General features: G+C 59.7%; 48 protein-coding genes and 3 pseudogenes (2 of these 51 cut by a window edge). 23 read left to right on the forward strand and 28 right to left on the reverse strand.

Annotated features, from left to right (window positions below):
- From ACT53S_RS16335 to ACT53S_RS16350, 4 genes are all read right to left on the reverse strand, one after another.
- A protein-coding gene (locus ACT53S_RS16335) for an autotransporter family protein (RefSeq protein WP_476067760.1) crosses the window boundary here: on the reverse strand, positions 1-1,959 show its 5' portion. It extends 945 nt beyond the left edge of the window; only the first 1,959 of its 2,904 coding nucleotides appear in the window; the start codon lies at positions 1,957-1,959; the stop codon falls past the left edge of the window.
- A 193-nt stretch (positions 1,960-2,152) separates the two neighbouring features.
- Complete coding sequence (locus tag ACT53S_RS16340) at positions 2,153-2,974, reverse strand: sulfite exporter TauE/SafE family protein (RefSeq protein ID WP_476067761.1); 822 nt, start codon at positions 2,972-2,974, stop codon at positions 2,153-2,155.
- Between the two features lie 249 nt (positions 2,975-3,223).
- Entirely contained in the window at positions 3,224-4,096 is an 873-nt protein-coding gene (locus ACT53S_RS16345) for a hypothetical protein (RefSeq protein ID WP_476067762.1), read from the reverse strand.
- A 107-nt stretch (positions 4,097-4,203) separates the two neighbouring features.
- Positions 4,204-6,018, reverse strand: a complete 1,815-nt coding sequence (locus ACT53S_RS16350) for a methyl-accepting chemotaxis protein (protein WP_476067763.1) — start codon at positions 6,016-6,018, stop codon at positions 4,204-4,206.
- 181 nt (positions 6,019-6,199) lie between these two features.
- Here ACT53S_RS16350 and ACT53S_RS16355 point away from each other — a divergent pair, with 181 nt between their 5' ends.
- A complete protein-coding gene (locus ACT53S_RS16355) occupies positions 6,200-6,589 on the forward strand; it encodes an acyl-CoA thioesterase (RefSeq protein ID WP_142068848.1) in 390 nt (129 codons plus the stop codon).
- A gap of 6 nt (positions 6,590-6,595) precedes the next feature.
- On the opposite strand, the gene ACT53S_RS16360 is transcribed toward ACT53S_RS16355, so the two are convergent.
- Positions 6,596-7,372 (reverse strand): MmyB family transcriptional regulator, encoded by a 777-nt coding sequence (locus tag ACT53S_RS16360; protein ID WP_142068846.1) that lies wholly within the window; start codon positions 7,370-7,372, stop codon positions 6,596-6,598.
- 137 nt (positions 7,373-7,509) lie between these two features.
- Here ACT53S_RS16360 and ACT53S_RS16365 point away from each other — a divergent pair, with 137 nt between their 5' ends.
- A complete protein-coding gene (locus ACT53S_RS16365) occupies positions 7,510-7,947 on the forward strand; it encodes a hypothetical protein (protein WP_476067764.1) in 438 nt (145 codons plus the stop codon).
- 55 nt (positions 7,948-8,002) lie between these two features.
- Here the strand turns inward: ACT53S_RS16365 and ACT53S_RS16370 are convergent, their stop codons facing one another.
- A complete protein-coding gene (locus tag ACT53S_RS16370) occupies positions 8,003-8,353 on the reverse strand; it encodes a DMT family protein (protein ID WP_113379669.1) in 351 nt (116 codons plus the stop codon).
- 378 nt (positions 8,354-8,731) lie between these two features.
- Here ACT53S_RS16370 and ACT53S_RS16375 point away from each other — a divergent pair, with 378 nt between their 5' ends.
- The 5 genes from ACT53S_RS16375 (at position 8,732) to ACT53S_RS16395 (ending at position 16,592) form a co-directional block, all read left to right on the forward strand.
- Positions 8,732-10,699: a putative bifunctional diguanylate cyclase/phosphodiesterase gene (locus tag ACT53S_RS16375; RefSeq protein ID WP_476067765.1), complete on the forward strand. Its 1,968-nt coding sequence runs from the start codon at positions 8,732-8,734 to the stop codon at positions 10,697-10,699.
- Between the two features lie 130 nt (positions 10,700-10,829).
- Positions 10,830-13,964: an excinuclease ABC subunit UvrB gene (gene uvrB, locus ACT53S_RS16380; protein ID WP_476067766.1), complete on the forward strand. Its 3,135-nt coding sequence runs from the start codon at positions 10,830-10,832 to the stop codon at positions 13,962-13,964.
- Between the two features lie 26 nt (positions 13,965-13,990).
- The gene (locus ACT53S_RS16385; protein WP_476067767.1) at positions 13,991-14,740 is read left to right on the forward strand and encodes a hypothetical protein; all 750 of its coding nucleotides are present in this window, start codon (positions 13,991-13,993) and stop codon (positions 14,738-14,740) included.
- The gene (locus ACT53S_RS16390) at positions 14,737-15,621 is read left to right on the forward strand and encodes a hypothetical protein (RefSeq protein ID WP_476067768.1); all 885 of its coding nucleotides are present in this window, start codon (positions 14,737-14,739) and stop codon (positions 15,619-15,621) included. Before ACT53S_RS16385 ends, ACT53S_RS16390 begins: the two co-directional genes overlap by 4 nt.
- Positions 15,621-16,592 (forward strand): metallophosphoesterase family protein, encoded by a 972-nt coding sequence (locus ACT53S_RS16395; protein ID WP_476067769.1) that lies wholly within the window; start codon positions 15,621-15,623, stop codon positions 16,590-16,592. The genes ACT53S_RS16390 and ACT53S_RS16395 overlap by 1 nt, the downstream gene beginning before the upstream one ends.
- Before the next feature lie 1,042 nt (positions 16,593-17,634).
- On the opposite strand, the gene ACT53S_RS16400 is transcribed toward ACT53S_RS16395, so the two are convergent.
- Both ACT53S_RS16400 and ACT53S_RS16405 read right to left on the reverse strand, forming a co-directional pair.
- Positions 17,635-18,024: a hypothetical protein gene (locus tag ACT53S_RS16400; RefSeq protein WP_476067770.1), complete on the reverse strand. Its 390-nt coding sequence runs from the start codon at positions 18,022-18,024 to the stop codon at positions 17,635-17,637.
- Between the two features lie 557 nt (positions 18,025-18,581).
- A complete protein-coding gene (locus ACT53S_RS16405) occupies positions 18,582-19,208 on the reverse strand; it encodes a J domain-containing protein (RefSeq protein WP_476067771.1) in 627 nt (208 codons plus the stop codon).
- A gap of 450 nt (positions 19,209-19,658) precedes the next feature.
- Here ACT53S_RS16405 and ACT53S_RS16410 point away from each other — a divergent pair, with 450 nt between their 5' ends.
- Complete coding sequence (locus ACT53S_RS16410) at positions 19,659-19,871, forward strand: cold-shock protein (RefSeq protein ID WP_476067772.1); 213 nt, start codon at positions 19,659-19,661, stop codon at positions 19,869-19,871.
- Between the two features lie 131 nt (positions 19,872-20,002).
- On the opposite strand, the gene dusA is transcribed toward ACT53S_RS16410, so the two are convergent.
- Positions 20,003-21,049, reverse strand: coding sequence for a tRNA dihydrouridine(20/20a) synthase DusA (gene dusA / locus ACT53S_RS16415; RefSeq protein WP_476067773.1), 1,047 nt, complete (start codon positions 21,047-21,049; stop codon positions 20,003-20,005).
- Positions 21,050-21,169: 120 nt separating this feature from the next.
- Here dusA and ACT53S_RS16420 point away from each other — a divergent pair.
- Positions 21,170-22,243 (forward strand): annotated as a pseudogene (locus tag ACT53S_RS16420) (tyrosine-type recombinase/integrase).
- A 227-nt stretch (positions 22,244-22,470) separates the two neighbouring features.
- On the opposite strand, the gene ACT53S_RS16425 reads toward ACT53S_RS16420, so the two are convergent.
- The 11 genes and pseudogenes from ACT53S_RS16425 to ACT53S_RS16475 form a co-directional block, all read right to left on the reverse strand.
- Complete coding sequence (locus ACT53S_RS16425; protein WP_160143172.1) at positions 22,471-22,863, reverse strand: nuclear transport factor 2 family protein; 393 nt, start codon at positions 22,861-22,863, stop codon at positions 22,471-22,473.
- A gap of 367 nt (positions 22,864-23,230) precedes the next feature.
- On the reverse strand, positions 23,231-23,596 hold the full coding sequence (locus ACT53S_RS16430; protein WP_142068824.1) for a hypothetical protein: 366 nt from the start codon (positions 23,594-23,596) through the stop codon (positions 23,231-23,233).
- Positions 23,596-24,492 carry a DODA-type extradiol aromatic ring-opening family dioxygenase gene (locus tag ACT53S_RS16435; protein WP_142068822.1) on the reverse strand — a complete coding sequence of 299 codons (897 nt, stop codon included), beginning with the start codon at positions 24,490-24,492 and terminating at the stop codon, positions 23,596-23,598. Before ACT53S_RS16435 ends, ACT53S_RS16430 begins: the two co-directional genes overlap by 1 nt.
- A 50-nt stretch (positions 24,493-24,542) precedes the next feature.
- Positions 24,543-25,748 carry a CaiB/BaiF CoA transferase family protein gene (locus tag ACT53S_RS16440; RefSeq protein ID WP_142068820.1) on the reverse strand — a complete coding sequence of 402 codons (1,206 nt, stop codon included), beginning with the start codon at positions 25,746-25,748 and terminating at the stop codon, positions 24,543-24,545.
- A 10-nt stretch (positions 25,749-25,758) separates the two neighbouring features.
- On the reverse strand, positions 25,759-26,571 hold the full coding sequence (locus ACT53S_RS16445; RefSeq protein ID WP_476067774.1) for a citryl-CoA lyase: 813 nt from the start codon (positions 26,569-26,571) through the stop codon (positions 25,759-25,761).
- Between the two features lie 239 nt (positions 26,572-26,810).
- Entirely contained in the window at positions 26,811-27,674 is an 864-nt protein-coding gene (locus ACT53S_RS16450; protein WP_476067775.1) for an IclR family transcriptional regulator, read from the reverse strand.
- A gap of 198 nt (positions 27,675-27,872) precedes the next feature.
- Positions 27,873-28,772 (reverse strand): transporter, encoded by a 900-nt coding sequence (locus tag ACT53S_RS16455; RefSeq protein WP_142068815.1) that lies wholly within the window; start codon positions 28,770-28,772, stop codon positions 27,873-27,875.
- Between the two features lie 465 nt (positions 28,773-29,237).
- Entirely contained in the window at positions 29,238-30,509 is a 1,272-nt protein-coding gene (locus tag ACT53S_RS16460) for an MFS transporter (RefSeq protein WP_142068813.1), read from the reverse strand.
- A gap of 31 nt (positions 30,510-30,540) precedes the next feature.
- Positions 30,541-32,205, reverse strand: a complete 1,665-nt coding sequence (gene mhpA, locus ACT53S_RS16465) for a bifunctional 3-(3-hydroxy-phenyl)propionate/3-hydroxycinnamic acid hydroxylase MhpA (RefSeq protein ID WP_476067776.1) — start codon at positions 32,203-32,205, stop codon at positions 30,541-30,543.
- 196 nt (positions 32,206-32,401) lie between these two features.
- Positions 32,402-34,054, reverse strand: a complete 1,653-nt coding sequence (locus ACT53S_RS16470) for a CocE/NonD family hydrolase (RefSeq protein WP_142068809.1) — start codon at positions 34,052-34,054, stop codon at positions 32,402-32,404.
- Positions 34,055-34,247: 193 nt separating this feature from the next.
- Positions 34,248-34,731, reverse strand: a pseudogene (locus ACT53S_RS16475) (TraB/TrbI/VirB10 family type IV secretion system protein); the annotation flags it as partial.
- Positions 34,732-34,949: 218 nt separating this feature from the next.
- Here ACT53S_RS16475 and ACT53S_RS16480 point away from each other — a divergent pair.
- Positions 34,950-35,206: pseudogene (locus tag ACT53S_RS16480) on the forward strand (IS3 family transposase); the annotation flags it as partial.
- Between the two features lie 177 nt (positions 35,207-35,383).
- On the opposite strand, the gene ACT53S_RS16485 reads toward ACT53S_RS16480, so the two are convergent.
- The gene (locus ACT53S_RS16485) at positions 35,384-36,271 is read right to left on the reverse strand and encodes a LysR family transcriptional regulator (RefSeq protein ID WP_476067777.1); all 888 of its coding nucleotides are present in this window, start codon (positions 36,269-36,271) and stop codon (positions 35,384-35,386) included.
- Between the two features lie 112 nt (positions 36,272-36,383).
- Between ACT53S_RS16485 and ACT53S_RS16490 the strand changes: the two genes are divergently transcribed.
- Positions 36,384-36,800, forward strand: coding sequence for an ester cyclase (locus ACT53S_RS16490; protein ID WP_476067778.1), 417 nt, complete (start codon positions 36,384-36,386; stop codon positions 36,798-36,800).
- 4 nt (positions 36,801-36,804) lie between these two features.
- Positions 36,805-37,833 (forward strand): SDR family oxidoreductase, encoded by a 1,029-nt coding sequence (locus ACT53S_RS16495; RefSeq protein ID WP_476067779.1) that lies wholly within the window; start codon positions 36,805-36,807, stop codon positions 37,831-37,833.
- A 127-nt stretch (positions 37,834-37,960) separates the two neighbouring features.
- Here the strand turns inward: ACT53S_RS16495 and ACT53S_RS16500 are convergent, their stop codons facing one another.
- Positions 37,961-38,857 carry an AraC family ligand binding domain-containing protein gene (locus ACT53S_RS16500; RefSeq protein ID WP_476067780.1) on the reverse strand — a complete coding sequence of 299 codons (897 nt, stop codon included), beginning with the start codon at positions 38,855-38,857 and terminating at the stop codon, positions 37,961-37,963.
- A 192-nt stretch (positions 38,858-39,049) separates the two neighbouring features.
- Between ACT53S_RS16500 and melA (ACT53S_RS16505) the strand changes: the two genes are divergently transcribed.
- The 6 genes from melA (ACT53S_RS16505) to melA (ACT53S_RS16530) all read left to right on the forward strand — a co-directional run bounded on the left by melA (ACT53S_RS16505) (position 39,050) and on the right by melA (ACT53S_RS16530) (position 48,056).
- Complete coding sequence (gene melA / locus ACT53S_RS16505; RefSeq protein WP_142068799.1) at positions 39,050-40,522, forward strand: alpha-glucosidase/alpha-galactosidase; 1,473 nt, start codon at positions 39,050-39,052, stop codon at positions 40,520-40,522.
- A gap of 173 nt (positions 40,523-40,695) precedes the next feature.
- The gene (locus tag ACT53S_RS16510) at positions 40,696-42,783 is read left to right on the forward strand and encodes an ABC transporter substrate-binding protein (protein WP_142068797.1); all 2,088 of its coding nucleotides are present in this window, start codon (positions 40,696-40,698) and stop codon (positions 42,781-42,783) included.
- A 71-nt stretch (positions 42,784-42,854) separates the two neighbouring features.
- Positions 42,855-43,868: an ABC transporter permease gene (locus ACT53S_RS16515; RefSeq protein ID WP_142068795.1), complete on the forward strand. Its 1,014-nt coding sequence runs from the start codon at positions 42,855-42,857 to the stop codon at positions 43,866-43,868.
- Entirely contained in the window at positions 43,865-44,983 is a 1,119-nt protein-coding gene (locus ACT53S_RS16520) for an ABC transporter permease (protein WP_142068793.1), read from the forward strand. Before ACT53S_RS16515 ends, ACT53S_RS16520 begins: the two co-directional genes overlap by 4 nt.
- A gap of 10 nt (positions 44,984-44,993) precedes the next feature.
- The gene (locus tag ACT53S_RS16525) at positions 44,994-46,664 is read left to right on the forward strand and encodes an ABC transporter ATP-binding protein (protein WP_142068791.1); all 1,671 of its coding nucleotides are present in this window, start codon (positions 44,994-44,996) and stop codon (positions 46,662-46,664) included.
- A 21-nt stretch (positions 46,665-46,685) separates the two neighbouring features.
- Positions 46,686-48,056: an alpha-galactosidase gene (melA, locus tag ACT53S_RS16530; protein WP_476067781.1), complete on the forward strand. Its 1,371-nt coding sequence runs from the start codon at positions 46,686-46,688 to the stop codon at positions 48,054-48,056.
- A 266-nt stretch (positions 48,057-48,322) separates the two neighbouring features.
- Here the strand turns inward: melA (ACT53S_RS16530) and ACT53S_RS16535 are convergent, their stop codons facing one another.
- From ACT53S_RS16535 to ACT53S_RS16550, 4 genes are all read right to left on the reverse strand, one after another.
- A complete protein-coding gene (locus ACT53S_RS16535) occupies positions 48,323-48,493 on the reverse strand; it encodes a transposase (RefSeq protein ID WP_160143170.1) in 171 nt (56 codons plus the stop codon).
- Between the two features lie 857 nt (positions 48,494-49,350).
- On the reverse strand, positions 49,351-49,899 hold the full coding sequence (locus tag ACT53S_RS16540) for a tyrosine-protein phosphatase (protein WP_476067782.1): 549 nt from the start codon (positions 49,897-49,899) through the stop codon (positions 49,351-49,353).
- Between the two features lie 194 nt (positions 49,900-50,093).
- Positions 50,094-50,531 (reverse strand): DUF1489 family protein, encoded by a 438-nt coding sequence (locus ACT53S_RS16545; RefSeq protein WP_476067783.1) that lies wholly within the window; start codon positions 50,529-50,531, stop codon positions 50,094-50,096.
- A 161-nt stretch (positions 50,532-50,692) separates the two neighbouring features.
- Positions 50,693-52,093 (reverse strand): L-serine ammonia-lyase, encoded by a 1,401-nt coding sequence (locus tag ACT53S_RS16550; protein ID WP_476067784.1) that lies wholly within the window; start codon positions 52,091-52,093, stop codon positions 50,693-50,695.
- A gap of 591 nt (positions 52,094-52,684) precedes the next feature.
- Here ACT53S_RS16550 and ACT53S_RS16555 point away from each other — a divergent pair.
- From ACT53S_RS16555 to ACT53S_RS16565, 3 genes are all read left to right on the forward strand, one after another.
- A complete protein-coding gene (locus ACT53S_RS16555; protein ID WP_113378834.1) occupies positions 52,685-53,377 on the forward strand; it encodes a DUF599 family protein in 693 nt (230 codons plus the stop codon).
- A gap of 138 nt (positions 53,378-53,515) precedes the next feature.
- Positions 53,516-54,508 carry a heparan-alpha-glucosaminide N-acetyltransferase gene (locus ACT53S_RS16560; RefSeq protein ID WP_476067785.1) on the forward strand — a complete coding sequence of 331 codons (993 nt, stop codon included), beginning with the start codon at positions 53,516-53,518 and terminating at the stop codon, positions 54,506-54,508.
- Between the two features lie 14 nt (positions 54,509-54,522).
- Positions 54,523-54,999: a methyltransferase family protein gene (locus ACT53S_RS16565; RefSeq protein WP_476067786.1), complete on the forward strand. Its 477-nt coding sequence runs from the start codon at positions 54,523-54,525 to the stop codon at positions 54,997-54,999.
- Positions 55,000-55,018: 19 nt separating this feature from the next.
- On the opposite strand, the gene ACT53S_RS16570 is transcribed toward ACT53S_RS16565, so the two are convergent.
- Together ACT53S_RS16570 and mgtE are read right to left on the reverse strand one after the other, a co-directional pair.
- Positions 55,019-55,405 (reverse strand): MerR family transcriptional regulator, encoded by a 387-nt coding sequence (locus ACT53S_RS16570; RefSeq protein ID WP_113378836.1) that lies wholly within the window; start codon positions 55,403-55,405, stop codon positions 55,019-55,021.
- 67 nt (positions 55,406-55,472) lie between these two features.
- The gene (mgtE, locus tag ACT53S_RS16575; RefSeq protein ID WP_113378862.1) at positions 55,473-56,885 is read right to left on the reverse strand and encodes a magnesium transporter; all 1,413 of its coding nucleotides are present in this window, start codon (positions 56,883-56,885) and stop codon (positions 55,473-55,475) included.
- 184 nt (positions 56,886-57,069) lie between these two features.
- Here mgtE and ACT53S_RS16580 point away from each other — a divergent pair, with 184 nt between their 5' ends.
- Together ACT53S_RS16580 and ACT53S_RS16585 are read left to right on the forward strand one after the other, a co-directional pair.
- Entirely contained in the window at positions 57,070-57,564 is a 495-nt protein-coding gene (locus tag ACT53S_RS16580) for a peptide deformylase (protein ID WP_476067787.1), read from the forward strand.
- Between the two features lie 71 nt (positions 57,565-57,635).
- On the forward strand, positions 57,636-57,671 hold the 5' portion of the coding sequence (locus ACT53S_RS16585; RefSeq protein ID WP_476067788.1) for a BON domain-containing protein. It continues 465 nt past the right edge of the window; 36 of the gene's 501 nt are visible here — the first part of the coding sequence; it begins with the start codon at positions 57,636-57,638; its stop codon lies beyond the right edge, outside the window.

Raw genomic sequence — 57,671 nt, forward strand, 5'->3', positions numbered from 1 at the left:
GTTGCGCATCACGGCATTGACCCGGTCGAGCGTCGCAAAGGTGGCGCTCATCATGCCGCCATTGACGAGCGGCAGCGTCTCCGCAAGCGCGGAGGCCACCTCGTCTTCGCTCGAAGATTGCAGGATCGACTGCAGGACGAGACTGAATTCAGGCGAATTGGTACCGCTAACAGAAAGATCGTCCCAGATGTCGCCCGCAGCGACCGCGCCGGGCATCCGGTTGGCGAGGGCCGCGCGGATGGTCGTCATGCCTGTGTCCGTGACGACGAGATCGAGGCTGGTGGCGTCATAGAGGGCGGAGAAGCTGTAGCGCAGTGAATTGTCGGAGATCAAAAGCCCGTTGTCGGTCAGCCCACCGCTGGCGGAAATGACATTGGCAAGCGACGCGCCGTTATAGCCGGAGCCGACATTGAGAATGAGCGAGCCCGCAAGGTCCGCCGTGCCGCCGACCGCAAGCGTGCTATAGCTGGCGGCACTGTCGACCGCCATGACGAGGCTGCCCGTCGATGTCTGCCGGAAATGACCGCCGATCACGCTCCCCGTGGCCGCTCCCGTCCCGGCGTAGTCGGCAAGGCTTGCCCCTTGCTTCAGAACCAGCGTGCCGGCGTTTTCGAGACCGGCGAGTGTGCCGAGTTGCAGAGCGCCGATGGCAAGCCCGTCCGCCCTGTTCTCGACATCGGCATCCACGCCATCGGCGATGTCGAAAGCCGTGACGCCGCTGGCGATGGTTCCTCTGTTGACGATCGAGGCACTGCCCGCCCAGTCCACGTCGATGCCGCTTTGGGTGGCTTCGATAGTACCAGAGTTCAGGACCTCCAGGTCGCCGCTGTCGCTATCGGCATAGATGCCGGTTTTCGCGTCGATCGCACCGTCATTGGTGATGGTGACCGCGCCGCTGCTACTGGCGGCCGCCATCCCGGCATCCCAGTGCGCCGTCAGCGCACCGGATGCGGTATTCGACACCGTGACCGAACCGGCGCCGTCGGTATAGGCGCTGATCGCGTGAAAATCAGGGCTGACCTGGCTGAGATTGAGGTTCCTGTTGGCGGTGATGCTGCCGCTGTTCGTCACAGAGACATCGCCGCCCGTCCCCGCCGCGACGACCGCGTCATAGTGATCGGCCACGACGACACCGCTGTTGTCGATCGTGACCCCGCCATTGGCCGACCAGCCGATAATGCCTTGGCGGGTCGTCGAGCGGACGGTGCCCTCGTTCTCGATGACGGTGGTGCCGCGATAATTGATCGCGCGCAGACCGGCCTGGTAGCTGTGGACTGAGCCACTGTTGCTGATGCTCACCGTCACGTCGCTGAGGCTTGCGAAACCACCATCGGCGTAAATGCCACGGCCACCCGCCGCAGTGACGTCACCGGCATTGGTAATCGAAACCCGACCATTGTTCGATGTCGCGGTAATCCCATCGGCATTTGCACCATAGGAAACCACGCTCGCGGCGCTATTGACCACGATATCGTTGCTAGTCGTGCTGTCACTGCTCTCGGACCGCAGCCAGACGGCACCGAACGGCCCTGCCGAGGTGATGCTCACATCCGCACCGATGAAGAGGTTCGCATCCCAGTCCGCTTGAGAACTGTACATGTAGAGCGCGGGATAGTCCGACCGGCTGAGAACGGTGGTCCCATCCACGGTCAGGCTCTGCACGAAAGGGCCACTGTCGAAGGGGCTGGAGAGAACCGCGACCGACGACCGGCTCTCATCGGTGACCGTGAGCGACGACGCCCCGGTCCCGCCCTGCATCTGGATATCGGACCCGCTGCACTGCACACTGGCAATGTTGCCCGTCGCCAGACATGTCGCCCGCGCCTCCGCAAGCGGCATCGCCGCCGCGACCGGCAGCACCAGGAGCAGCCCTACCCGAACCGTTCGCTCACGTCCCACCGACCGGAGGATGCTGACGCGCGCCAGCGCAGGGTGGGCAGTGGAACGGAAAATGGACATGCTGACTCGCAAAATCGCTGCAATATATCGTTGTGCCGACGAAGCAATCGGGAGCGCAAATTGAGAAATCGGTCGGAGCCGGTCAAGGCGCGCCTGAGGATTTCAGCCGATAGGCACAGATTTAGCCGATTGAAAAAGGAAGCCGGCAAACGACCGCGCGTCAGGCATCAGGACCGCCGGCATGCCCGTCTGCTCACCCCACCAAACTCCAGAAAAACCTTACCGACACAAACAACAAAAACACCGCAAACCCCATCTCCAGCTGCCGCTTGTTCATCCGATGCGCCAGCTGCGCGCCATAGGGCGTGACCAGCATGGCGATCGGAAAGATCACCGCAAAAGCGATCCAGTTGACGAAGCCGGTGGAGAACGGCGGCAGGCCGGGATCGCCCCAGCCGGCATAGATGAACCCGAGAAAGGCCGGAATCGAGATCAGCACGCCGACGCCCGAGGACGTCGCCACCGCCTGGTGGATCGGCCGTCCGTAAAGCGTCATGAATGTGTTGTTGAACACCCCGCCACCGACCCCCATCAGCCCGGAAAAAAGCCCGATCGCGCTGCCGACGAGGAAACGGAAAGGCTGGCCCGGCAGCTCGGTGCCGAGATGAAACCGGTTGGAGAGAAACAGCATGCGCGCCGCCAGCACCAGCCCCATACACGCGAAAAACAGCCGCAGACCCGCACTCGACACATAGGCGGCGACAACGGTCGCAAGCAGCGCCCCGAGCGGCACCGCGATCACCCAGCCCTTGAGCAGATCCCTGTCGACGGCCCCGCGCGCCTGATGCGCTCGAAACGAGCGGATCGAGGTCGGCACGATCAGCGCCGTCGAGGTCCCGACCGCCAGATGCATGATCACATGTTCCGGGATGCCGGCATAACCGAACACCTGGTAGAAGACCGGCACCAGCACCGCGCCACCGCCAATCCCGAACACCCCGGCCAACAGCCCCGCCACCGCGCCGGCGACCGCGAGCATGGCGGCGAACATGAGGATATCGGCAATCGGTGGCATGGGGGCACTCCGGAAAACTGGGCCGCCTCTCACGGATGGTCTGCAGGCGGCAGGGACAAGCCTTCCGCGACCGTCCCGTGAGAAGCACAAGACGCGGCAGACGCCGACCCCCTCTAGGCGCTCCCCGCCCGTCCCACAAGCCTGCCCCGGCCCGCAGCGGTACGGTCCCGCCGACAGCGAGGCTGATTTGCTCCAAGCCAAAGCCAGGATAAGGCATTTGGCGAATGACAGAAATTGTCGGGCGCTGCCTCAGCGGCAATTCCGCTTGTCGAGATAGAGCGAACAATCCTTGCCCGCCGGCGCCCTGACCGGCGATGCGGCAGCCGCCGATCGGCGGGTGCCCGAGACACCTTGTTCGTCCATGCCGGAGCTGCCGCTATCGACGGAAAGCGGCAGGATCCCGCCCTCCTCCGGCATCTGCTCGGCCACCTGCGTCTCCTCGACAACCGGCTGCGGCCCGCTCGGCCCCGTCACGATCTGCGTCGGCTCGTCGAAACCGATCCCGTCGACGACGGGCTGGCTGGTATTCCCCTCGGCGATCGCCATTGCGCCATTCCGCGTGACGAGCTGCGGCTGCACGCCGACCGGGCTCGTCCCATCGACGTAACCCGCGCCTGAAACCGTCGCTGACGTCCCGATCCCCAGTTCCCCGTCGATGTTGACGCCACCTTCGGGGATCGCCATGGCGGTCACCGCACCCTCCGTCGCACCCTCACCCCCATCGACCGCCGATGCCTCCGCGGCTGCGGCCAGGGGTGCGGTCAGAGGTGCGGCCTGCACAGCGCTGGTACCGGCAAGATTGGGTGTGTCGAGGTAATCGATCCCGGCGCTGCCGGCATTCTGCGCCGTCGGCGCGGGTGCATAGGCCGCCGCTTCCGCCCGAGGATCCCCGATCCTCCCGACAAGCACGCGCCCGTCGCGTGTCCGGTCCACCTTGCCGATCAGCTGGTCACCCGCCCGCGGCCCCCCGCCAATCTCGGCCAGCGGAATGCGATCACTGCCGGAACAGCCGGCAACCGTCAGAGCGGAGAAAACAGCCACCGTCAGTCGGCAGCCAAGGGACGAAAACACAAAACTCATTTCACCCTCGATGGCCCGGTATGGGACAACTGAAGGCAGCATACGTCATCTCCGCTTAATGTGCCATGAACGGAAATCGTCGGCATACCCGCGCAAAATGAAGGGCCGGCAGATTGCTCCGCCGGCCCCGTTCTTGTTGTCAGCGATCCTCAAGCCGCCCGGCGATGCCCTGCCACAGCCTGTGCGGCATTCACCTTCAGGCGCGACAGCAGCTGGCGCAGATTGTAGCTCTCTTCCGCCAGAGACTGGCCGGCCGCCGAGGTTTCCTCGACCATGGCCGCATTCTGCTGCGTCATCTGATCCATGTGGTTGACCGAGGTATTGATCTCGGCGAGCCCCGTCGCCTGCTCCTTGGCAGCGGTCGCAATGGTGTTGACGCTGTCGTTCACGCGGTTCACCAGCGCCTCGATCTCCACCAGCGCCTCGCCGGTCGCACGGACCAGCCCGACCCCGGTATCAACTTCGGCCGCCGATGCGCTGATCAGAACCTTGATCTCCTTCGCCGCATTGGCAGAGCGCTGTGCGAGCTCGCGCACTTCCTGCGCCACGACCGCAAAACCCCGACCTGCCTCACCCGCACGGGCCGCCTCGACCCCGGCATTCAGCGCCAAAAGGTTGGTCTGGAAGGCAATTTCGTCGATCACCGAGATGATCTGGCTGATCTTCTGCGACGACCCCTCGATCCGCCCCATGGCGTCGACCGCGTTGCGCACGATTTCACCGGAACGGTTGGCGCTGGTCTTGGTTTCGGCCACCATCTGGCGCGCCTCGTTGGCGCGTTCGGCGGCCGTGCGCACGGTCGCGGTGATCTCGTCCAGAGCGGCGGCCGTTTCTTCCAGGGCTGCTGCCTGCTGCTCGGTCCGGCGCGAAAGATTGTTGGTCGCCTCACTGATGTTGCCGGCCGAAGACGTCACCACGTCGCTGGTCTGGTTGATCGCTGAAATGACACCGGCCAGCGACTGGACGGCGCGATTGAAATCGTGCCGCAGCTTTTCGTAGTCGGCGCCGAGTGCGTCGATCTGAACCGTGAGATCGCCGTCAGCCAGCTGTGCCAGCGCAGAACCGATCGCATCGATCGCATGGCTCTGCCGCTCAGCCGCCGTGCGAAGCTGTGTTTCGTTGCGAGCCCGCTCGCCGTTCAGGCTCTCCTGCCGCTCCACCTCGCGGTTGCGCATGGTGATGCGATCCCGCACACTGTCGCGCAGAACCTGCAGCGTCTGCGCCATCCGGCCGATTTCATCGCTCCGGTCGGCGTCGGTAATCGCGGTATCGACCCGTTCGTCCGCGATGTCGCTCATCGCCGACTTCAGCCGGTTGATCGGCTGCACGACACTGCGAACCACCATGGTGGCGCAAAAGAGGATGGCGAGAATGGAGATGCCGATAATGATCGCATACTCCGTCGCTGTCCGACGAAACAGGGCCGCGAGGTCGTCGGAGTAAACGCCGGTGCCAACGATCCAGCCCCACGGTTCAAAGCCGATGACATGGCTGAACTTCTCGACCGGCGCGTCAAAGCCTGGCTTGGGCCAGTAATAGTCGACGAACCCTTCCTTGTTGGCCTTCACCGTATTGACGAACTCGACGAACAGATGCTTGCCGTTCGGATCCTTGTTCTCGCTGAGGTTCTTGCCATTCAGTTCGGGCTTGATCGGATGCATGACCATCACCGGCTGCATGTCGTTGATCCACAGATAGCCATCCGGAGCATAGCGCATGGCCGCAACCACCTCTTTCGCACGCTCCTGCGCCTCCGCCCGCGTCAGGCTGCCCTCCTGCTCCAACTTGTAATACTTGTTGAAGATCGCGATAGCGTTATCATTGATCTGCGCAAGACCGGCGCGCCGCTCCTGGGTCAGGGCATCATAGGCGTTGAACAGGCTGTAGGTCAGCGTGGCAACCAGCACGGTCAACGCGATGGCAACCAGCGCGTAAAGTCGAACCGACAGGGACATGGATTTCATGCAGAGACCTCGGGCTTATGTCACAATTGCATAAAGTTTGATATTTGCGCCTTCTGATTTTCTAAATTTGCGAATGTCAAATCTGAGGGGCTTATTTTCACCCGTTAAAAATAACAGTTGGCGCAAGTCGGGGGCCGGGCTCTGAAGTCCCAACTGCATCGAAAGACAGGATCCGAATCTCATGCTGCAATCCACCGCCGCCCCCACGGGAGAACTCACGCTCAGAACGCTCGCCATGCCGGCCGATGCCAATGCGGCGGGCGATATCTTTGGCGGCTGGGTCATGGCCCAGATGGACCTCGCCTGCGGCATCAGGGCAGCCGAGCGTGCGCGAGGCCGCGTCGTCACGGCCGCCGTCCAGGAAATGGCGTTCGCCATGCCGGTCAAGATCGGCGACACGCTGTGCGTCTACACCGAGATCAGCCGCGTCGGCCGCACCTCGATGACCCTGAAGGTGGAAACCTGGGCCCAGCGTTACCTCACGCATGTGATGGAAAAGGTGACCGAGGCGACCTTCGTCATGGTCGCGCTCAATGCCGAAGGCAAGCCCACGCCGGTGCCGGAAGCCTGACAAGGCTCACCCGGCCGCCATCTGCCGAAACAGCGCCTCGCAGGCCACATCCGTCGGAAAGAACATCTCGATCTTGATGTCCGCCAGCGCAATGTCTTCGGCCGTGCCAAACTGCGTCATCGTCGAAAACATCGGATAGACCTGTCCGCCAAGCCGGAAGCGCACGGTCAGGACGGGCGGCAGGTCACCACCCTTGGCCGGCTCGTCATGTTGCTGCTCCTGCCCGAAGGCGAGCTCGGTTGCCGCCCGCTCCAGCACCGGATCACCGCCGAGATGCGCGCTCTCCAGCCGAAACCGTGCGGCCAGATGATGCGCCACCTCAATCCAGTTTTCCACCAGGTCAGGACCTCGTCCGGGCACGCGCAGGAAATCGATGAAATTGTCGCCGGCATCCAGCCCGAAGCCGGCCAGCATGGCGCGACCGCTGGCATTGGCATCCAGCACCTTCCAGTGCCGGTCGAAGACGAAGGCGGGATAGGGCGAATGCCCCTCGATCATATGGGTGATCGCCTTGCGGATCGGCTCCATGGCCGCGCTATCCAGGGGACGGCTGGCATAGGCGGCGCGAAAGCCCGCCGCATCCAGCATCAGGTTCCGGTCGGCCCTTGGCACGTCCAGGGCATCTCCCAGTCGCAGCACCATGCGTCGGCTGGGTTTAGCCCGCCCGGTTTCAAGAAAGGCGATATGGCGGGCGGAGACCTCCGCTGCGAGTGCCAGCTGCAACTGGCTCATGCGCCGCTTGCCACGCCAGCTCCGGAGGTGGCCGCCGAATTCCAATCCCATGACATACCTCTTTTGAAGCGAGCTCTCCAAACTGTCTGCCACGCGCAGCCAATGCCGTCACTTACCTCAGCGGTAATTGCGGCAGTCTGTCCCGCTCCGCATGGTCGCTCCATCGCAACCAAGAAGGAAGACCGCAGATGTCCGCCGAATTCACATCAACCTGGCTGAAACTGAACAGCTTTTTCGTCGTGCTCCTCGGCCTGCTCGTGGCCTTGGGCGTCCACCCTGCTACAGCGCTGCCCGCAACCTGGCTCGCCGATATCGTCTTCTGGCCGGTTGATGGCCAACAGACGCTCGACAATCAAGCCGCCCGTGCGCTTGCTGCCATAGGCGGCGGCGTTATGGTTGGCTGGGGCGTGATGATGTGGCTCGTCGTCGACCGGCTGCTCCCGGTCGATCCCAGGCTCGCGCGCCTTTTGCTGATCGAAGCGACACTCGCCTGGTTCCTCGTCGACAGCACCGGCTCCTTCGTCGCTGGCGCCACGGTCAACGTATTGCTCAACACGGTGCTGATGCTCGCCATTGTCCTGCCCGCCTGGCGGATCGAAACAGCAACGGTGCCGGCGCACCGTTGAGGAACGCCGAAACTGTCAGACGGAAGGGCGCGGCTGACAAAGCCGCGCCTTCTCCTTACCCGCGAAACACGAAAGCCGCGCCCGCTGCGATCAGGGCAAAGCCGATTGCGTGGTTGATCGTCAGGCTTTCCTTCAGGAAGAAGACCGAGAAGCCGGAAAAGACGATGAGGGTGATCACCTCCTGCATCGTTTTCAACTGCGCCGCCGAATACACCTCAGACCCAATGCGGTTGGCGGGGACGGCCAGGCAATATTCGAAGAAAGCGATCCCCCAGCTGGCGACAATGGCGACCCAAAGCGCCGATGTCTTGTATTTGAGATGGCCATACCAGGCGAAGGTCATGAAGATATTGGAAGCCGACAGCAGGAGGATCGGCCAGAGAGCAGCGGGGGAGAATGTGGGCATGGAAACACCGGGAAAAGAAGAGACACGAGGAAACGGCGGTTGCCGACTCTGGTTCCATCATCGCGGTTTTTGCAAGGCAGGCCAAGCACAGACGGCCAGCCGATAGCCCTCGTCTCGTCTGCGGCGCGGCGATTGCAACCCGGGACAGCAAGACGGACCACCCAAAGCGTTCCGCAAGATCAACCACAGATGGTCATCGCCGGCTGCGGTTTTTCGCGACGTTGCCTGCGAGAACTGGCCTGTTACTTTTAGGAAAAATCCGAGCCAGACCTGTAACTGGCCGTTAAATCATTGTTGTTATTGCTTGCCTATTGCGATGAAGTTAGGCGTTTGAGTATGGGTTTTCACATAAGCCGAAATGGCGGATTCCCCCCTGAGGTGCTGCAAGCCCAAGTGGCGGATATCGAACGCGGCCATCGCTCAACTCTTCTCTTCAACCTCGTCTCCCTCGTCTTCGTCCTGCTGATCCTTCACCACCAGGGAGAGCTCCGCTGGCCGGTCGCGCTGTGGTTCTGCATGTCGGTGGGGATCATCGGTGCTCGCTCGCTGTCATTGCATCGGCTGCGCCGGGCAGGCACGCTGCGCACCAACCCCCGCCACAGCCTCTCCATCTTGTCTACAGGCGCCTTCGCCCTCGGATCAGCCTGGGCAACCCTCCCCTTCGTTGTGCCGAACTTTGCGCCGCTTGGACAGCACACCCCGCTGTTGGTCCTGATGGGCGGCATGGCAACCGGTTCGATCGTCAAGCATATCGGCTATACGCCCCTGGCTCTTGCCTATTCTGTGCCGATCCTCACCGCTCTGATGACTGCTCTCGTTCGTCACGGAGAGACCGCTGATCTGCTGGTGGCCGTGGGCCTAACGATCCTGATTTCCGTGTTCATTCGCCGCAGCATTTGGGCCGAACGCATCTTCATCAACAGCCAGATCGCCCGCCATGAAGCAACCGCGCTGGCGGACAGTCTGACCCGCGCCAACAGCGACATCCTGCGTCAGAACACCCGGCTTGAAGCCCTCGCCAACCGCGACATCCTGACGGGTCTGGCAAACCGGGTGTTTTTTCACGGCCGCCTTAACGGCGACATCGCCCGCGCTGCGGTGCTGGGCGAGACGGTCGCCTTGCTGATCTTCGATGTCGAACGATTCCAGGCGATCAACGACACGCTCGGCCACAGTGCCGGCGACGCCTTGCTGCGGGAGATTGGCGCACGGATCGAAAAGCAAGTCGCCGACGGCAGCCTGATCGCCCGCCTCGGCGGCGACGAATTTGCCGTCATCGTCTCCGGCGCCGACGCGCTCGATCGCGCCCGCACCCATGCGGCCAATGTGCTCGAAGCCAGCCGCATGCCGGTCAGTTGGGGACAGCACCGCGCAACGGTCGGATTGAGCGTCGGTCTCGCCGCCTATCCGGAGCATGCCGCCACCGCCGAAGAATTGCTGATCTGTGCCGACATGGCGCTCTACGAAGTGAAACGCGGCGACCGTCGCAAGCTGGGCGAATTCGATCCCGAACTCCGGCTCAATGCGGAGCGCAAACGCGTGATCGAGCAGGATCTCGGTGCCGCGATCGACAGCGGCGCTCTCGGCGCCTGGTTCCAGCCGCAGCTCGACCTTTCTACCCGCCGCATCACCGGCTTCGAGGCGCTCGTCCGCTGGCAGCATCCGCAGCTCGGCTTCATTGCGCCACCGGACATCGTCAACGCCGCCCAGGCCATGCATCTCTCGGAACGGTTGACCGCCCGCATCGCCGGCGATGCCTGCGCCCTGGCCCGCAAGCTGCCGGAGCTGGGCCTGACGGGCGCGACCGTCGCCCTCAACGTGTCGCCGCGCGAATTCGCCCTCTATTCCGTCGCCGACATGCTGGAGGAGGTCACCGCCATCCATGCCGTCTCCCCCTCGGCGCTGGAGATCGAGATCACCGAGGAGGCCATCCTCGACCCGGCGCTCGCCGATGCACAGCTGAAGCGACTGGAGGAGGCCGGCTACAAGTTGGCCGTCGACGATTTCGGCATGGGTCACTCCTCGCTCGCCTACCTGATCAGCCTGAAAGTCGACCGTCTGAAGATCGACCGCAGCTTCGTCAAGGATGTCGCGCGCAGTGAAACCAACCAGAAACTGATCACCGCCATGGTCAGCCTCGGCCAGTCCCTCGGTCTCGACATCGTCGTCGAGGGCGTGGAAACCGCCGAAGACGCAACCGTCCTCGCCCGCCTCGGCTGCACCATGGCCCAGGGCTACCTCTTCGCGCGCCCCATGCCCCCCAGGGCACTCGCCACCTGGATCGCCGAACACCAGGCCACGACGGCGAAACGCAAGCGCAAGACGGCGCATCTGTCGGTGGCGTGAGACAGTCAGCAGGAGCAGACACCCTCCTGCCACCACGTTGGCCATAACCCGTGGCCCCTGTTGCGTTTTTGTTCTGATTATCCCACCCCCGCCCCTTCCCTTTGCCGCCGCCCTTCTCCATATTCCGGCCATGGCCAAGTCTCCCAAATCCTCCGCCCCCTCGAATGCATTCGAGGAAGCCCCGCAAGCTCCGTTCGAAGGCGCGCCGCTCTCCGGCTCGGTTTCGGATTGGGTGAAGCAATTGGAGGCGGAAGCCGAGGCCTCGACGGTCGAGACCCAGCGCGAACTCGCCTCCAAGGCCGGCAAGCATCGCAAGAAGATCGAGGTGGAAGCGCGCAAGCATGCCGAAAAGGTAGCGCTGGAAAAGGCGCAGAAATCCACCACAGCGAAGCACACCACCGCTTCGAAAACCTCCCGCGGCGTCTCCATCGGCGCCTCCTCCGACCCGAAGACACGCGCCGCCGCCGGCCTCAATCCGATCGCCGGCATGGATGTCTCGCTGGAAGAAGCAGAATCGCTCGCCACCGGCGCCGTCACGGCCACCGTCGACGCGCTCTCCAAGCTCATCGAAAGCGGCAATCCGCTGTTCAAGAATGGCGAGATCTGGGTGCCGCACCGCCCTGCCCGCCCGCAAAAGTCCGAAGGCGGCATCTCGATCCGCATGGCCTCGGATTACAAGCCCGCCGGCGACCAGCCGACCGCCATCAAGGACCTCGTCGAGGGCCTGAATTCGGGCGAGCGCTCCCAGGTCCTGCTCGGCGTCACCGGCTCGGGGAAAACCTTCACCATGGCCAAGGTGATCGAGGAAACCCAGCGTCCCGCCGTCATCCTCGCGCCGAACAAGACGCTCGCCGCGCAGCTCTATTCCGAGTTCAAGAACTTCTTCCCCGACAACGCGGTCGAATATTTCGTCTCCTATTACGACTACTACCAGCCGGAAGCCTATGTGCCGCGCTCGGATACCTTCATCGAGAAGGAATCCTCGATCAACGAACAGATCGACCGCATGCGCCACGCCGCCACCCGCGCCATTCTCGAGCGCGACGATTGCATCATCGTCGCCTCCGTCTCCTGCATCTATGGTATCGGCTCGGTCGAGACCTACACCGCCATGACCTTCCAGATGCAGGTCGGCGACCGCATCGACCAGCGCCAGCTGCTCGCCGACCTCGTTGCTCAGCAATACAAGCGCCAGGAGATCAACTTCGTCCGCGGCTCCTTCCGGGTGCGCGGCGACACGATCGAAATCTTCCCCGCCCACCTGGAGGATGCCGCCTGGCGCATCACGCTGTTCGGCGACGAGATCGAGAGCATCACCGAATTCGATCCGCTCACCGGCAAGAAGACCGGCGAGATGAAGTCGGTGAAGATCTACGCCAACAGCCACTACGTCACGCCACGCCCGACGCTGAACGGCGCCATCAAGGCGATCAAGGACGAGCTCAGGCACCGCCTCGCCGAGCTCGAGAGCGCCGGCCGCCTGCTCGAAGCCCAGCGGCTGGAACAGCGGACGAAATACGATATCGAAATGCTCGAAGCCACCGGCTCCTGCGCCGGCATCGAGAACTATTCCCGCTACTTGACCGGCCGCAAGCCCGGCGAGCCGCCGCCGACGCTGTTCGAATACATCCCCGACAACGCCCTGATCTTCATCGACGAAAGCCACGTCACCATCCCGCAGATCGGCGGCATGTATCGCGGCGACTTCCGCCGCAAGGCAACGCTCGCCGAATACGGCTTCCGCCTGCCCTCCTGTATGGACAACCGCCCGCTGCGCTTCGAGGAATGGGACGCCATGCGCCCGCAAACGGTCGCCGTCTCCGCCACCCCCGGCAACTGGGAGATGGAAGCGGCCGGCGGCGTCTTTGCCGAACAGGTCATCCGCCCCACAGGCCTCATCGACCCGCCGGTCGAGATCCGCTCGGCCAAGACCCAGGTCGACGACGTGCTCGGCGAGATCCGCGAAACCGCGCAGAAGGGCTACCGCACCCTCGTCACCGTGCTCACCAAGCGCATGGCCGAGGACCTCACCGAATACCTGCATGAACAGGGCGTGCGCGTCCGCTACATGCATTCCGACATCGACACGCTGGAGCGCATCGAGATCATCCGCGATCTCCGCCTCGGCGCCTTCGACGTGCTCGTCGGCATCAACCTCTTGCGCGAGGGCCTCGACATCCCCGAATGCGGCTTCGTCGCCATCCTCGATGCCGACAAGGAAGGTTTCCTCCGCTCGGAAACCTCGCTCATACAGACCATCGGCCGCGCCGCGCGAAATGTCGACGGCAAGGTCATCCTCTATGCCGACCAGATCACCGGCTCCATGCAGCGCGCCATGGACGAAACCGCCCGCCGCCGCGAAAAGCAGATGGCCTACAACATCGAACACGGCATCACGCCGGAATCGGTCAAGGCGAAGATCTCCGACATCCTGGACTCGGTCTACGAACGCGACCACGTCCGCGCCGACATCTCGGGCGTCTCCGGCAAGGGTTTCGCCGATGGCGGCCACCTCGTCGGCAACAATCTCCAGGCCCATCTCAACGCGCTCGAAAAACAGATGCGCGACGCCGCCGCCGACCTCGACTTCGAAACCGCCGCGCGCCTGCGCGACGAAATCAAACGCCTCAAAGCCGCCGAACTCGCCGCCATGGACGACCCGATCGCCAAGCAAGAGGCGAAGGCAGTGGAAGGAGGCAAGGGCCGCAGCAGCGGAGAAAAGACCCCCTCTGGCCCTGCGGGCCATCTCCCCCACAAGGGGGGAGACCACGGCGCCGCAACCGCGACCGACTCCCTCCCCCCTGTGGGGAGGGTTGGGGAGGGGTCTGGCGACGCACCCCGCATATCCCCCTCCGGCCGCAACAAATCCGGCACACCCGAGGGCAAGGGCAGCTATTTCTCAAAACCCCATATCGACGACATGGGCCCCGGCACCGACACCGCCGTCCCCCTGCCGAAATCCGGCGCGGAAGGTTCCTATTTCCGCAAGAACACCCTCGACGAAATGACCGTCGGCCGCACCGAAAAACCGGTGACCGGCAAGATCCCGGAAAAGCCGAAGCCCGAGCCGAGCCGCAGCCCGCTCTCCCCCCCTGTGGGGGAGATGTCGCCGCAGGCGACAGAGGGGGGCACCCCAAGCTCAAGGGGGTCCGACGACCCCCGCCCCATCATCCGCGCCCGTTCCGGCGCCGGCTCCTACGAGGACCCGATGGATCAGAAGCGCAAGGGCCGCACCAAGGGGAAAACGGGGCGACCGGGGCGTTAGATTCTCAAGAGACAACGAATTATTAATTGACGGGTGTTGCACTCAAGTCTGAGTTCGCTTTAGAAAATAGCCAGAAACTCGAGAATGGCGCAAAAATGCAAAATACCATTTTGCCACCTACTTCACTCGCTCAGGTCGTATCCATACTCGGCGAAATAAGCGATAGTCAGTTCACCTTGCTCAAAGAAGCGGTGCAGGGCCGAAGGTCATTTGACCTAAATGATCAGCAGCGTGAAACATTGAGCGGTTCCCTCGAAATTGGGGAAGATGCAATTGGATATTTAGTCAGCGCACTCGCATTTCTTTATAACCAGTTGGAAGAAAGTAAATTCGAGTCTCAATCGAATTTCGACGCTAAGATTGATTCGATAATGAGCGAACTGGCGCTCGACCGAAGAGACGGCATAGATAAAGCCCTAATGAATACTAGGCTTCGACAGATACTGGAATATTTACCGGCACACGAAACCTATAAAAAAATATCGAGGCTGGAATCTGGCTTCATAGCTAGCGCTATTTCGTTTAACTCGTTTGTAGATTTGCGTCCGAGTTTCAACAAAGACAGAACTGATATAGATGCATTAATTCCAATCATCCAGCTAAATATAATAACTGATTCGACTAGAGACGATGAGAAGAACATTGTGATCCAGTTAAGCGTTGAAAAATTCAAGGAACTCATCGGGCTAATCGGAGACGTAAACAAAAAAATTGATCTTGTGCGCAGCGGTAGACTTTTCATACCTGTACTAGACTCTTCCGGAGAGGCCGAATGAGGGCGGAACATTTGATGCCTCCGAGCTTAGAAGCGCAAAGCATCGGTGCGGACCACGATAAGATAGAAGATAAGCTAAACAGAGATTGGAATGCTTGGCGCCGACTGGGAGTTGCGCACTCACCTGCATACAATCCCAAGGCTGAAAACCTTAGGGATCGGCAGAATCATCATGAACGGGCGCTTGCGGGCTGGAAAACAATATCCAGCGAACCGCGGACAGAGCTCAAATGGACGATTAATCTCGGAAGGTTAGTCGCGACACAACTCAGAGATGTTGAATATATTTCGCCCATACCAGTTGCTATTAATCGTACCATTGAAGCAAGTCGGGTACGCACAATTAAGCCGAGTGATTTACACATATCTGAGGAAACCGAGTCGCACGTTACGGGACAATTGCGACTATGGCAGTCGGAGTCATTTGTTCCATCCAGTTCTCTTATTCAGTTTTGGAAAGACGGAATCTCATTCTACAGGGAAGACGACCTGGACAAGTTCCGGGCAAAAAATCTTTTCTTCGAAAACTCGACGATTAAAAAGGAGTTTTCGACCCAACTAAACGCGTTTTTAATTAGCGAATTTCAGCACATGCGCGGGAGGGAAACGGTATCTTTCTGCCTAATCAATGCCAATGGCGACTTTATATCTTCGATTGAGAGGGATATCGTTGATTTATTTCCTATTAGACCAAAAGATCTAGGATCCTTCTTGACGATACTCTGCAGTGAAATTTTTGCTTTCTTCAAAACTGGCGCAGTTATGAGTGGCGAATGGGGCGAAGTCCGCGCCGTTCGAGACACTGTCGAAGTAAAGTTAAAAGCTGAACCCAAACATTATATACGCACATCTAAAAACGAAGTATTCGATATGGATATCTGATGGATATTTATACGCTGCTACAGGTGTCCGATCTACATCTTTGCATTTCGCCGGCGCGCCGAAATTTCCATTCACTGTTGTCACGCCAGCCTTCGCGATACATTGATACTGCAAAAAGCTTGTTCAGAAACGGTATTGCATCTCTAATGCATCCGGCAAGTTTTCACCCCGAGATGCTAGACGGCCTATCGCGGCACCTGTATTACAACAAAGAAAAATATGACCTTGTGGTGATTTCGGGCGATTTATCAACAAGCGGAACTGCCGTTGATTATAACGTTTGTCATGAATATTTAATCACAGCGCCCAGAGAAAAATGGAGAAATAAACGCAAGCCGGTTTTCTGCGTAGACAAATCGAAAACTATTTTGTGCCCAGGAAACCACGACAACTATTCAGATAATAATGCTAATCCTAACGGGATGCATTTTATGCTAAAATTTTCGGATTTTATGCCTAAATTCGATCTGCGCAGGGTTGGGCAGCGGTTTATTCGCGGGGAAAATAGCACGTTAGGCGTGTTTTACGCAGATTTCGGCTTTCGCAATAAATCTGATGCGTCCAATAGAGCACACCTTTGGGGCGGCGGAAAGGTATACTCAGATACGCTAGCCGAACTTGTCAGGCGAACGCTGACTTTCTTAAACATGCAAGTAGATGAGCGCAAGTCTGTTGCGCTATGGATAGTCCATTTCGCACCTTACGATGACGACGTAAAATCGTATCTCCAGCTCTCTGATTGGCAAGAACTTCTAAAGGCCGCCCGAACTGCAAGAGTAAAGAATATTTTGTGTGGCCATACCCATGAGGCCACCAAGATAACGAAAAAGGGCATAGAGATTTTCTGTGCGGGAGCGGCAACGTCAGTTGATTGCGAGAATGTCATTCATGAAATAACTTTTGATGCACAAGGAGAGACTATCAGCAGAAGCGACCTACGTTGGTCCAGCAAAGACGGTTTATTTGTTTGAGATAAACTGGACGCAAGGTCCCAAAATCCCTCAACTCCCGGAGTCGGAGGGGGACGCCCCGCAGCGATTTCCCAACAAAATCAAACCCCGACATGCTTTTTCATCCCCGCCCATTTTTCCTCCCGTAGACTCAACGCTGTCCCGCCCTCGGATACACCTGACGATGCGATGTCAGGCGAGGCGGGGCCGGCGCCGGGGTGGCGTGCTCTCGCAGGCACAAATCCTCGGCCCGCTGCAACGGTCTCCCTCCGGACGTGGGGCTGGATACGAAGGTGACGGGGTCGGATGCCCCTGATCTGGATACCCCGATCGGAAGGACGTGCCTCAGAGGCACACAGACAAGGCGCCCGTGCCGTCGCGAAGATCCCAGGCGGCGGGGCGAACAGAACGGCGGGGATGAGGGCCGAGGTCGGAAATGACCAGGGCCGCATCCCCCGGGCGAGGGTCCCGGTCGGCATGGTGCACCATCCGACGGGAACCTCCCGGGCCACCGGCCAGGCTCTGGCAGACACTTCTTCGGAAGGACTCTGCCAAAGCCGGACCCGCGCCCGGTCAATCCTCGGTCCTCGGGTCACGCCCGAGGATGACAGAGGACCGTCGCCGCCTTGCCAGAGAGACGCATGCAGCGGGAATAGACGCCGAACGAGGCGCCGGAAGGAGCCACATACATTACTTAGACAGGTTGCTTCTGGCGCCTCGTCCGAGACAAGCATGACCCGACCCGGAGGGAGATGATCCCGGCCGGCGGCGAAGCTTGGGGTTTTTGAAAGTTTGGCGTCCCCTCTCCCCCTTGTGGGAGAGGTTGCAAAATCGAAGGCTTAGGTGAGCGCAAGCCACCTAAACTTCAGATTTTGCTGGTGAGGGGATCCGTGCTGCGGGCAGGAGATAACAGTCCCCTACCGAGGGGGAGATGGGAACCATGCCACCATCACCGATCCCCTCACCAACAAAATCTGAGGTTTAGCCCTGATCGGGCTAAGCCCTCGATTTTGTATCCTCTCCCACAAGGGGAGAGGCACTCACCCACCCCTTCTTTATTTCCCTATTTCGCCAATTCCCGAAACACCGAAAGGATCACCACATGCCAAACCGACAAGCCCAAAACGCCCCCGTCCCCGAACCGCTCACGCTGCGCCTGCTGCGCGCCAGCCTCGACAAAGGCGGAACCCCGCTCCACTGCCCGCGGCGCCAATGTCGGCGCAGCCGCCACTGCAGCGGCGCGGCCCGTCGCCCGGCTGAGCCACTGACCGCAGAGGAATGGCTGCCGCCCTGCTTCGTCGAGGCCGATCCCGCGGCGCGCCGGCTGTCGCTGGATATGGCAGGCCGCACGCTCCCGCCCCTTGAGGATATCCGTGAGCCGCGCGCCTGGCCCGACGACGTGCAGATGGCCACGCACCTTCGCGTGCAGCTGGCGATCATGCAACGCATCCACGCCCGCCCCGGCCCGCATCCGGACCACGAGCGCGCCGCCCTCGCCGCCTGGCTGGCCACAGACCCCGACCCCGAAGCCACCGCCCACTGCCGCCGCCTCTGGCGCCACACAAAGCCCGGTAAGCGGCCGGCCGCCAAAGCGGGGGCTGCTGTCCAGCCCGTGACGCAGACTGCATCCAGCCAGGCGCCCCAGGGTGGCCACGCATGAGGCCGCAAACCCACCTCCCCCTTGATGGGGGAAATCGCCGCAAAGCGGCGGGTGGGGGTGACGCGAGGCTGGGCGACAGCGGAGATCCGGACAAGTGGTCACCCCACCCCGGACCTCCGGTCCGCCCCTCCCCCTCAAGGGGAGGATGGCGCCCCGCCGACAATCCCCTCATGCTGAGGTGGGCACCGCAGCTCCCCACGAAGCACGAAGCCTCCACTCTCCCCGCCGGTGGCGGAGATGTCGGCGCAGCCGACAGAGGGGGGTATGCTGCGGCGAAGGGCAGCCGCAAACAGGACCGCCGGGTTAAGCCCTCCCCCTTGTGGGGAGGGTTTGGGAGGGGAAAAGCCGCCCTACTCCGCCGCCTTCGGCAACTCCTCGGCCTCCACCTCGACAGGCAGCGGCTCCATCTCGTAGGAATAGCCCTCGAGCATGGAATAGGCCCGCTCGATCGCGGCGATCTGCACCTCCGAGGCCTTGATGGCGTCGGTGATCGATTGCGCCCGCGCCCGCAGCATCGAGCCGAGCACGTCGGTGTCCGGCCGGCGGCCGAGCCGGTCGAGATGCTTGCGCACGCGGGCCCGGTGGCGCTCCAGCTCGAGAATGTGGAAGCGGCATTTGAGAATGTCGTCGGTGAGCTTGCGGCGCAGCCCCGCGACCGGATCGAACGAACCCGGCTCGCGCTCGTCGAGGATCATGTCGTTGATCAGCGTTTCCAGCACCATCAACCCCTTGAGGTCGGCGGGCTCGGCGAGCTGCGGATCATAGCCGGTGTCGTCGAACACCCGGCGGCGCACGGGATCCTTGAGCAGCTCGTAGCAGGCGGAGATCTTGGCAAAGGCCTCGGCATCACCGCCGGCATCCGGATGGGCGGTCTTGGCCACCTTGCGATAGGCGGCCTTGATGGCGGCCTCGTCGGCATCGCGGGCCACGCCCAGGAGCTCGTAAGGATCGATCACTGCGGCACCCGTCTTCGCCATACTCATTCACTCCCGCGCCCAGCCACCACTCCCCTAAACCCGCAGCAGGGCGGCATCAAGACGCAACCGCGCGTCGTCCCCGGTCACGATCAGGCGAGCCGGCGGCGCGGGACGGGCCGCCGCGGGTGGCACTGGCAACGATACCACCCATTAATTCTCAAGGATTTCAGCTCGTTGTCGGATTTTTGCGGCCCGGACTGTGACTTTTCATACTTGCCAAGGTTCGGAAATGCCCCTACCTCTTTGGCTGTTCGGGCACCAATGATCCCGGAGACTGGACTGACTTGTATCGACCGCGGCTTGCGGTCCTGGGGGCCTTCTCCCGCCGGTAGACGTTCTTTCCCCGTTATCGCGATCCCTCGACGGTTCCGTTTCGGCGGAACTTTACCTTGCCGCTTCCGGTCCGCCGGCGGTGGCGCAGACGACAACACGGGAACAAGGACTATCCCCATGGCCACCAAGGGCACCGTAAAATTCTTCAACCAGGACAAAGGCTTCGGCTTCATCACCCCGGACGGCGGCGCAAAGGACGTATTCGTCCACATCTCCGCACTCCAGGCTTCGGGTCTGCAGACCCTGAAGGACGGCCAGCAGGTCACCTTCGACACCGAGCCGGACCGCATGGGCAAGGGCCCGAAGGCCGTCAACATCCAGGCTGCCTGATCCAAAGATTTCGAATGGCGTCCCCCCGGGGCGCCATTTTTGCTTCGACGGCAATTCTGACAGGATGGGAAATCGATGTTCCGTCCGGACCGGCGCAAAGCCAAATATCTGCCGGAATGCTGCGCTAGACCTTATTCCGCAGCCGCAGACGTGCTCGAAGCGCCCTGTGTCTTCGGACCGCCGGCAATATCGACCGCCGCAAAGGCCTCGGCGATCAGCTCCGGCGAAACACCCGGCTTCGTCGCCTCCGACGATAGGATCTGCCGGTAACGCCGGGCTCCGGCATAACCCTGGAACAGCCCGACCATATGCCGCGTGACATGGTTGAGCCGCCCGCCCGATGCGATCACCCGCTCAGTATAACCGATCATCGCATCGCGCACCGCATCCCAGTCGACCGGAACCGCCGGCTCGCCATAGATGCGGGCATCGACCTCGGTGAGCAGCGTCGCATTGTGATAGCTCGCCCGCCCGAGCATCACGCCATCCATGACGGCCAGATGCGAAACCGCCTGATCGAGATCAGAGATCCCGCCATTGATACCGATGAAAACATCGGGATTCTCCCGCTTCATCCGGTAGACCAACTCGTAATCCAGCGGCGGAATCTCCCGGTTTTCCTTCGGCGACAGCCCCTTCAGCCAGGCCTTGCGGGCATGGATCCAGACCGCATCCGCCCGCGCCGCGATCATCCGGGCGAGAAAATCCGGAAGCACATCAGCCGGCTCCTGATCGTCCACCCCGATCCGGCACTTGACGGTCACCGGCACCGTCGCCACCTGTTTCATGGCGGCCACACAAGCCTCGACCACCTCGGGCGTCTGCATCAGGCAAGCCCCGAAGGTCCCCGACTGCACCCGGTCCGAGGGGCAGCCGACATTGAGGTTGATCTCGTCATAGCCGTAATCGGCCGCGATCTTCACCGCCTCGACGAGCTTTGCCGGATCAGACCCGCCCAGCTGCAGCGCCACCGGATGTTCGGCCTCGGTGAACGACAAGAGCTTTTCCCGCGGCCCATGAATGATCGCATCGGCCACCACCATCTCGGTATAGAGCAATGCGCGGGCTGACAGCTGCCGATGGAAGAACCGACAATGCCGATCCGTCCAGTCGATCATCGGTGCGACGGCAAAAACGGGAGCATTGAAATAATTGACATTTTGTTGTTTTACAGTCACTTACGGCACTTTCTTCATTGTCTTATTCACGTCTGTTCAGCGCCATTGGCGCCGATTTTGGTACTAGACTTGGTACAATGTACCAATTATCGTTTTTCATGTACCAACTGAGGCACGGTTATGGGCACAATCACCGCACGCAAGCGCAAGGACGGCAGCATCGGCTACATGGCTCGAGTGCGGGTTGTGCGGGATGGCGAAAGCTATCACGAGACCGAGACCTTTGACAGACGTCCTGCCGCCGCAGCCTGGATTTCAAAACGCGAACGGGAACTCTCCAAGCCAGGGGCAGTCGCGAAATCTAGAAATGATGATCCGACGACATTGGCCAAGGTCATCGATCGCTACGTCGAGGAAAGCGTCAAAGGGGTTGGTCGCACCAAAGCGCAGGTGTTGAAAGCCATCAAGGAATACGACATCGCCAATATCCCCTGCTCTTCGATCAAATCGAAAGACATCGTTGAATTCCTGCAGTCACTCACGGCGAAGCCACAAACCGTCGGAAACTACGCCAGCCATCTCGGTGCAATCTTCGCGATCGCGCGGCCGATGTGGGGCTATCGGCTCGACGAGCAGGAGATGAAGGACGCTGTCAAGGTTGCCCGCCGAATGGGTATCATATCTAAGTCAGCGCAACGCGATCGGCGGCCAACTTTGGATGAGCTTGATCGTCTGATTGGCCATTTCACTGAGCGGAGGAAGAAAGCCCCCCAAGGCAATGCCAATGCACACAGTCCTCGCTTTCGCGCTATTTTTGACCCGTCGCCAAGAGGAAATTGCGCGGATCAGATGGAAAGACTTCCAGAGGGAGCACGAGCGCGACCTTGTGCGCGATATGAAGCACCCCGGAGAAAAGATCGGCAATCACACCTGGATAGACCTGCTCGATCAGGCGATCCAGATCATCGGCAGCATGCCGAAGAGCAAGGCAGAGATATTCCCCTACTCCACCGATGTCATCTCCGGGAATTTTACGCGAGACTGCAAGCTCTTGGGCATCAGGATCTCCGCTTCCATGACCTGCGCCACGAGGGCATTTCACGGCGGTTTGAGATGGGGCGGAATATACCCCGTGTGGCTGCAGTCAGCGGGCACCGTTCATGGATCAGCCTCAAGCGATATACGCACATTCGCGAGACGGGCGATAAATATGCGGGCTGGCACAGCCTTCAGTTGGTCATCGACACGAAATAGTTAGCCAACTGCCTACTGTGTCACTGGTGCAAGCGCAGAACCGCTTAGTGTGGAGAAGGAATTGGTTGCGGGGGCCTGATGGCGCAGAAGCTTGTAAGCTCTGAAGCAAACAATCCGCGTAACATCTAGCCAACGTCTCGATTCCCGAGAACACTGAAGAAGCAGGACAGAGACGCCACTTCCAGAGCTCGACGAATGTTACGCCAAAAATCTTGTCAAACGGCAATTCAACGCGCACCACTGACGGTCTGGTGGCCGACCATCTGCCAGCGACCGTCCCGGACGCGCCAGACCGTCATGAAGTTGCTATCGACCTCAACGGTCCTTTCGGAAAGACGAACGCTGCCTTTCATCGTGCCGAGTGCCATCGCAACTCCCGCAGCCAGATCGATGACCTTCTCCACATCGAGGACAAGGCGTTCATAGACGGTTGCGCCCTCCACGATCTTCGTCAGGTAGCTTTCCCGGCTGTCAACGCCGCCCGTTGAATGGCCGTAATGGAGGCTTTCATCCAGCAGATCGCGCAAGGCATCGACATCTCCGGCCAGCATAGCCCTTTGTCGAGCCACCTCCTTATCGATAATGCATTCTGCCGCACTCATCTGCGCCACATGACTCATGGCTTCTTCCTCCACCAACTTCAAATTTCGCATGCGACGATGACGTCTCCAATTGTGTGGGATCGATTCTCGATACGTTTCGAATGGGTTCCATATTGCCGCGCCGCGTAGACGAGCGGTGGTTCATAACGCGAATGGGCATACGTCACCCGTCCAAACAGGAGGGCGAAGTCCATTTGACCGAGCAGCCCGGACCCTTCGACCAATGCGATCGATACCAATGGTGGATCGAGCGAAAGAGACGCAACGGTCGCACTGTGCGCCTTGCCGTCTCTCAGTGCCTATACAATCGTCACCGGCATCGGAGCGCCGGCCATGAGACGCTTGAAACTTCCGGTTCCAAAACGCCCACGGTTTCCTCCAATGTCTAAAGCGCCACCGAGGGATAGTCCCGACCGAGCCAATGAGAGAGTTTCCGACCGAATTCGAGTTGAAATGCCAACGGTCCGGAACGGGCTGTGTATTCCTCTTCAAAGACGGCAATGAACAAAGTCAGGTTGAGGAAGAAATGCGCCCCCATCTCAAAGAGAGCAACATAGTCATGGTTGATCAGGGCCTCGCGCTCTTCCGGCGTAAAGCTGTTGACGGTCGAGATCTCGGCCGACGTCATCATCGGCCCAATGGACTGCTCCCAGGTTTCCACAACGGCGCGCGGGTTTGTCCTGTAGCGCTCAAGAAGGTCCGGATCGCGGTCGATCTGGTAAAGAAACTTGTTCACCCAATATTTGCTCATCAGACGGTCTCCTCAACCCTGGCCGTTGTCACCAATACCGGCTTCTCGCCGTCCGGATACCATGTGAAATAGGCTTCCATCGTGTGGTAGAGATCGAGCGTGTCGGCATAGTCGGCCTTCACCGGCCCGGCCACGCCCATCATCAGGATCATATTGAGGAAGCCCTGTGTGGCATTGCCCGATTGCACCATGGTTTCGAGGGTCACGTTTTTGAAGATCGCCTCGATATCGCCATTGGCGAGCCACTCAACGGCCTTGCGATCAAATTCCGGATCGGGGCCGGAAGGACCGAATTGACGCGGGCCGCCAAGCTCCAGCGAGAGATGGCCCGTGCCGATGGCAGCCACGCGCTTGTCCGAGGGCCATGCCTCAATGACTTTTCGGATGGCACGGCCGAGGTTCCAGAACCGCTTCACCGACGCGAGTGGCGGAACGAAGATGTTGGTGTAAATCGGCACGACCGGCAGGTCGGCGTCTGGCCGCACCGTGATGATCGGGCAGATGATTGAATGATCGATCTTAAGCTCGTGACTGACGGAGAAGTCGAAACCCTCCTCCATGAGCCCCTCATGCAGGAAGCGGGAGAACTCCTCATCCCCTTCCAACACGTATTTTGGAATGCCAAACTCCCGCTCCTCGTTGTAAAAAGTCGCGTCGTAGCGCGGGGCCTTGCCGATGAGAAAGGTTGGATAATTGTCGAGAAAGAACTGATGGAAATGGTCGGAACCGACCATGACTAGAATATCCGGCTTCGCCGCCGTCAGCGTCTCGCGATAAGCTTCGACCTTGCGCTTCCATTCCGAAGCCTGAGGAATCTGTTCTTCTTTCGGCGCTGTCGTCGCCCTTAGGTAAAACGGATGATGGGTCGACGCCAGTGTAGCCACCAGTTTTGCCATATTTTCTCCTCCCTGCCCGGCCCTCCGCCGGAGAAATGCGAAATTGAATTCTATTCGGCCTGGTACGCAAGCTTTTGCGAACCGATGGCCTCCACGTCCTGAGCCGGCGGCCACGCGCCTGGCCTCGTGCGGAGCGCGCTGCGGATGGTTTCGCCGTCCTCATCGAGACGGGGCGCCGCCTTGACCTCATTCTGGCATTCCCCGTCGAAGCGATGCGGAGGGCGCACGGAGAACTCCGCGCCCTCGCGACGTCCCGTCACCGGCACGATCATGCCGAGATGCTTGGCCTGCGGGTCTTCCACGACGTCGGGGATGGTGTTGACTGGTGCGAGGGGTACATCGAAGCCGGCGAAGCGCTCCAGCCACTCCGCCCGGTCGCGACTACGAAAAACGATTGCGAGTTCGCCACGCAGTTCCTCATAATTGTCAATGCGCTTGGTCCGAATGTCGAACCGAGGGTCGCTGGCGAGATGGCTGCACCCGGCCGCTTCCACCAGCGCGTCCCAGAATTTATCGAGCGACGACAGGTGGAAGGCAACAAGCTTGCCATCGCGGCAAGGCACCATGAAGGCCTGAGCCAGACGCGGCCGATCGCTAGAAACGGGAACCTCGCCGAGAGCAAAATAGCCCATGAACGGCTCGACGGCGAAATGCATCATGGCTTCCAGCATGGAGATTTCCACAAGCCGACCCTTACCGGCACGCGCCTTTTCCACCAGTGCTGCGGCAATCCCGAGCGCGGCATAGAGGCCGGTGATCGCATCGGCCAGCGCTGGCCCCATAAATCGTGGGTCCTGCGGGTCGATGATGACACTCAGAAAGCCCGACACCGCCTGGGCAACAGAATCATAGACCGGTCGGTGCGAATACGGTCCGTCTGGTCCGAAACCGCTGATCGAGCAATAGACCAGGCCAGGATTGATCTCTTTGAGCGTATCGTAATCTGCACCGATGCGCGACGCCACGCCCGGCCGGAAGTTCTGGATATAGACGTCTGCACTGCGGATCAGGCCGTGGAAGACCTCGCGGTCTTCATCGCATTTCAAGTCCAAACCGATGGCCCGCTTGTTGCGGTTATAGGCCTGGAAGTGGGCGCTGTAATAGCCGCTCTTGAAGCTGCGATAGGGATCGCCATTACCCGCGCTTTCGACCTTGATGACGTCCGCGCCGAGATCGGCCAGCATCATGCCGCAGCAGGGACCGGTGATGAAGGTACCTTGCTCGACAATGCGAACATCGTTCAGGATTTTCAGCATTCGGCCCTCCTCAATTCTCGTTGGCGACGAAGCCGTCCGGAGCCGGCCCGTCATATTCGATAGCAGCCGCCGCGGCATGCGACATGATGAACCCGATCGGACGGGTCTGTTCCTCAAGCAGATGCCCGATAAGACCTGCCGTTCGCGCCAGCAGGGGAACGCCCTTGAGAGCCAACAGCGGATAGCCAGCATCGAGGAGGATGCAGGGAATAACGCTCGACACGTTCATCATCAGCGCCTTGCCGACAACGGCGGGAAGAACAGCCTCGACGGCCTTGGCAATCTGACAATAAGTGCTGGAAACCTCAGTCTCCTCGGCAAGCGCCAGAAGCCGCTCGGCACGAGGGTCGCGCCCCTTGTGCAGGGGATGACCATAACCGGGAATGGCGCGCCGCTCTGCCCGGTAGGCGCGGACAACGAATTCCGCAGCATCGGCCAGAGAAACGGACTTCTCCTTACTTTCCACGACGATCTCGTGGAAAAAACGGCCGGCGGCCTCGGAAGCGCCGAGAATGACCGAGCCGCAACCCAAAAGGCCCGCGGCGACCGCGCCCTGCATAGCCTCCGGCGATGCCGCAAGCGTCATCCGCGCGGCCTGCACCGACGGAACGAGACCATGCTCGGCGATGGCGACCAGGGTCGCATCAAGAATACGCCGCTGCTTCGCATCGGGAAGAGAACCGGCAACCAGCAGCCATGTATATTCCGTGAACGAAATTGAGCCTATCAGACCGTCCACCAGATCGTGCCCGCGCACGATGATCGTGTCCGGGTTTGATGTGCATATCGATTGATAGGGCGCCGATTGCTTGCCGATCTTCATGCTGCATCCTCAAGACAGATGAGGCCGCATCGCGGATCGCGCGCCAGATGGGGATCGGTGTCTCCCACCCTCCTCCATGCGCTTCGCCACACCAAAAACTGGCGCGATCCGCGTTGCATCCTTCACTTCATTTATTCGCTTAGCGAATTTATATTCGCATATTGAATTGCCACGCCTTGAGATGTCAAGTCCCGCTGCGGCAAAACTTAACGATCAGCTCTGACTATCGATTGCATCGGCTATTTTAGCGTTCCAAGCGCAGGGGTCAGCGAGTGCATAAGCGCAGGCATGCGGCTGAAAAGCTGGGAAATCCGGTTTGCCGCAAGCCTCAATTCGGGCAATCGCTGCTCCAGAAGCTCGTCCGAAGTCAGGCGCGGTGTATAGCCGGAGCTGTTGATGGCACAGACGGTTCGCCCCGTGGCATCCTTCACCGGCACAGCAATCGCTGTAATACCATAATCCAATTGGTCGACGGTGATTGAATAGCCCTTTACCCTGACCTCGGCGAGAATATCTCGAAGCCCGGCCTCCTCGGTGACAGTATAGTCCGTCAATTTAACAGGGCTGAAAGCCCGGAAGTAGCCATCGACATCATCCACCGGCAGCGACGCGAGGAGCACCCTGCCCATGGAGGTCGCGAAGGCGGGGTAAGTCACGCCCAGGCTCGCCGTCCGGCGCGCGCCGCGGCTTTCGGAGATATGGGCGACGTAGAGCACATTCATGCCGTCCAATACCGCCATGTTGGCTGCATCGCCAAACAGTGACGTCAAGCGCTGGAGTTCCGGCATGACTGCTTCCTCGACGCCGAACGCGTTCAGATAAGACGAACCAAGGGAGAGAATGCGGGGAGCGAGCAGGAAATGTTTGTTGTGCCGCCGAATGAAGCCGAGAGCCTCCAATGTCAGAACATTGCGGCGAACGGTAGCGATCGGCATGTCGAGCTTTCGCGAAAGATCCGCGAGTGTCATTTCCGGATCGGCCGCGTCAAAGGCCTCCAGAACCGAAATACCCCGGGCCAGAGCCTCCACAAATTCCGGCGAACTGCGATCTATCATGACAACCGACTCCTCATCTCCTTTTTGGTTCGCATAAGGAATTGACAAGGACAAGATCGCAAGACGCCTCTCTAAGAACTTTATGTTTGCCTAGCGAATTTAAAACTGTGGGAGAGCGGCGATAAAACGGGGCGATCGGACCTCCAGAGTACCACGCCAACGACAGCAACCCATTTTCAGGTGGCAGTCCATAGCGTCAAACCCGCTGATGAAAAACTTGATTGCTTCGTCGCAATCGAAGAAAACTTACTTCCCAAGTGGCATGTTGAACTGAAGCCATACTCGATCGCCGTTTGGCCTGTACTCAGTATCGAATTCGTGTTGCCATTTCAGCGCCACGCCGCCGCCGCCAATGGCGTAGCTAATCTGAGGTCCGATCGCAAAACCCTGCTGACGGAAGCCATCCCCGACAGTCGCACCGGCGACCGTGTCATCGCTAATCTGCTTGATGGCATAACCTTGCAACCCGATTCCCAAATTTGGCAGCGAATCGAACGCCCGGTAGTTTGCGCCCCAATCGAGGAAAAAAACTGTTCCTGATTGATAGTCCGTCGAACGGTTTTTCGTATGGAACTCGGCGCCAAAAGAAACTGAAAGCTCCAGCTTGCTGCTCGGAAACCATGTCAAATTCAGATTTGGCGCAAAGCTGTAAAAGTTGTTTGAAACATCCGTCTTCGTCGGGATGAAGAGATCAACTCCGCCATAGGCGAAGAAGTTTTTCTGCGCGTTGCTCAAACCCAAATACAAAGGCTGCAGTGTAATATCACCGACGGCAAATGCGCTTGAGTGACCGAAATCCGTCCTGATATCGAGGTCGACAAACGGCACGACAACCCCAGAGCTTAACGTGAAGGGACCAAAGGTGCCCTCCCAGGTGTGAAAAATGCGCGTGGCGTTTAGAAACGCATCAGAGTCAAATCCCGGCACCAGGCTGTCTCCGGAACCATCCGAAAAATCTGAAGCACCGTAGTATACAGTATAATTTTGGATCCACGTTTCACCAGGCGCCGGAACGAGGCCATTGACCATCGTATTAACGCCCACCGGATAGGCTGTATTCCCGTTTTCAGTCGCCATCGCTGGAACATTGCTCACCAGCATCGCCGATATCGTCACTACATACGCAGCATATCTTGAATTTACCATGGTCTTACCTCCCCTTTTCACTGTCGGTATTCACGATTTTCCGATTTATTTGCGATCGATACGTTCTCGTTGCGGCCGGTCGAAATCCATATCGCTCGCGAAAAGCCGCTAAGGCCGTATCCTTGACATGCCATCCGCATCCTCATGCGGCTCCCCGTTCCGATGCAGCATCTGTTCGTAAAGGTGGCTATCCCCTTGCCGCTCCCGTGCCGTTTCCAAGTGGTCGATCAATTCGTTAGACGAATTTATATCCGTATTTCAGCCTGCCGCGATTGGATGTGTTGTCGAGCGTTTGGAATGACGCCGGCAACGAACACTCGGCCAGCGAGGCAAGATTGCGTCCACGGATGCACTGCCGGCAACGCCCGCGTCCCCGTCGATACTCTGTCCCTTTGTTTTCAAATCACTCCAGACGCAAACCCACCTCGCACCTTTTGCTGGAATTGCTCTAGATTGGGTTTCGGCTCATGCCCTGTCGGCGGCCTCCTGAGCCTCAGCGGCCGTCAGGAAAGGAGCCAGCATCCGAGGAGCGGTTTCCTTAAGCGCCAAAATGACGAAGAAGCCAAGCACAAGCCCGCCGAGTGCGAGCCACAGGGTGTACTGAATACCGAAATGCTGGGCCACGTAACCGGCAACGATCGGGGCGATACCACCGCCGAAGATTTCGCCGATGCCAACCACCATACCGGATGCGGTCGTCATCAACTGCGGAGGAACCGACTCCGCGCTCAACGGGCCGACGGTGAGGCAGATCATACTGAAATTGAAGAAGCATGTGCCGAAAAGCATCACGAACAGCAGCGTCGGATCTGCGCCGACGTTGATCAGCCCGATCAGAAAGACGATGGCTCCGATGACGCTGACGAGCATCACCGGTTTGCGTCCAAGCCGGTCGGAGAGCGTTGGCATGACGATCGTCCCGGCAGCAGCGCCAAAGCCAATCGCCGAAAGTACGAACCCCATCTGAAGCATGTCGAGGTGGACATAGTCGATCAGATAGCTGGGGAACATCGCGCTCGTGACGATCAGGCAGGTGAGCCAGCAAAACATATTCGCGATGTTCAGGGGAATATTGCGGTACCTGAAGATTTCCTGCCACCGGCCGCTTCCCACCGCCTCGACCGACGTTTGGGTCTTGATCTCGGATAGGACCGGATCGCGCAAAACGCGGAAAAGAAGGAAGGCGATAATCAGGCCTGGAATGGCGAGCAGAAAGAAGATCGTACGCCATTCGATGATCTGGAGCAGCTGCGTAATCAAGATCGGCGCGACAGCCAACCCGAACAAAGGCAAGGCGGCTTGCTGTATCCCCAGATTGCGCCCGTGCCGTTGAGGCGCAGAGGCCTCAAGAGTCGCCACGATGGCGGCAGGAGTATAGGCACCCTCGAAGACGCCCATCAACGCTCGAATGAGAATGAGACTGCCAATACCCGCCGCCAAGCCATGAAAACCAGCCAGCAACGAGAAGATCACCAGAGCCCCGGCAACAACCCTCCGGGGCCCAATCTTATCAGTGATACGACCCATCAGGATCGCTGAAACACCCCAGGTGATCGCCAACGCGCCGGTGATATGGCCGAGGTCCTGATAGTTCAGGCCGAGGTCCTTCACCAGGGCCGGAAACATCGGGATAACCATAAAGCGATCCAGTCCCACCAGGCCAAACCCCAAGGACAACAGCGTGACGGCCTTCCACTCATACCGTGTATCGGGGACACGCCCACTCTCGTTTAACATTTTCCCTCCTCCAAGCATCACCTTTGGGCAATCAGACCTCCCGAATCGCCCCAATGGGTTCAGATCGCACGATGACGCGCCGGGCTTGGTGTTTCTCTCCAGGAGCAACGCTCGAAGCCTTGTGGATGCCGAGATCTCCGAGCAAGTGCTGGAGCATGTCGCGTAGACGGGTCGCATCCCGTGCGACCCCGTAAAGGTAGTAGTCGGGGCGCGCGACAAGACTGCTCAAGCCGTTCGACCTGAAGAATGCTTCGTACTTCCCGGTGATGTCTTGAATCGTGTTCGAAGAGGCGCTGGCAGGGCGCTGCGCATGAACCGCCACGAATTTCGCACCGAGGCTATCCAATTGATCAACCATCTCCTGAGGCAAGGTTTCACGCGGATCGTGTTCCCAGCCCAGAATGGAGAAACCAGCGCCGACGACCGCGTCATAAGAGCCGCTTCTGGTCTCTGTGGAGACCTGTCCATGAACGCCAAGCTGTCCAGCGAAGGGCGACAGATATCCCCGTGGTTTGTAGAGAAGACCGGTCTTGAGGTCCGGGAACTTCGGAGGCGGCGGTGCGAGCCCCGAGAGGAATGTTTGATCTCTCGCCGCTGCTTCTGCCTCGTCGGCGACGCAGATAATCTTTCCAAGTTGAACGGAGAGGTTGATCACTTCCGTCACATGGTCTTTCCGCTCTTCGCTGTAACTGTCGAGGATGGCTATATCGGTCTTCCCCGACAGGACGAGGTCGAGCCTCCAAGTCAGGTTCCAGGCATCCCTCAATCCTGAGCACATGCCCTGCCCCATAAATGGAGGCATCACATGAGCTGCATCCCCTGCAAGAAGAACGCGACCATTCCTCCAGTTCGCTGCAACCCTCGAACGAAATGTATAGAGTGCGTGCCTGATGAGCTGCGCCTCGTGAGGACCGATCCAGGGGGACAACAATGACCAGACCTTTTCCGGCTGTTGCAGTTCCTCCATTGTCTCGCTCGGCAAACGCATGAACTCCCAACGCCGATGTCGACGACCATTTTCAATTCCGCCCGGAACAAAGGTGGTCGGCCGGGAAGGTTTGCAACTCTGACCTGCTTCAGGAACCCGCAGTTCGACACCTTCGTTCGGCAGCACGTCGACGACCAACCAGTCAGCTTGAAAGCCCAAGTCCTGCCATTCGATCCCACTCTGTTCGCGAACTTGGCTGTTGGCTCCGTCTGCACCAATGAGAAACTTTGCTGAAATCGTTTTCGTCTGCTCGGGATTGACGCGCTGGCGTATGCGAAGCGTGATACCATCGCCATCCTGCTCGAAGTCGATCATCTCCCAGCCGGAATTGATCTCGACGTCCGATATGCGGCGAAGCTCGCGATCCATCATCGCTTCAAGCGAGGGCTGATGGAAGAAATAGGCCTCCGGCCCTCCCGAAACCGATTCAACGGTCCAATCGATATCGAGCAGCATCTGGCCTTGCGCACCGAACCACTGGTATCGCGGTGAAGGCGCAGACACCTTTGCGAGTTCGTCGGCAAGTCCAAGGGAATTCATAACCCTTCGTATCTCGTGATCCATACAGACTGCACGCGGGAACGGATAAGGTTCGTCCCACCGTTCAACGATGGACACCGAATATCCCCGCCTGGACAGCATCAGGGCCAAACCCTTGCCGACAGGGCCATAGCCCACAATGGCGACGTCGAAAGTGTCATTTCGCATGTCTTCAAACTCCTCCCACCCGCTGACCGCGGGGAGCTCCTCAAAATCTTGACCAACGATCCTCAAGGCATGACGGTCGCAGACAATGCAAACGTTCGAAGCCTCACAGCCTGATGCCGTTTCAGTCACAGGCGTTGCCACCTGACATTCGTGTCAGGTCAAAACGTTCCCCGCAGCTCTGGTTATCGGCAGATCGTCAAGGGATGACAGGCACGAGCAACCTTGACGGGAACTCCGGTCCCGTATGGACTCGGCAACTACCCTTTTTGAGCGTGTCCCACTGGCGTGTCTCCCCACCTTCCCATTGTCCAGGAATGGACCAGGACTGGACCACGAGACGCAACGTCTCTCCGACCTGAAACTTCGTGCCTGATGGCATCAACGGGACATTCACTTCCGTCACTTGCCCTGGCACCAGTGGAGAAGAGGACGACAAGTCGAGAACGGGGCGCCATTCCGTGGAGCGCGCACGGTTCAGCTTGCGCTTGGAGGCTCGGAGCCAGCCGCGCGTGACCGGGCCGTTTGCATTGCCACCGGAAGCACTGAAGAAATAGACCTTGTTTCCATTGGCATCGATTTTCTCGATGCCGACGAAAATGTCGGCGTCATCGCTGTCCTGAGCCTCGATAAACAGACTCAGCGCCATGTGCCCGACAAGTGTCGTCGGCTTTTCGAACGTCAGATCGAACGAAAGCGAGTTTTGCGGATCGCCAGCATTTGTCGCTGTAATGGGTTTTGTGATGGACGATGCCCCTGGAACAGAGCTTAAAGCGGCTCTTTCCGCGTCAAGATACAAAGTGTCGTAGGACGTGGCAGGGAGCGGCCAGTTGTCAGCAGTGGTAACCTCGTAGTCGAAGCGGCTTTCGTTGATCTCCAGCCGGACAACAGGTTGATTTTGGAATGCGGAGGCATCGCCTTTCAGGAAGCGATCGAGAAACGCCCGCTGATATTCAAGCTCGTTCGTTCCATAGAACGCGCCCCACTTCTGCCGACGATGGCCATAGAGCCACTTGTCCTTGGATGCGATGCGGGTGAATGCGTCGAATGTATCCCAAGTATGCAGCTCCTGATCTGAAAAGCTTGCGCAGATCAAGGCCGGAATGCTGATCTTCGTCGTGTCATATTTCCAATCGAACAGCAGCCGCTCGGGTCCGTGTGCCGCATGATTGACGTTAGGACCAATCCATTGGCTCTTGAGCCAGCCGGGAAACGCGATCTCGGGAATGCCGCCATATCCGCCCGCCGGACCCGATTCGTTAATCCCTTCCCAGGGAATAATTGCCTTGAGAGCGCTTGGCGCTGGGTCTTTCGCCGCGATCCATTGGGTGGCACACAATGCCGAGACCCCGGACATACCAACACTGCCGCTGCACCATGGCTGCTTGACGAGCCACGAGATGATGTCATGCCAGCGCTCCTCCAGCGGCGGATCGAGCGTCGGATTGGATTCAGATCGTCCCATCCCGGGGTGATCGACGAGTACAACCACATAGCCATGCGGCACCCAATAGCCTGGGTCCGGCGCTTCGAACGCCGTATGGTCGGAAATGCGAACGCTGCCGAGGTAGAATCCGCCGCCCGGAACATTCCCCACCGGCGCATCCCTGAAATTGTTCCATTGATCATAATTGTCTTTGCCGTACGGCGTCGACGTGACGATCACTGGTGCAGCCGCCGCCCCGGGTCGCCGAAACACGTTTGCTGCGAGGCGAATACCATCGCGCATGGGAATCAGCACCTCCTCCAGTGTAATGTCACCTGGAAGGGGATATGTCTCCAAGTCGAACGGGTGTTCCTCCAGATAGTTCGGCTCTCTCCGCGCTTCCACAGACGGTGCTACCGTGTTCATTCTTTCCTCCCAGATAGATTCAAATCCGCAAGCTCTGGCTCACTCTGCCCCACGGCCTCCACCGTAGCGCAACAGTAAATTCGCTAGACGAATTAATATTCGCATGTTGAATGAGAACGTATCTTTTGTCAACAAGGTCCGTCCTGAGAAGTGTCGAAAGTGCTGTAGCCGTGAACAACTGTCTCCAGTGTTAATCCACCTTGTCCTCGAGCCCGGCCACCCCTTGAGAGTCGGCGCCTTGCAGACGCTCCAATATGATGGACGAACCGCCCGGCATGATAAGGCGGTGCCAGACCACCGCCAAACAGCTCTGCCCGAAGGCGACATGGCTGTCGTATTGACCGATCAGGCGTGCACCTTGCGGAATGAGTAGATGCGAGGCGATCGGGCTGTCATAAACAGGTTCCGTTACCTCAGCCGTGATCTGGCCGGGCAGATCGGATTTTGATGCCGGTAATCAGGGCCGCTGGAATCACGGAACCTACTTGCACGACATAGGGAGATGCTTTTCCATGAATCCGGTCGGTACTGACGGTGCGCCGGTTGGTCTTGCCGTTGAGGAAGGCGAGCTTGCGGTCCTGCATGTTCTGCGCGGACCCGGTGTCCAGCGGCGGCGTTTCGGACGGACTGGGTATGTCGTTGGCGGGATCGACGGCAGAAGCAGGCGCAATTGTCGATGCGAATGTCTGGTCTGCTTTCGGGTATGAGCGATGACGACACTGACGACCGAATTGAAGGCGCATGGCGGTCATAGCGTTGCAATTGAGAAGAAAGCACTTCGGCTCATCGTAGTTCATTCAAAGAAAGCGAAGATGAGACAGAGAACCGGACCGCAGACATCGACGTCGAGAAGACGATCAAGGCCATCCGCCGCACGACGGGCACGCAGCATTCAGCCGAGAGCCTGTATTCTAGCTGGTCAAAGGAATTCCTTGAAGCGGGTAAGAAGCGATTCGCGGGCGATACCACTCGCTCGGCAACCAGCAACGAAGTAAAAGCGCTGTGTCGTGAACGTCGGGACCTCAAGGAGGCGCTTGCCGACCTCGCCGTCCATGACACCCTGCTAACGATCGCATAATCGGGGATAAGGGCGACGCGCAATGATATCCCACCATTGAAAAACTTCAGATTGTCCGACTGGTCGAGCAGGCCTCCCAGTTTTGAGCCGTCGCTTGTGAAATACGTGTCTGCTTAAAGAGACAGGCTCGATTGGCCTGTCCGCACGCCGGCAAACAGGCAACAGTCCGCTTCCAGCAGTAGCTCTGTGAACAGCTACCGTTCGGCCGCAAGCATCCATCTTCCACGACAGATCAATGGACTTTGACGGCGTTATGGCCCATTTGAAAGCCGCGCCGCTGGCCATGCTCTGCTATCATGTTCTGTCAGCTTCGCTTGTAAAACCCTCGCGAGCACATCGACGAAAGCTCGGATTTGCGGCTGGTGAAGTGCCTGCGGTCGGGTGACCAGATAGATGTCGAGGCTGGGCAAATCCAGCGGACCGAAAGGCTGAACAAGCCCCTCCCCCATCGTGAGCGGTAGTACTGCACATCCCACTCCAGCTTTGACCGCAGCGAATTGTGCAGAAAAGCTCGAAACCCTGAAGACCGTCCTTGAAAAACCCGCTGCACGCGCTGCCCTCAGATGGGGTAACTGATCGAGTGGCGGGAGAAGGTCGACCATGCGGGCATCCTGCGGCTTCGTCAACTCCATGGGCATGTGATCACGGCTTGCAAACAGATCGAAGCGGAGTGATGTAAGACGGCGGTAGATCAGCGACGGCTCGCCCAGATGCACGGTGCGAACTGCAATGTCGGCTGCACCACGTGCGATCTTGACCAAAGCGTTCTCGACCAGAAAGTCGACCGTGCAGGCTGGATTGGCGGACAGAAACGCCGCGCTCGCCTCTGTCACGAGGTCGACGAAGCCGTCGCCTGCAGAAACCGTGACGGAGCCTGAGAGACCGCCTTTCGGGTCCCGGAGATCATTGGCAAGCTCCAGCTCCAGGGCCTTTGCTGTTTCGACCAAGGCGACCCCTCGCGGTGTCAACCTGACACCATCTACGCCCCTCTCGACCAATGGCTCTCCGACCGCGGCCTCGAACTGCGTAATCCGGCGGGACAGCGTCGAGGCCGCAACGCCGAGCATTTCCCCTGCCTGCAGAAAACTGCCACGCCTGGATATTGCCAGCAGCAGCCTTAGGTCGTCCCAGTTAAGCATGGCCGCCCCTTATCCAGCTTTGCGAATTCGCAAACCTGGTCTCAATATATCTCTATATTTAGAAAGTCCAAGCGGCATTAGCGTCTTCCCGTAAGCAACCGGGAGAACACTGATGCTAATTCCCCTCGACTACACGACCAGAGCAACGATCGCCTTTAATACCCGCAAACTCGACGAACTCGCCGCCCTTCTGGCACCCGATTTTGACGATCAGGATCCGATGGGCGCCATGACGGGACGAGATGCGACCCTTGCGCGTGAACAGACGATCTTTGATGCATTTCCGGATGTCTTTGTCGACATGAAGCCCTTTGCGGCGACCGGGGATCGGCTTGCCATGACCGCGGTTCTGCAGGGAACGTTCAAGGGCCCCTTCGTCATGGGCGGACATACGATCCAGCCAAACGGCAGTCCGTTCAGCTTCCGCTTCGCGGCCCTTTTCCAATTCGATGGCAATTACGCCGTTCGGGAAGAGGTCTTTTACGACCGCGCCGAACCCATGCAGGCACTTGGACAAGGCTGGGAGTAAACCGATGCGTTCCGCACCACAAATCGCATTCGTTACCGGCGCAACCGGATTGCTCGGCAACAATCTCGTCCATCTGCTTCTCGACCAGGGAATAAAGGTACGTGGTCTTGCCCGATCGAGGAGCAAGGCGTTGCAGCAATTCGGCACAATCGACGGGCTTGAGATCATTGAGGGTGATATGGAAGATGTCGCGAGCTTTGGCGCAGCACTTGCCGGTTGTGACGCGCTGTTTCACACCGCCGCCTACTTCCGCGACAGCTATGGCGGCGGCAAGCATTGGGAGGCGCTGAAGCGGATCAATGTCGATGGCACCGCCGCTCTCCTGGATGCCGCGTATCAGGCCGGGATCCGCCGTTTTGTCCACACGAGCTCGATTGCGGTGGTCAATGGTCCCCGCGGATCGGTCATTGATGAGAGCATGAAGCGGCGGGTGGACGATGCAGACGACTATTATCGTAGCAAGATCCTGTCGGACGAAGCCGTGCAGGCTTTCCTGGCTCAGCATCCGGATGTCTTCGGCACTTTCGTCATGCCTGGCTGGATGCATGGACCTGGCGATATGGGTCCCACTGCAGCCGGGCAGCTTACCGTCGATTTCCTCAAAAAAGCGCTACCCGGCATTCCTCCATCCACCGTTTCCTTTGTTGATGCCCGCGATGTTGCCCGCATCACTCTGGCGGCGTTGGAAAAGGGGCGCCGGGGAGAGCATTACCTCGCGGCGGGCCGCCACATGCATATGCACGAGGTCATGGACACATACGAGACCGTCACAGGCATTCGAGCACCGCAGCGGAACATTCCTGCCGGCCTCCTGTGGATCATCGCTTACCTGCAGGAGTTCAAGGCGTGGCTGACTGGCAAGCCTGCCCTCCTCAGCGTGGCCACGGTGCGGACAATGCGAAACGAATACGAACGCTCCCGCTTCAGCCACGAAAAGACTTGCCGCGAACTGGGCATTGCTTTCCGTCCCGTGATAGAAACAATCAGCGACGAGGTGGCTTGGTTTAGGGCACAGAGACTGCTGAAACCGTGAGGATTCCGCACAAAATTCAGGCGTAGCCAGATGCCCTCCTTCTTCATTCTGATCACGCATCTTTAGGCGTGTACGCGTTCTACCTTGCCTGCAACCAGACATTTCTCGTGCAGGACGCTGAAACGCATTAGCGACTCCTCACCGCGATACTCGAATACATCCCGGTTGTCCTAAACTCTGTCGGGCTTGCGCCGAAATAGCGTCGAAAGACCTTCGCAAAATAGTTTGGATCTTCAAAACCGGTCATCATGGAGACTTCCTTGACGGAGAGTTGAGGCTCCACGGTGAGGAGTTTGGTGGCCCTCTGCAGGCGCTTCTGCAGAACGAATTCGCCCGGTGGCATCCCTTCGCTTTCTGCGAATACGCGCGAGAAATGCGCCCGGCTGAGGCCGGATAGCTGAGCAAGTTTCGGAACCGGCAGCGGACGATCGAGATTGGCCATGATGTGATCGATCACGTGCTGCATAGCGCGATACTCGTGGCTTACCACGGGATGCGAACCGAAAACGTCGTCGTAAAGCAGCATCGCAGCTTCATAGGCAATGGCCGACGCACTGCCCGGAGCGTCTGCACCGCCTGTGGCCAGCCGCCACGAACAATTCGCCAAACTTTCGACTGTTTCTGGCTTGAGGTTGAGGATGGGCCCGGTCGCCGCCAGGATGGCCTGATGAATCCGCAGCGCCTCCTGCCCATTCATGGAAATCCAGAAAAACTCCCATTTTCCGTCGCGCTCCAGCCAGTAGCGATGATTATGCGGCACGATGACAAGAAGCGTTTCTCCTGGGCCTACCCTGTAGGTTCGATTTTCGTAGCGCAGATTACCGGAGCCTGAGATCGTGTACTGCAACACGGTGAATGGTGTTTGTCCGCGTTTCCGACCATCCCAATCATAATTTGTCCCGGTGCGGATCTCGTAACCCGTACTGGTTGGCATCGTGTGCAGGTTATGCCGTCCCCGTGGCAGGGAAACGGTACGCATGAACGGCCCGCCGTCCATCAGCGCCTTGAGCATAGAATTACCCATAAAAGCACAATACCTCTCTAGTGGCTGAGCCCAATATACGCATAATAACGCTCAACATTGCAAGATGACCGGGTTGGAGCGGCATCTAGGGAGAGGAGGTTGGGATATTAAATCGCATCTGCGATCGAGATCCCGTGCGCTGATTTTACCCTTTGTCGCGATGCCAACCTCCTGAGAAACCACGAGGACAGCATGAGCAGCTTTAAGATTGCCATTATCGGTGCCGGCAGCGTCGGCTTCACCAAGAAACTCTTCACCGACATCCTGTGCGTACCGGAGTTTCGCGATGTCGAATTCGCCCTGACCGATGTCAGCGAGCACAATCTCTCGATGATCAAGGCGATCCTCGACAAGATCGTGCAATCGAACCATCTGCCCGCGAAAGTCACTGCCTCGACCGATCGCCGCGAAGCGATCGCGGGGGCGCGCTACATCATTAGCTGCGTGCGTGTCGGTGGTCTTGAGGCCTATGCGGATGATATCCGCATTCCGCTCAAATACGGCGTCGATCAGTGCGTCGGCGATACGATCTGCGCGGGCGGCATTCTCTACGGTCAGCGCAACATCCCTGTCATCCTGGATTTCTGCAAGGATATTCGCGAACTGGCCGAGCCGGGCGCCAAGTTCCTGAATTATGCCAATCCGATGGCGATGAACACCTGGGCCGCGATCGAATACGGCAAGGTCGACACGATCGGCCTTTGCCACGGGGTCCAGCATGGGGCCGAACAGATCGCTGAAATCCTGGGCGCTGGTGAAGGCGAACTCGACTACATCTGCTCGGGTATCAATCACCAGACGTGGTTCGTGGATGTGCGTCTAAAGGGACGCCGGATTGGCAAGGACGAGCTGGTCGCTGCCTTCGAAGCGCATCCAGTCTTCTCGAAACAGGAAAAACTGCGGATCGACGTGCTGAAGCGTTTCGGTGTGTATTCCACTGAAAGCAATGGTCACTTGTCGGAATATCTGCCTTGGTATCGCAAGCGGCCGGACGAAATCGGTCGCTGGATCGACATGTCCGATTGGATCCATGGCGAAACCGGCGGTTATCTGCGCTACTCGACGGAAACCCGCAATTGGTTCGAGACGGAGTTTCCGCAATTCCTGGAAGATGCCGGAAAGTCCATCGACCCGGCACGTCGGTCCAATGAACATGCCAGCCATATCCTGGAGGCGCTTGAGACGGGGCGTGTCTATCGCGGCCATTTCAACGTGAAGAACAACGGCGTGATCACCAATCTGCCGTCGGACGCGATCATCGAGTCACCCGGTTTCGTCGATCGTTTCGGCATCAACATGGTGGCCGGCATCACGCTGCCGGAAGCCTGTGCGGCAACCTGTATCTCGTCAATCAATGTCCAGCGCATGTCGGTTCATGCGGCAATTTCCGGTGACATTGATCTCCTGAAGCTGGCCGTCCTGCATGATCCGCTGGTCGGTGCAATCTGCACGCCGGAGGAGGTGTGGCAGATGGTCGACGAGATGGTTGTAGCCCAGGCGCAATGGCTCCCGCAATATGCGCATGCCGTTCCTGCTGCAAAGGAAAGGTTGAGCCGGTCGACCGTCAAGACCCGCGACTGGAAGGGCGTGGCCCGTCGCGAGGTGCGGTCCATCGACGAATTGCGGGCCGAGAAGGAAGCTAGAAAGCTGCAGCCGGCGGGCTGAGTCTGGATATGACGTGAAATTCCGACCGGCTTTTTGAGGAGGAGCCGGGTCGGGGAGTTGGGCGAGGTTTCGCCCTCTCCTCCGGTCGGCGGCATGCTGTCGCCAAGCCGGGTGCTTTTTGGAGGAGAGCCGCCCATTCCGGGTGGTCTGGAGCATGAGGGATGACAACGACAATGAAACGTTACCGATATCTGAGATCCACCGCTGCCCTTCTACTGGGCGTATCCAGCTTTGCCATCGGCGCTGTGGCGTCCGAACCGACCGAGGTGCCTGAACCGCCGCCGTTCCCGGCCCAGGGCAAGATCACCTATGTTCCCAGAGATTCCATTCTCGAATTCAAGGCGTTGCCTGAATATCACGAGCCGGACTGGGTGACCGAGAAATTCGTCAAGACGGGCAAGTTGCCCCCGGTTGCGGAACGTTTGCCGAAAGAACCCATGGTCTTCAAGACCGGCAACATGCCGGACGGGGTCGGTGTTTACGGCGACACCCTGCGTCATGTCATCGGCGGACGACCAGAGGGCTGGAATTACTCCGCCGGCCAGACTCAGGGCTGGGGCGGCATCGACATCGCCATGTCCGAATGCCTGACCCGCACGGCTCCCCTGTTCCAGGTCGAAGCCAAGGATGTCGAGCCGCTGCCGAACCTGGCGCGCAGTTGGGAATGGTCCGAAGACGGTCACAAGCTGACTATGCATCTGGTCGAAGGCGCCAAGTGGTCTGACGGCGTCCCCTTCACCTCGGAAGATGTGATGTTCTACTGGGACGACAATGTGGTCGATCCGAACGTATCGCCGCTCAATGGGGCCACGCCCGAAACCTTCGGCGAAGGGACGCAGCTCAAGGCGATCGACGATTATACGGTGGAATGGACCTTCAAGGAGGCTTTCCCCCGGCAGTATCTCTATTCCATGGCCTATGGCACGTTCTGCCCGGGCCCAGCGCATATCCTGAAGACCAAGCATCCGAAATACAACAAGGATGTAACCTACGATCAGTACAAGAACGGCTTCCCGGCCGAGTTCATGAACATTCCGGTCATGGGCGCCTGGGTACCGGTCTCCTATCGGCCCGACGACATCATCGTCCTGCGCCGCAACCCCTATTACTGGAAAGTTGACGAGAACGGCCAGCAGCTGCCCTACATCAACGAAATGCACTACAAGCTGTCGACCTGGGCCGACCGCGACGTGCAGGCAATTGCAGGTTCTGGCGATTTCTCCAATCTTGAGCAGCCTGAAAACTTCGTCGAGTCGCTAAAGCGGGCAGCTCAGGAAACAGCACCGGCACGTCTCGCCTTCGGTGCGCGGCTGATCGGCTACAATCTGCGCATGAACATGTCCGGCAACGGCTGGGGCGACCCGGACGGACGTGCCCAGGCGGTGCGCGAATTGAACCGCAACACGGACTTCCGCAAGGCCGTCACGATGGCGCTCGATCGCAAGAAGATCGGTGACTCCCTGGTCAAGGGGCCGTTCACGGCGATTTATCCGGGCGGCCTGTCCTCGGGGACCAGCTTCTACGACCGCGCGTCGACCGTCTACTATCCCTTCGATCTCGAGGGTGCAAAGGCTCTTCTCGAAAAGGTGGGTCTGAAGGACACGGATGGCAATGGCTTCGTCAATTTCCCCGAGGGGACCGAGGGTGGCAAGGACGTCCAGATCGTATTGCTGAGCAACAGCGATTACGGGACCGACCGCAATCTCGCCGAAGGCGTCATCGGACAGATGGAGCAGCTGGGCCTGAAGGTCACGTTGAATTCGCTCGACGGTGTAAAGAAGGACAATGCGCATTATGCCGGGCAGTTCGACTGGACGATCCGCCGCAACGATCCGGAGCTGACATCCGTCGTGCAGAGCACCACCCAGCTTGCCCCGACCGGGCCACGGACCAGCTGGCATCACCGCGCAGGCACCGACGGTTCCGTTGACCTTCTGCCGTATGAGAAGGACATGGTGACCATCGTCAACAAGTTCATCGCCTCGCAGGACAATGCAGAACGGTCCGACCTGATGAAGCAGTATCAGAAGATCGCGACCGAGAATGTCGATACGGTTGGTCTGACCGAATATCCAGGTGCTCTGATCATCAACAAGCGCTTCTCCAACGTTCCGGTGGGTGCTCCGATCTTCATGTTCAACTGGGCGGAAGACACCGTGATCCGTGAGCGGATGTATGTGGCTGCAGACAAGCAGGGCGATTTCGAGCTCTTCCCGCAGCAGCTTCCCGGCAAGCCGGGCGAGACTGGCCCGATCAACTGATCCACGCCTCCCGTCGGGCCGTGCTTTCGCGCGGCCCGATGTCCCCGAACACACAAGAGAACCCAACAGCCATGTTCCGATTTCTGCTTGTGCGCATCGCGTCAGCCATACCCGTCCTGTTCGTGCTTAGCGTCGTCACCTTTGCAATCATCCAGGCTCCGCCGGGTGACTATAGCGACTACATCCGCTCGCAGATGATCAACCAGGGCGGGGCGTCCTTCGAACAGGCGGATGCCCAGGCACAAGCTTACAGGGTTGCCAACGGGCTCGATAAGCCGATGGTCGTCCAGTATGTAAACTGGGTGACCGGGATACTCACCCGGGGTGATTTCGGCCATAGCCTCTTTTACAACAAGCCGGTATCCGAAGTGGTGGGCGAACGGCTGCCGCGCACGCTGGCACTGGCGCTTGTCTGCCATATCCTAGCCTCCATCATCGGCATCACCTTCGGCATTCTCGCGGCCACGCGCCAATATACCTGGGTCGATACCCTGCTCTCGGGCATATCATTCCTTGGCATGACCGTGCCACGCTTCCTTATGGCGTTGATCATCGTCTACATCCTGGTCTTCCATTTCAACGTGACGGAAATAAACAGCTTCCATTCGGCGAAATACGGCGGTGCGCCGTGGTCTTGGGACAAGTTCGTTGATCTTCTCAAACATGTCTGGCCGGTGATCGCCATCGCCACATTTGGCGGGCTCGCCTACAATATGCGGGTCATGCGCGGCAATCTGCTTGATACGCTGAACGCGCAATATGTCGAGACTGCCCGCGCCAAGGGACTGAGCGAGGGCCGGGTGATCATGCGCCATGCCGTGCCCAACGCGCTGCATCCGCTGGTCATGTATCAGGGCGTTGTCCTGCCTTACATGCTGACGGGCGAAATCGAGACTGCGATCATCTTCGCGCTGCCGACGGTCGGCCCCGCCATTGTCGGGTCCATGTGGGTGGGCGACGTCTATGTCACTGCAACCTTCATGCTGGTTCTTTCGGCCACGCTCATTGTCGGCAACATTATCGCCGACATGCTGCTGGCTCTGCTTGACCCACGTGTTCGTCTGGGTGGGGGAGCGCACGCATGAACGCCAATGTCCGCCCCGCCGCGATCAATACGGCCACCGAAACTCATCACAGCGAAACCTATCAGGCACTTGTATGGCGGCGCCTGAAGCGATCCTGGACCGGGATGACGGGGCTGGTCCTTGTCTGCCTGTTGATGCTGATGACGATTTTCGCCGAGTTCATCTCCCCCGTGGACCCGAAGCTGACAGGTGTTGCATTTGCCGCACCGCAGACGATCAGCATTACGGACCAGGACGGCTCTCTCGTCTGGCCCCGCACGTACAAGCTCGGAGAAGGCACGGAACTCGATCCCATCACCTTCCAGCCGATCATCGGCCCCGATTATGCCAATCCCGTTGATCTCGGTTTCTTCGTCAAGGGTTTTTCCTATAAGCTCCTCGGCCTGATCCCAACCGATCGCCATTTCTTCGGGGCGGTGGACGGCACGCCGGTCAATTTTCTCGGCACCGACAAGTTCGGGCGAGATGTGCTGTCGCGCATCCTGCACGGTTCTCGTGTGTCTCTGATGATCGCACTTACGGTCGTTTTCATCGTGACGATCATCGGGACCACTGTCGGCATGGTGTCGGGCTATTTCGGTGGACGCTTCGACACCTGGATGCAGCGCTTCGTGGAACTGGTGCTCGCCTTCCCGCAACTGCCGCTCTACCTAGCGCTCACCTCACTGATCCCGGTGACAGCGCCCACCCATGTCTTCCTGGCCTTCGTAATCTTCGTGATGTCGGCGCTCGGCTGGGCACAGATGTCACGCGAGGTGCGCGGCAAGACGCTGGCGCTCGCGCGCATCGAATATGTACGGGCCGCCATGGCAATCGGCGCGACCGACAGACGCATCATTTTCCAGCACATCTTTCCGAATGTGATGAGCCACGTGATCGTATCGGTGACGCTCGCGATCCCGAGCGTCGTGCTTCTGGAGTCCTTTCTGGGCTTCCTGGGGTTTGCGGTGAAGCCACCGCTGATGTCCTGGGGCCTCATGTTGCAGGATACTGCCACCTATTCCGTCATCGGGTCCTACCCTTGGATCCTCTCGCCCGTCGCCTTCGTGCTGATCACCGTCTTTGCATTCAATGCGCTGGGTGACGGTCTGCGCGACGCGATCGACCCCTATTGAGGAGCGGACCATGGCACTTGTCGACATTAGCAAACTCGCCCCCGAAGAACGGCATGACCACGCAGCCGTCATCGGCAAACCGATCATCGACGCGCGTCATGTGGCGGTGACATTCAAGGTCGAAAACGGCGAAGTGGAAGCCGTCAAGGACGTGTCGTTCCAGCTCTATCGAGGCGAGACAATCGCCGTGGTGGGCGAGTCCGGCTCGGGCAAATCCGTCACGGCCCGGGCGGTCATGGGGCTCTTGACCAAGCGCGCCTCGATCTCGAAGGCCTCCAGCATCGCCTATGACGGCCAGAACGTGTTGAAATTCTCCGACCGGCAGCGCCGGGCGCTGCGGGGCAACCGGATTTCGATGATCTTTCAGGAGCCGATGAGCTCTCTCAACCCGGTCTACACGATCGGCGCGCAGATCATTGAGGCGATCCGGGTGCATCAGAAAATGAGCCACAGACAAGCCGAGGAACGCACGCTCGAACTGTTGCGCCAGGTGCAGATACCAGACCCGGAATCGCGGATTAACCAGTATCCGCACCAGTTGTCCGGCGGCCAGCGCCAGCGTGTGATGATCGCCATGGCGCTGGCCAACAATCCGGATGTGCTGATCGCGGACGAACCGACAACGGCGCTCGACGTCACGGTGCAGGCGCAGATCCTCAACCTGATCCGGGACTTGCAGAAGACACTCGGCATGGCCGTGATCCTGATCACCCACGACCTGACCGTCGTGCGGCAGTTCTCTGATTATGTCTATGTCATGCAGAGCGGTGAGGTGAAGGAGCACAACACGACAGCCGAGCTCTTCCGCAGTCCTCAGCATCCCTATACGCGCCATCTGCTTTCCTCCGAACCGAGCGGAAAGGCCAATCCGATGCCGGCCGGCTCTGCCACCATTCTGGAGGGGCGGGATGTTCGGGTGTCCTTCATGCTGAAGGCTGGCGGTTTCTTCAAGCCGCAGCTGAAGGAGCTGGTTGCGGTCGACAGCCTCAATCTCAAGCTTCATCGCCACGAAACCTTAGGCCTCGTCGGCGAATCCGGTTCCGGCAAGACGACGTTCGGCCAGGCCCTGGTCCGCCTCCAGGCGGTCGAGGGTGGCGAGATCTTCTTCGACGGTCAGTCGATCGAGACCAGGAGCCGTGAGCAGATGCGACCGCTGCGCTCGCGTATGCAGGTCGTTTTCCAGGATCCGTTCTCGTCGCTCAATCCGCGTATGTCCGTGGGCCAAATCATCGAGGAAGGGCTGATCGTAAATGGGCTCGGCGCCACCCGCAACGAGCGGCTGGACCGGGTACGGGAGGCCTTGGCGAGCGCCGGCCTTCCGACCAATATCCTGGGGCGTTTCCCGCATGAGTTCTCTGGCGGCCAACGCCAGCGCATCGCGATCGCCCGCGCCGTCGCCCTCGAGCCGGAATTCATTCTGCTCGATGAACCGACATCCGCACTGGATCTCTCCGTCCAGGCGCAGATCATCGACCTGCTGCGCAAGCTGCAGGACGAGAAAGGCCTCAGCTATCTCTTCATCTCCCACGATCTAAAGGTCGTGCGTGCACTATGCCACCGCGTCGTGGTCATGCAGCACGGCCGGATCGTCGAAGAAGGACCGGTTGAGGACGTCCTGTCCCATCCCAAGACCGCCTATACCGAACGGCTCGTGAGAGCCGCATTCGAAGTCGCCGCATAATTCACAGACGAGGCATCATTTATGACGAGACAACCCAAAATCACCTTCATCGGCGCCGGTTCGACGGTCTTCATGAAGAATATCATCGGCGACGTTCTGCAGCGTCCGGCACTGTCAGGGGCAAAGATCGCGCTGATGGACATCAATCCGCAGCGCCTGGAGGAGAGCTCGGTCGTTGTCGGGAAGCTGATTTCGACGCTGGGCGTCAAGGCCACCGTCGAGCTGCATTCCGACCAGCGCAAAGCCCTTGAGGGCGCAAATTTCGTCGTCGTGGCTTTCCAGATCGGCGGGTATGAACCGTGCACCGTGACGGACTTCGAGGTTCCCAAGAAATATGGGCTGCGCCAGACGATCGCTGATACGCTCGGTGTCGGTGGCATCATGCGAGGTCTGCGCACGGTGCCGCATCTCTGGCGCATCTGCGAAGACATGATGCAGGTCTGCCCCGAGGCGATCCTGTTGCAATACGTCAATCCGATGGCCATCAACACCTGGGCGATCTCTGAGAAATACCCTGAGATCAAGCAGGTCGGCTTGTGCCACTCCGTGCAGGGGACGGCCATGGAGCTCGCCCATGATCTGGATATTCCCTACGAGGAGATCCGTTACCGCTCTGCCGGCATCAACCACATGGCCTTTTTCCTAAAGTTCGAGCATCGTCAGGCCGACGGCTCCTATCGCGATCTCTATCCGGATCTCCTGCGCGGTTACCGCGAAGGGCGGGCGCCGAAACCTACCTGGAACCCGCGCTGCCCGAACAAGGTGCGCTACGAGATGCTGACCCGGCTCGGCTATTTCGTCACGGAAAGCTCTGAACATTTCGCCGAGTATACGCCCTATTTTATCAAGGAAGGCCGTCCGGACCTGATCGAGAAGTTCGGTATTCCGCTCGATGAATATCCCAAGCGTTGCATCGAGCAGGTTGAAAAATGGGAAGGCCAGGCGGCTGCCTATCGGTCGGCCGACAAGATCGAGGTCACGCAGTCCAAGGAATATGCATCCTCGATCATGAACTCCGTCTGGACCGGCGAACCTTCGGTGATCTACGGTAACCAGCGCAACAATGGCTGCATCACATCGCTGCCGGACAATTGTGCTGCGGAAGTCCCATGCCTGGTCGATGAGAACGGCATCCAGCCGACCTATATCGGCGCCCTGCCGCCGCAGTTGACGGCACTGATGCGCACCAACATCAATGTGCAGGAGCTGACGGTTGCGGCGCTGATGACCGAAAACCGGGAGCATCTTTATCACGCTGCGATGATGGATCCGCACACGGCGGCCGAACTGGATCTCGATCAGATCTGGTCCCTGACGGATGACCTGCTGGCCGCCCATGGCGACTGGATTCCGGAATGGGCTAGGGTGCAGAAGAATGTCCAGGCCGCCTGATCGGCCGATCTGAACCACTCTGAGTTTCTCTTGCAGAAGGGCCCGCCCACCAGGAGGAGCAATTCAGCAGACTACCGGATCGTATCCCACAATTCTGCGTCGCTTGTTGCCACGGCTCATCCCAGAAGGTCGGATAAGTGTCAGCCTGCTGTTGGCAGGCTGACACGCGGATCATCAACCCACTGTTGCGATGGTTTCAACGTTTAGCAACAGGATCGCTGGACAGCTCATTCGGCGTTCTGTTCGAAGAGCAATCCACCGACCAGTCAGACGATGGCATCGTCGTCGGGAAAAATACCGGCGACGACCTCTGTGCGCTGCTTGAGTTTGCCGCCGAGACTTTGGATTGCATTTGGTGCTGTAAAGCTCGTTCCAGCGGCCCTTGGGAAGGTCGTGTAGGCGAGCACGGTCTGCTCGGCGGTCCATGAGACTTTCAAGTTTCGGCACGTTCGGCCTGATCTGGTCGGTGAAATTATGCCACAATGGCTGTGACACGAGCGGTTAAAGCGATCTGATTTCGATCGCGGTTTTGTCGACGGAGAACACATCGACAATTTACCACCCTTCACGCCATAAAACACGTTCTCTGCAAAGGAGATGCGTCGGCCGTCGCAATTCACTTGTATGGCTTGACACTCGGCTCGCTGAAGCGCGAAACGGCAAGATAGGTTCCGTCGTGTCTTGCACCGGACCGACGCCCAGTTTCCACGATGGGCGGCAGACAAATCCGTGATGTTCCCAGAGCGGAGGGCGGGCCGACAGACGTGACGCTTTACGCGGCGTTTTCAAGCCGCGACGATACAGCCCGGTTGACGATAGCGCCAACCGGAAAACGCGGACCGACCCTCGGCGTGGGCTGGCTGTTGAGCTGGCGGCCGAGCGATCAAACTTCTCGGCAGCCATCCAGACACAGGCGAAGCACGGTGAAGACATGGGCGTCAGCGCAGTATCCGACCGTGCGCATGCCACCAGGTCAGAACGGAGGGCCCCAGCACCTCCTGAACCAGCGTTGATCGGTCAAAATGTTTCCTGACGGACCAGGCCACCTGGGGTCCGTCACGACATCTTGGCAACACCGCGCTGGTTTGCCAGCTGGGCTCAGACGGAATGCTTGTAGATGCGATCGATCATCGGGGCAACGGCGAAGACCGCCCGTCCATAGGGAGCGGGACCGGGAATGGCGCGGGTCGAAAAGTCGGGTCGTATGGTCATCGCCGCGCCTTAGCACGCTTTATCATGCAAAGACACTGCTTCGTGGCATTGGAAGCGTGCGATGCGAGACCCGGTGAACCTTTCAGCTGTCCAGGCCGATCACCTTTTCCAGCTTCTCCCACGTATCGTCCATGGCATAGGCGGCAAGGAAGGGAAGGTTGATGTGACCGTAGAGCGGCGAAAGCTGCCATTCGGCCACCTCCTCGTCGACGCCCGCCACCTGCTGCAGGAACATGACGGAGGCAAGTCCCGTCCGGTCCGCACCGGACATGCAGTGCACCAAAATCGGCTGCTGCGCAGTTTCGAGGATGGCGAGCAGTTCCTGGGTTCGCTCGGCCGTCAGGTCCTTCCGGGCGGACATCCCGAAATCGATATGGGTGGCGCCGTGCGCGGCCGTCGCAGCGACCTCGTTGTCGTACCACGCCTTGCCAGCGTTTGCGCCCCGCAGATTGATCACCGTCTTGATCTTGTAACGGTCGATCTCGGCGCCGAGCCGTTCCCCTGACAATTGGGCCGACCGATAAAAGCGGCCCGGGACCACCTCGTGGAAATTGCCGGAGAGAATGAGGATGCCGACATAGGCACCGAACGAAAGCCCCAGAGCGGCAATCGTCAGCCCAACACCGCGCACCAATCTCCACCGGAGAAAGCGTGCGCGCGCCCTCACCTGTCCAGCGTCAGGCAGTCCATCAATTCCAATCAAGAGCAAGCCCCGCCCTTCGGTTACGAGACAGACCTTGCGCAGCGATTCAGGCGTTTGGATGGCGCAGCGATCAAAACGCCAAAGCGAGTTGATCCATGACGGCTTCGTGTGAACCGGCTGTTTCACAGCAGGCCGAGTTCCGCCAGCTCCCGCTTCAGATCGTCAGGCATGTCTTCGATATTGGCGCCGGATGCGGCGAGATCGCGCGGAGCCGTATCCGCATCGAGGTAGCGCCAGCCCTGGAAAGGACGGCGCGGCGCCGGCGCCACTTCGATGACCTCGGGGCCGAGGATCAGCTCACAGCGCGTGATCCCGTCACTGCCGGTGAATGTCTTGATGTCGAGAAGCTTTTGGCGGGCCGAGAGCTGGCCCTTGATGATCCAGTAGAGCGAACCGCCATCGAGCAGTTCTTCCATGCGCTTGGGGACCATGCGGGTCACATGCGAGGAATGCGGCTCAAGCCCCGCTGCGACCGCAACAAGGCAGCGTTCGGCGACCCAGTCGCGCAAATCGTCGATCGAGTCGGCTCCGACGCAGAGCTTGAGGAGATGCAGTGCCATGCCACCGAGATAGCCTGTCCCTGCGACGGGTCAAGGGCCGCTGTGTCGCAGCGCTGATGTGCTCAACAGTTTCGGTGATTTTCTGGACACCGCGTCATCCTCGGGCTTGTCCCGAGGATGACGGCAGAGACGGGTCGGGACAGGGTTAGCCCCTGCCCGCATCAACATTCGACGACGTTGACAGCCAGGCCGCCGAGCGAGGTTTCCTTGTATTTCTCGTTCATGTCGTTGCCGGTCTGGCGCATGGTTTCGATCGCGGCATCGAGCGGGACGAAATGCACGCCGTCACCCTTCAACGCCAGGGACGCGGCGGTGACGGCCTTCACGGCGCCGAGCGCGTTGCGCTCGATGCAGGGCACCTGGACGAGGCCGGCAACCGGGTCGCAGGTCATGCCGAGATGGTGTTCGAGGGCGATTTCCGCCGCGTTTTCAATCTGCTCGGGCGTGCCGCCCATGACGGCGGCGAGACCAGCGGCGGCCATGGCTGAGGCCGAGCCGACCTCGCCCTGACAGCCGACTTCCGCGCCCGAGATCGAGGCATTGTGCTTGATGATCCCGCCGATGGCGGCGGCCGTCAGCAGATAGTCGCGGATGCCGTCCTGGTCGGCGTCGGGATGGAAATGCAGGTAGTAGCGGATCGTCGCCGGAACGACGCCGGCAGCACCATTGGTGGGCGAGGTGACGACCCGTCCGCCGGCGGCGTTTTCCTCGTTGACGGCCATGGCATAGACCGAGAGCCAGTCATTGGCGAGAACAGGGTTGAGGCGATTGGAGCGCCATTCTTCCTGGAGCTTGTCGTGGATAGATTTCGCCCGACGGCGCACTTTCAGACCACCCGGCAACTGACCTTCCTGACGAAGGCCGCGGTCGATACAGCTTGCCATCGCATCCCAGATCCGATCGAGGCCGGCATCCAGGTCCTCCCGCGATCGCACCGCTTCTTCATTCGCCCGCTTCATCTGGGCAATCGTCAGCCCGGAAGAAGCCGCCATGGCGAGCATCTCCTTCGCTGACGCAAAGGGATAAGGCACCTTCTGGCTGGAGGCCTGCTTCTTCTGCTTCTGCATCGCGAGAAGCTCGGTATCGGTCACGACGAAGCCACCGCCGATGGAGTAATAGATCTGGGTCAGCAGGACGCGGCCATCCTTGTCCAGTGCCGAGAGCCGCATGCCGTTGGCATGACCAGACAGCGGCGTCTTCTTGTCGTAGACCAGATCGTCCTTCGGCTGGAAGATATAGGAAGGATGGCCCGGCGGCGTCACGCGGCCAGTCCGTTCGACCTCGGCGATGATCGTCTCCATCCGGTCGGGATCGACACTGTCGGGCGCCTCCCCCATCAGGCCGATGATGACGGCATTGCCAGTGCCGTGACCGATGCCGGTATAGGCGAGCGATCCGTGCAGACTGGCCTTCAACGCCGCGACATGCGCGCCCGCCGGACGGGGCCACTGGTCGGAGAGGATGAGATCGAGAAACCGGTTGGCCGCCGTCATCGGACCCATGGTGTGGGAACTCGAGGGGCCGACGCCGATCTTGAACACGTCGAAAACCGAAAGAAACATGGGGCTCCTCGCATGCGGTCCTGAAAGCCCGGAGGCTAGTGCATCGCGTAACACGAATGCGCCCCGCAATCGACATCGGCTTTCATGGCCGCGACATCACGGATATGGGCCACGGGAGGCTGAAACGCAAACAGCGCGACCGGGACGGCCGCGCTGTTTGAAAGAATTGCATGCAGGATGTCAGATGCTTCCGAAAAGATAGGCCAGGCACAGGACGCCGGCGAAACCCATCAGAGCGCGAAACGTAACACCCCAGCACGACTTCTGGAAACTGCTTTCCATGGAAACTCCAAAGGAAGTCACGTGGTGTTTAAAGCCGTCCCCCGACCGCTTTATGACTTATCATGTATTAAACCCTGGCGCCTTTCGCAACTGCAAAAATGGCAAAAGCATGACGCAATTTGCGACACAGGCATGCGCCAGATGCATGGATATGTGAAATTTCAATAGGATACCAATGCAATTGTTAACACGGCGGGACTTCACGCTGCCTCAATTCGGGCCAAAGGCTTGAGATTGGTTAATTTCCGTTGTGGAGAAGCCGAAGCCCGAGATAATGCCGCCCAGCATCCGAAAGGGGGAATCGTTTCCATGACCGTCGCCGACTATGCCGCCATGACCCTCTTCATCCTTCTGTGGGTTTCCTATTCCTGGATCACCGGCAGCCGGCGCATTCTGTCCCGGACCAGCCTCACCAAGGCCATGGCCGACCGGCGACGAGAATGGATCCTCAACTCGCTCAACCGCGACCTCAAGATGATCGACACCCAGATCATGGGCGGATTGCAGAACGGCACCGCCTTTTTCGCATCAACGACCATCTTCGCCATCGGCGGCTGTTTCGCACTGCTCGGAGCCACCGAACAGGTGGACGCCATTCTCAAGGACATTCCGTTCATCATGCAGGGCGGGCGGGCGACCTTTGAACTCAAGGTGTGCGGGCTGATCGCGCTCTTCGCCTATTCCTTTTTCAAATTTGGCTGGTCCTACCGGCTGTTCAATTATTGTACGATCCTGTTCGGTGCCATTCCGATGGCAGACGAGGCCCGGCAGCACCCCGCCCGCGCCCGGGCTGCCGCCGAACGCACCATCCAGATGAACATCATTGCCGCCAGCCACTTCAACATGGGGCTGAGGGCGATCTTCTATTCGATCGGCTATCTCGGCTGGTTCGTCAGTCCCTGGATCTTCATGCTGTCCTCCACGGTCGTCTTCATCGTCCTGATCCGGCGACAGTTCTTCTCCGAGGCCCGGCTCGCTCTCTTGACCGACCCGGAGGGCTGACCGGGAGACAAGGAAGAGCGGCGAGGACATCGGGGACAAAGGACCAGCGGTCATCAAATCGCCGCCTTTCATCTGGAGGCACCGCCCCTAGCGCAGCCCGCAGACGACGCGGCCGGGAACGACCAGAGAGGATGACGCGTGCCAGACAGCATTCCGGACACCGCCGCTCCGCCGGCAGAGCCTGCCCGAGGCAGGCCACGGCTGCTTTGGCTCGACGCCCTGCGCGGCCTCGCGCTCATCGCCATGGCGACCTATCATTTCAGCTGGGATCTGGAATTCTTCGGCTATCTGGCGCCCGGCACATCAACCGGCGGCTTTCTGCGGCTCTATGCCCGTTCGATTGCCTCGACCTTCCTGTTTCTCGCCGGTTTCAGCCTTGTTCTGGCACATTATCCATCGCTCCGGCTGAACGCCTTCCTGCGTCGCTTCGCCGTAATTCTGGCAGCGGCGCTGGCGATCTCGGCAGCAACCTTGTGGTTCACGCCGGACGCGTGGATCTTCTTCGGCATCCTGCATTCGATCGCCCTGGCGAGCCTGATCGGACTGCTCTTCCTGCGCATGCCGGTCATCGTGACGCTCGCGGCCGCAGCGGGCGCCATTGCCCTGCCGGCGTTCTACCGATCCGCCATTTTCGACACACCGTGGCTCTGGTTCGCCGGATTGTCGGAGCAACTGCCGCGCTCGAACGACTATGTGCCGCTCTTTCCCTGGATCGGAGCGCTGTTGATCGGGATTGCGGTCGCCCGCCTGCTCGTGGACTATGGCCTGCTCGCGCGCCTGTCGCGCCTGCCGGACGGGCCGCGATGGCTGCGCTGGGGTGGACGGCATTCGCTGACCATCTATCTGCTGCATCAGCCCGTCCTGATCGCCCTCGTCTTCGCGGTGAGCCAGATCGTGCCGCCGCCGGCGCCGGATCCGGTGCAATCCTATATCGGCAGCTGTGAACCGGCCTGTGCGCAACAGGGCAATACGCCGGCGCTCTGTCAGGCCTTCTGCAGTTGCACCCTGGAGAAACTGCAGGCCCAGAACCTGTTGGAACCCCTCCAGTCTGGCACAATCTTGCCGGATCAGGATGAGCGTATTCTGACTTTGGCCTCCGAATGCACGGCCAAGGTCCAGACCACGCCGTGACGGGGAAATTCATCATGAATGCCTACCGTGCGAAGCCTCTGCGTTATCCCTGGCCCCCACTGATTTATGGCGGCGCCATCCTGCTTGCGATTACGGCCGAGCGGCTGGTAGCGCCCATGCCGCTCACAGCTGCCAATCCGATGCTGCTGCCGGCCCTCGGATTTGCGCTCGCGCTTTGCGCGGTGAGCCTCGACCTCTGGGCCGTGAAAACCCTGATCGAGCGCCAGACGGCGGTGCTCGGCACGGGATGCGCCCGCCATCTCGTGACCTGCGGCCCCTTCCGCTTTTCGCGCAATCCAATCTATCTGGGTTATACGCTGCTGACGGTATCCGTAGGCCTGATCAGCGCAAGCGCCTGGTTCCTGCCCGCCGCGCTTCTCGCGGCGATAACGGCGCAATGGTCAATCATCCGCTGCGAGGAACAGCACCTCGAGCAACGCTTCGGCTTCGACTACGAGTGTTACTGCAAGCGGACGCGGCGCTGGATTTGAGCGCGACAATCCGGTCAGCTCAGGTGCCGACACCGATCTCGACGAGGCGGGTCAGACAGGCTTCTTCGGCCTGATCGAGTTCCGTCAGGGTTTCGTCGATGTCACGCCGCTTCTGGCGCAATTCCTCGCGCTTCTCGTCGATCTTCTTCATCATCAGCTTGAGCTGACCGATCTCGCCCGGCGGCTCCTTGTAGACATGGACGATTTCGCGGATTTCGTTGATGGTGAAGCCGATGCGCCGACCACGCAGGATTTCCTGCAGGAGCCGGCGATCTGCAGCGCGGTAAAGCCGCGTGCGACCGCGTCGCTCCGGATGGATGAGACCCTCGTCTTCGTAGAAGCGGAGCGTGCGCGTGGAAACGCCGAATTCCCGCGTCAGTTCGGTAATGCTATAATACTTCTTCACGTCCGGTTCGTCCCTGTGCGAACGGACATCATATTGACTTTTACGTACAAGTCAATTTTTGCGACAGCTACATGAACCACCAGGTCGCCAGGCCGAGAAACGACATGAAGCCGGTGGTATCCGTGATGGCGGTGACGAAGACGGCCGAGGAAACGGCCGGATCGGCGCCGGCCCGGCTCAGAATCATCGGGATCATGATGCCTGCCATGGCGGCGGCGAACATGTTGATCAGCATGGCCGTCGTGATCAGCCCGCCGATCGAATAGTCCTGGAACCAGAGCCCGGCGACCAGGCCGACCGTACAGCCGAAGACGACGCCGTTGATCAGACCGACGCCCGCTTCGCGCCGGACGACCCGGAAGGCGTTGTGAATATCGAGATTGCGGGTGGCCAGCGCCCGCACCGTGACAGTCATGGTCTGCGACCCGGCATTGCCGCCCATACCGGCGACGATCGGCATCAGGATGGCAAGCGCCACCACCTGTTCGATGGTGGCCTCGAAGAGGGAAATGACCGAGGCCGAGACGAAGGCCGTGAACAAGTTGACCGCAAGCCAGGGCACGCGCGAGCGCGAAGTCTCGACCACGCTGTCGGAGAGCTCTTCGTCGCCGACGCCGCCAAGGCGCAGTAAGTCCTCCTCCGCCTCTTCCTGGATCACGTCGACCACATCGTCGATGGTGAGCACACCGACCAGCCGCTCGTTTTCATCGACGACGGCAGCCGAGAGAAGGTCGTATTGTTCGAAGAGCTGAGCCGCCTCTTCCTGGTCCATCTCGGCCGGGATCGAGTGGTTCGTCTCATGCATGATGGTTTCGATCTTCACCTGCCGCTTGGTCCGCAGGATCGCGTCGAGATTGACGGCACCGAGCAGCTTGAAGGTCGGGTCGATGACGAAGATCTGGGTAAAGCTCTCCGGCAGATCCTCCTCGTCGCGCATGTAGTCGATGGTCTGGCCGACCGTCCAGAACGGCGGCACGGCGACGAACTCCGTCTGCATGCGCCGGCCAGCCGAGCTTTCGGGATAATCGAGCGCGCGGCGCAGGCGCACCCGCTCGGTAAACGGCAGCTGGGCGAGAATTTCCTCGCGGTCCTCGTCGTCGAGGTCCTCGAGGATGTAGACGGCATCGTCCGAATCGAGATCGCCGATGGCAGCGGCGATCTGCGCATTCGGCATCTGGTCGACGATCTGCATACGGATCGCTTCGTCAACCTCGGTCAGCGCCGTCATGTCGAAATCGTCGCCGAGCAGGCGCACCAGCGCCAGCCGCTGATCGGGCTGGATCGCCTCGATCAGGTCGCCGAGTTCCGATTCGTGCAGCTTGGCCACGTGCTGGCGCAGGAACAGCACGTCGCGGTCGGCGATCGCCGCCCCCACCATGGTCAGGAAGTCGTGGCGGATATAGCCTTCGTCGTCGTAGATATCGGCATTGACCTCGTCGGCCGCCGGGCGATCGAGGATATCCTCATCGGTCTCTGTCATCTGCCCGCCCTCGCCTGCCACAAAGCCTGGTTCGCCGTCGGAGAATGGCGGCAAAAATCCTTATGTCAACAATCAGATAGCCGAAAGGCACAAGGACGGTGCAAAGCCCGACGCTTGCTGCTAGCCTCCGCCGCGAGCCCAGCCCGAGCGCCCGGGCGCCCCCTGCCTTCGAAAGCCCGAGCCCGTGACACTGCTTGCCATCTGCCGCTATCCCCACCCTGCCCTCAAAACGCCGTGCGCGGCCGTCACCCGCTTCGACGCCGCTCTCGCCAAACGGCTCGACGCGCTCTACCAGACGATGAAGGCCGCACCGGGTGTCGGCATCACCGCAGCCCATTGCGGCATCTTCGAGCGCCTCGTGGTCCTCGACCTGCCCGAACTCGGCGGACGGCGCGACTTCGTCAATCCGCAGATCCTGCAGGCGAGCGGCGAAACCATGACCCATGTCGAAGGCAGCGTCTCCATGCCGGGTTTCACCGAAGAGGTGACGCGCCCGCGCGCCATCTCCCTGCGCTACCAGATGGCCGATGGAAGCACCATGACGGAGGATTTCGACGGCTTTCCCGCCATCTGCCTGCAGCACGAGATCGACCAGCTCGACGGCATCTTCTGGATACAGCGTCTGTCCCGGTTGAAACGCGAGCGCCTGTTGAAGAAATGGGAAAAGACTGGCCGCTGACATCGGCGGCACCGAACAAAAACTGAGCCCCGGCGTTGATCCGTCATCTCCAAGATGGAAGGACCCACGCCATGGCCAAGGACGACCGCAAGACCGATTTTTCCACC

The sequence above is a fragment of the Allorhizobium sp. DMC15 genome, assembly GCF_056314065.1.

What these genes read in the sequence shown, in the direction of transcription:
- ACT53S_RS16500 (WP_476067780.1), bottom strand. Translation starts at nt 38,857, where the DNA reads ATGGGTAATTCTATGCTCAAGGCGCTGATGGACGGCGGGCCGTTCATG.
- ACT53S_RS16435 (WP_142068822.1), bottom strand. Translation starts at nt 24,492, where the DNA reads ATGGCAAAACTGGTGGCTACACTGGCGTCGACCCATCATCCGTTTTAC.
- ACT53S_RS16405 (WP_476067771.1), bottom strand. Translation starts at nt 19,208, where the DNA reads ATGGCGAAGACGGGTGCCGCAGTGATCGATCCTTACGAGCTCCTGGGC.
- ACT53S_RS16425 (WP_160143172.1), bottom strand. Translation starts at nt 22,863, where the DNA reads ATGAGTCATGTGGCGCAGATGAGTGCGGCAGAATGCATTATCGATAAG.
- melA (WP_142068799.1), top strand. Translation starts at nt 39,050, where the DNA reads ATGAGCAGCTTTAAGATTGCCATTATCGGTGCCGGCAGCGTCGGCTTC.
- ACT53S_RS16390 (WP_476067768.1), top strand. Translation starts at nt 14,737, where the DNA reads ATGAGGGCGGAACATTTGATGCCTCCGAGCTTAGAAGCGCAAAGCATC.
- melA (WP_476067781.1), top strand. Translation starts at nt 46,686, where the DNA reads ATGACGAGACAACCCAAAATCACCTTCATCGGCGCCGGTTCGACGGTC.
- ACT53S_RS16345 (WP_476067762.1), bottom strand. Translation starts at nt 4,096, where the DNA reads ATGCTGCCTTCAGTTGTCCCATACCGGGCCATCGAGGGTGAAATGAGT.
- ACT53S_RS16340 (WP_476067761.1), bottom strand. Translation starts at nt 2,974, where the DNA reads ATGCCACCGATTGCCGATATCCTCATGTTCGCCGCCATGCTCGCGGTC.
- ACT53S_RS16395 (WP_476067769.1), top strand. Translation starts at nt 15,621, where the DNA reads ATGGATATTTATACGCTGCTACAGGTGTCCGATCTACATCTTTGCATT.
- ACT53S_RS16445 (WP_476067774.1), bottom strand. Translation starts at nt 26,571, where the DNA reads ATGAAGATCGGCAAGCAATCGGCGCCCTATCAATCGATATGCACATCA.
- mhpA (WP_476067776.1), bottom strand. Translation starts at nt 32,205, where the DNA reads ATGCGAAATGACACTTTCGACGTCGCCATTGTGGGCTATGGCCCTGTC.
- ACT53S_RS16440 (WP_142068820.1), bottom strand. Translation starts at nt 25,748, where the DNA reads ATGCTGAAAATCCTGAACGATGTTCGCATTGTCGAGCAAGGTACCTTC.
- ACT53S_RS16370 (WP_113379669.1), bottom strand. Translation starts at nt 8,353, where the DNA reads ATGCCCACATTCTCCCCCGCTGCTCTCTGGCCGATCCTCCTGCTGTCG.
- ACT53S_RS16515 (WP_142068795.1), top strand. Translation starts at nt 42,855, where the DNA reads ATGTTCCGATTTCTGCTTGTGCGCATCGCGTCAGCCATACCCGTCCTG.
- ACT53S_RS16495 (WP_476067779.1), top strand. Translation starts at nt 36,805, where the DNA reads ATGCGTTCCGCACCACAAATCGCATTCGTTACCGGCGCAACCGGATTG.
- ACT53S_RS16365 (WP_476067764.1), top strand. Translation starts at nt 7,510, where the DNA reads ATGTCCGCCGAATTCACATCAACCTGGCTGAAACTGAACAGCTTTTTC.
- ACT53S_RS16455 (WP_142068815.1), bottom strand. Translation starts at nt 28,772, where the DNA reads ATGGTAAATTCAAGATATGCTGCGTATGTAGTGACGATATCGGCGATG.
- ACT53S_RS16510 (WP_142068797.1), top strand. Translation starts at nt 40,696, where the DNA reads ATGAAACGTTACCGATATCTGAGATCCACCGCTGCCCTTCTACTGGGC.
- ACT53S_RS16470 (WP_142068809.1), bottom strand. Translation starts at nt 34,054, where the DNA reads ATGAACACGGTAGCACCGTCTGTGGAAGCGCGGAGAGAGCCGAACTAT.
- ACT53S_RS16430 (WP_142068824.1), bottom strand. Translation starts at nt 23,596, where the DNA reads ATGAGCAAATATTGGGTGAACAAGTTTCTTTACCAGATCGACCGCGAT.
- ACT53S_RS16350 (WP_476067763.1), bottom strand. Translation starts at nt 6,018, where the DNA reads ATGAAATCCATGTCCCTGTCGGTTCGACTTTACGCGCTGGTTGCCATC.
- ACT53S_RS16460 (WP_142068813.1), bottom strand. Translation starts at nt 30,509, where the DNA reads ATGTTAAACGAGAGTGGGCGTGTCCCCGATACACGGTATGAGTGGAAG.
- mgtE (WP_113378862.1), bottom strand. Translation starts at nt 56,885, where the DNA reads ATGACAGAGACCGATGAGGATATCCTCGATCGCCCGGCGGCCGACGAG.
- ACT53S_RS16485 (WP_476067777.1), bottom strand. Translation starts at nt 36,271, where the DNA reads ATGCTTAACTGGGACGACCTAAGGCTGCTGCTGGCAATATCCAGGCGT.
- ACT53S_RS16520 (WP_142068793.1), top strand. Translation starts at nt 43,865, where the DNA reads ATGAACGCCAATGTCCGCCCCGCCGCGATCAATACGGCCACCGAAACT.
- ACT53S_RS16550 (WP_476067784.1), bottom strand. Translation starts at nt 52,093, where the DNA reads ATGTTTCTTTCGGTTTTCGACGTGTTCAAGATCGGCGTCGGCCCCTCG.
- ACT53S_RS16355 (WP_142068848.1), top strand. Translation starts at nt 6,200, where the DNA reads ATGCTGCAATCCACCGCCGCCCCCACGGGAGAACTCACGCTCAGAACG.
- uvrB (WP_476067766.1), top strand. Translation starts at nt 10,830, where the DNA reads ATGGCCAAGTCTCCCAAATCCTCCGCCCCCTCGAATGCATTCGAGGAA.
- ACT53S_RS16545 (WP_476067783.1), bottom strand. Translation starts at nt 50,531, where the DNA reads ATGGCACTGCATCTCCTCAAGCTCTGCGTCGGAGCCGACTCGATCGAC.
- ACT53S_RS16555 (WP_113378834.1), top strand. Translation starts at nt 52,685, where the DNA reads ATGACCGTCGCCGACTATGCCGCCATGACCCTCTTCATCCTTCTGTGG.
- ACT53S_RS16565 (WP_476067786.1), top strand. Translation starts at nt 54,523, where the DNA reads ATGAATGCCTACCGTGCGAAGCCTCTGCGTTATCCCTGGCCCCCACTG.
- ACT53S_RS16360 (WP_142068846.1), bottom strand. Translation starts at nt 7,372, where the DNA reads ATGGGATTGGAATTCGGCGGCCACCTCCGGAGCTGGCGTGGCAAGCGG.
- ACT53S_RS16490 (WP_476067778.1), top strand. Translation starts at nt 36,384, where the DNA reads ATGCTAATTCCCCTCGACTACACGACCAGAGCAACGATCGCCTTTAAT.
- ACT53S_RS16410 (WP_476067772.1), top strand. Translation starts at nt 19,659, where the DNA reads ATGGCCACCAAGGGCACCGTAAAATTCTTCAACCAGGACAAAGGCTTC.
- ACT53S_RS16525 (WP_142068791.1), top strand. Translation starts at nt 44,994, where the DNA reads ATGGCACTTGTCGACATTAGCAAACTCGCCCCCGAAGAACGGCATGAC.